Annotated in this window: 48 protein-coding genes (1 of these 48 running past the window's edge); 9 read left to right on the top strand and 39 right to left on the bottom strand. The window is 38.3% G+C overall.

Annotated features, from left to right (window positions below; translation table 11 throughout):
- Window positions 1-264, top strand: the end of a protein-coding gene (locus tag IW22_RS17070) for a dicarboxylate/amino acid:cation symporter (RefSeq protein WP_034728789.1). The gene continues 936 nt to the left of window position 1, outside the view; the window shows 264 of its 1,200 coding nt (coding positions 937-1,200); the start codon falls outside the window, past its left edge; its stop codon occupies window positions 262-264.
- Window positions 265-429: 165 nt separating this feature from the next.
- Here IW22_RS17070 and IW22_RS17065 read toward each other — a convergent pair whose 3' ends face one another.
- The 3 genes from IW22_RS17065 to IW22_RS17055 form a co-directional block, all read right to left on the bottom strand.
- A complete protein-coding gene (locus IW22_RS17065) occupies window positions 430-813 on the bottom strand; it encodes a DUF779 domain-containing protein (protein ID WP_034728787.1) in 384 nt (127 codons plus the stop codon).
- 339 nt (window positions 814-1,152) lie between these two features.
- Window positions 1,153-2,187: an alcohol dehydrogenase AdhP gene (gene adhP / locus IW22_RS17060; protein WP_034728785.1), complete on the bottom strand. Its 1,035-nt coding sequence runs from the start codon at window positions 2,185-2,187 to the stop codon at window positions 1,153-1,155.
- A gap of 606 nt (window positions 2,188-2,793) precedes the next feature.
- On the bottom strand, window positions 2,794-4,323 hold the full coding sequence (locus tag IW22_RS17055) for an aldehyde dehydrogenase family protein (protein WP_034728783.1): 1,530 nt from the start codon (window positions 4,321-4,323) through the stop codon (window positions 2,794-2,796).
- A 178-nt stretch (window positions 4,324-4,501) separates the two neighbouring features.
- Between IW22_RS17055 and IW22_RS17050 the strand changes: the two genes are divergently transcribed.
- Window positions 4,502-5,434 carry an AraC family transcriptional regulator gene (locus IW22_RS17050; RefSeq protein ID WP_034728781.1) on the top strand — a complete coding sequence of 311 codons (933 nt, stop codon included), beginning with the start codon at window positions 4,502-4,504 and terminating at the stop codon, window positions 5,432-5,434.
- 95 nt (window positions 5,435-5,529) lie between these two features.
- On the opposite strand, the gene IW22_RS17045 is transcribed toward IW22_RS17050, so the two are convergent.
- Window positions 5,530-6,966, bottom strand: coding sequence for a RagB/SusD family nutrient uptake outer membrane protein (locus IW22_RS17045; RefSeq protein WP_034728778.1), 1,437 nt, complete (start codon window positions 6,964-6,966; stop codon window positions 5,530-5,532).
- Between the two features lie 18 nt (window positions 6,967-6,984).
- Window positions 6,985-9,849, bottom strand: a complete 2,865-nt coding sequence (locus IW22_RS17040) for a SusC/RagA family TonB-linked outer membrane protein (protein ID WP_034728776.1) — start codon at window positions 9,847-9,849, stop codon at window positions 6,985-6,987.
- 534 nt (window positions 9,850-10,383) lie between these two features.
- On the opposite strand from IW22_RS17040, the gene IW22_RS17035 reads away from it, so the two are divergent.
- Entirely contained in the window at window positions 10,384-11,322 is a 939-nt protein-coding gene (locus tag IW22_RS17035; protein ID WP_081873971.1) for an alpha/beta hydrolase, read from the top strand.
- 89 nt (window positions 11,323-11,411) lie between these two features.
- Here the strand turns inward: IW22_RS17035 and IW22_RS17030 are convergent, their stop codons facing one another.
- The 11 genes from IW22_RS17030 to IW22_RS16980 form a co-directional block, all read right to left on the bottom strand.
- Window positions 11,412-12,740, bottom strand: coding sequence for a hydroxymethylglutaryl-CoA synthase family protein (locus IW22_RS17030; RefSeq protein ID WP_034728774.1), 1,329 nt, complete (start codon window positions 12,738-12,740; stop codon window positions 11,412-11,414).
- Between the two features lie 149 nt (window positions 12,741-12,889).
- On the bottom strand, window positions 12,890-15,397 hold the full coding sequence (locus tag IW22_RS17025; RefSeq protein ID WP_034728772.1) for a M1 family metallopeptidase: 2,508 nt from the start codon (window positions 15,395-15,397) through the stop codon (window positions 12,890-12,892).
- Between the two features lie 11 nt (window positions 15,398-15,408).
- On the bottom strand, window positions 15,409-15,639 hold the full coding sequence (locus tag IW22_RS17020) for a hypothetical protein (protein ID WP_034728770.1): 231 nt from the start codon (window positions 15,637-15,639) through the stop codon (window positions 15,409-15,411).
- A gap of 1 nt (window position 15,640) precedes the next feature.
- The gene (locus tag IW22_RS17015; RefSeq protein ID WP_034728768.1) at window positions 15,641-16,963 is read right to left on the bottom strand and encodes a serine hydrolase domain-containing protein; all 1,323 of its coding nucleotides are present in this window, start codon (window positions 16,961-16,963) and stop codon (window positions 15,641-15,643) included.
- Between the two features lie 240 nt (window positions 16,964-17,203).
- Window positions 17,204-17,998: a thymidylate synthase gene (locus tag IW22_RS17010; protein ID WP_034728766.1), complete on the bottom strand. Its 795-nt coding sequence runs from the start codon at window positions 17,996-17,998 to the stop codon at window positions 17,204-17,206.
- Window positions 17,999-18,154: 156 nt separating this feature from the next.
- A complete protein-coding gene (locus IW22_RS17005) occupies window positions 18,155-20,914 on the bottom strand; it encodes a M4 family metallopeptidase (RefSeq protein ID WP_034728765.1) in 2,760 nt (919 codons plus the stop codon).
- 367 nt (window positions 20,915-21,281) lie between these two features.
- Entirely contained in the window at window positions 21,282-21,722 is a 441-nt protein-coding gene (locus IW22_RS17000) for a GreA/GreB family elongation factor (RefSeq protein WP_034728763.1), read from the bottom strand.
- 156 nt (window positions 21,723-21,878) lie between these two features.
- Window positions 21,879-23,225: an alpha-amylase family glycosyl hydrolase gene (locus IW22_RS16995; RefSeq protein ID WP_034728761.1), complete on the bottom strand. Its 1,347-nt coding sequence runs from the start codon at window positions 23,223-23,225 to the stop codon at window positions 21,879-21,881.
- A 507-nt stretch (window positions 23,226-23,732) separates the two neighbouring features.
- On the bottom strand, window positions 23,733-24,329 hold the full coding sequence (locus IW22_RS16990) for an IS1096 element passenger TnpR family protein (protein ID WP_034728759.1): 597 nt from the start codon (window positions 24,327-24,329) through the stop codon (window positions 23,733-23,735).
- A gap of 134 nt (window positions 24,330-24,463) precedes the next feature.
- Window positions 24,464-25,495, bottom strand: coding sequence for a sensor histidine kinase (locus IW22_RS16985; RefSeq protein ID WP_034728757.1), 1,032 nt, complete (start codon window positions 25,493-25,495; stop codon window positions 24,464-24,466).
- 48 nt (window positions 25,496-25,543) lie between these two features.
- Complete coding sequence (locus IW22_RS16980) at window positions 25,544-26,221, bottom strand: response regulator (RefSeq protein WP_034728755.1); 678 nt, start codon at window positions 26,219-26,221, stop codon at window positions 25,544-25,546.
- A 198-nt stretch (window positions 26,222-26,419) separates the two neighbouring features.
- Here IW22_RS16980 and IW22_RS16975 point away from each other — a divergent pair, with 198 nt between their 5' ends.
- A complete protein-coding gene (locus tag IW22_RS16975; protein WP_034728754.1) occupies window positions 26,420-29,065 on the top strand; it encodes a TonB-dependent receptor plug domain-containing protein in 2,646 nt (881 codons plus the stop codon).
- Window positions 29,066-29,106: 41 nt separating this feature from the next.
- Window positions 29,107-30,330 (top strand): hypothetical protein, encoded by a 1,224-nt coding sequence (locus IW22_RS16970; RefSeq protein WP_034728752.1) that lies wholly within the window; start codon window positions 29,107-29,109, stop codon window positions 30,328-30,330.
- A 210-nt stretch (window positions 30,331-30,540) separates the two neighbouring features.
- Here IW22_RS16970 and IW22_RS16965 read toward each other — a convergent pair whose 3' ends face one another.
- The 7 genes from IW22_RS16965 to IW22_RS16935 all read right to left on the bottom strand — a co-directional run bounded on the left by IW22_RS16965 (window position 30,541) and on the right by IW22_RS16935 (window position 38,963).
- On the bottom strand, window positions 30,541-31,779 hold the full coding sequence (locus IW22_RS16965; RefSeq protein WP_034728750.1) for an amidohydrolase: 1,239 nt from the start codon (window positions 31,777-31,779) through the stop codon (window positions 30,541-30,543).
- Window positions 31,780-31,861: 82 nt separating this feature from the next.
- Window positions 31,862-32,704 carry an AraC family transcriptional regulator gene (locus tag IW22_RS16960; protein WP_034729114.1) on the bottom strand — a complete coding sequence of 281 codons (843 nt, stop codon included), beginning with the start codon at window positions 32,702-32,704 and terminating at the stop codon, window positions 31,862-31,864.
- A gap of 396 nt (window positions 32,705-33,100) precedes the next feature.
- Window positions 33,101-34,435 carry an amidohydrolase gene (locus IW22_RS16955; RefSeq protein ID WP_034728748.1) on the bottom strand — a complete coding sequence of 445 codons (1,335 nt, stop codon included), beginning with the start codon at window positions 34,433-34,435 and terminating at the stop codon, window positions 33,101-33,103.
- A gap of 324 nt (window positions 34,436-34,759) precedes the next feature.
- Window positions 34,760-36,043, bottom strand: a complete 1,284-nt coding sequence (gene hemL / locus IW22_RS16950; protein WP_034728747.1) for a glutamate-1-semialdehyde 2,1-aminomutase — start codon at window positions 36,041-36,043, stop codon at window positions 34,760-34,762.
- Window positions 36,044-36,118: 75 nt separating this feature from the next.
- Window positions 36,119-37,180, bottom strand: a complete 1,062-nt coding sequence (locus tag IW22_RS16945; protein WP_034728745.1) for a glucosaminidase domain-containing protein — start codon at window positions 37,178-37,180, stop codon at window positions 36,119-36,121.
- 16 nt (window positions 37,181-37,196) lie between these two features.
- Entirely contained in the window at window positions 37,197-38,105 is a 909-nt protein-coding gene (locus IW22_RS16940) for a 1-aminocyclopropane-1-carboxylate deaminase/D-cysteine desulfhydrase (protein ID WP_034728744.1), read from the bottom strand.
- Window positions 38,106-38,636: 531 nt separating this feature from the next.
- Window positions 38,637-38,963: a hypothetical protein gene (locus IW22_RS16935; protein ID WP_034728742.1), complete on the bottom strand. Its 327-nt coding sequence runs from the start codon at window positions 38,961-38,963 to the stop codon at window positions 38,637-38,639.
- A 40-nt stretch (window positions 38,964-39,003) separates the two neighbouring features.
- Between IW22_RS16935 and IW22_RS16930 the strand changes: the two genes are divergently transcribed.
- The 3 genes from IW22_RS16930 to IW22_RS16920 all read left to right on the top strand — a co-directional run bounded on the left by IW22_RS16930 (window position 39,004) and on the right by IW22_RS16920 (window position 41,574).
- The gene (locus IW22_RS16930; RefSeq protein ID WP_007842321.1) at window positions 39,004-39,186 is read left to right on the top strand and encodes a DUF5522 domain-containing protein; all 183 of its coding nucleotides are present in this window, start codon (window positions 39,004-39,006) and stop codon (window positions 39,184-39,186) included.
- Between the two features lies 1 nt (window position 39,187).
- Window positions 39,188-39,718, top strand: coding sequence for a DUF4136 domain-containing protein (locus tag IW22_RS16925; RefSeq protein ID WP_034728740.1), 531 nt, complete (start codon window positions 39,188-39,190; stop codon window positions 39,716-39,718).
- A gap of 329 nt (window positions 39,719-40,047) precedes the next feature.
- Entirely contained in the window at window positions 40,048-41,574 is a 1,527-nt protein-coding gene (locus IW22_RS16920) for an endonuclease (RefSeq protein ID WP_034728739.1), read from the top strand.
- A 73-nt stretch (window positions 41,575-41,647) separates the two neighbouring features.
- On the opposite strand, the gene IW22_RS16915 is transcribed toward IW22_RS16920, so the two are convergent.
- The 15 genes from IW22_RS16915 to namA all read right to left on the bottom strand — a co-directional run bounded on the left by IW22_RS16915 (window position 41,648) and on the right by namA (window position 56,197).
- The gene (locus IW22_RS16915; RefSeq protein WP_034728737.1) at window positions 41,648-42,301 is read right to left on the bottom strand and encodes a hypothetical protein; all 654 of its coding nucleotides are present in this window, start codon (window positions 42,299-42,301) and stop codon (window positions 41,648-41,650) included.
- Window positions 42,302-42,371: 70 nt separating this feature from the next.
- On the bottom strand, window positions 42,372-43,025 hold the full coding sequence (locus IW22_RS16910; protein WP_034728736.1) for a hypothetical protein: 654 nt from the start codon (window positions 43,023-43,025) through the stop codon (window positions 42,372-42,374).
- A 12-nt stretch (window positions 43,026-43,037) separates the two neighbouring features.
- Window positions 43,038-43,853 carry a hypothetical protein gene (locus IW22_RS16905; protein WP_228384060.1) on the bottom strand — a complete coding sequence of 272 codons (816 nt, stop codon included), beginning with the start codon at window positions 43,851-43,853 and terminating at the stop codon, window positions 43,038-43,040.
- Between the two features lie 8 nt (window positions 43,854-43,861).
- Window positions 43,862-46,525, bottom strand: coding sequence for an OmpA family protein (locus IW22_RS16900; RefSeq protein ID WP_034728735.1), 2,664 nt, complete (start codon window positions 46,523-46,525; stop codon window positions 43,862-43,864).
- A gap of 11 nt (window positions 46,526-46,536) precedes the next feature.
- Window positions 46,537-47,025 (bottom strand): DUF4280 domain-containing protein, encoded by a 489-nt coding sequence (locus IW22_RS16895; protein WP_034728733.1) that lies wholly within the window; start codon window positions 47,023-47,025, stop codon window positions 46,537-46,539.
- Window position 47,026: 1 nt separating this feature from the next.
- Window positions 47,027-48,064: a hypothetical protein gene (locus tag IW22_RS16890; RefSeq protein WP_034728732.1), complete on the bottom strand. Its 1,038-nt coding sequence runs from the start codon at window positions 48,062-48,064 to the stop codon at window positions 47,027-47,029.
- Between the two features lie 19 nt (window positions 48,065-48,083).
- Entirely contained in the window at window positions 48,084-49,124 is a 1,041-nt protein-coding gene (locus IW22_RS16885) for a hypothetical protein (protein WP_034728731.1), read from the bottom strand.
- Between the two features lie 38 nt (window positions 49,125-49,162).
- A complete protein-coding gene (locus tag IW22_RS24265; protein ID WP_131401752.1) occupies window positions 49,163-49,462 on the bottom strand; it encodes a hypothetical protein in 300 nt (99 codons plus the stop codon).
- A 4-nt stretch (window positions 49,463-49,466) separates the two neighbouring features.
- Window positions 49,467-50,888, bottom strand: coding sequence for a T6SS phospholipase effector Tle1-like catalytic domain-containing protein (locus IW22_RS16875; RefSeq protein ID WP_034728729.1), 1,422 nt, complete (start codon window positions 50,886-50,888; stop codon window positions 49,467-49,469).
- 63 nt (window positions 50,889-50,951) lie between these two features.
- Window positions 50,952-51,926, bottom strand: a complete 975-nt coding sequence (locus IW22_RS16870) for a DUF2931 family protein (protein WP_228384059.1) — start codon at window positions 51,924-51,926, stop codon at window positions 50,952-50,954.
- A gap of 64 nt (window positions 51,927-51,990) precedes the next feature.
- The gene (locus IW22_RS24450) at window positions 51,991-52,161 is read right to left on the bottom strand and encodes a hypothetical protein (RefSeq protein WP_156122705.1); all 171 of its coding nucleotides are present in this window, start codon (window positions 52,159-52,161) and stop codon (window positions 51,991-51,993) included.
- Window position 52,162: 1 nt separating this feature from the next.
- Entirely contained in the window at window positions 52,163-54,094 is a 1,932-nt protein-coding gene (locus IW22_RS16865) for a type VI secretion system Vgr family protein (RefSeq protein ID WP_034728723.1), read from the bottom strand.
- Window positions 54,095-54,252: 158 nt separating this feature from the next.
- Window positions 54,253-54,657 (bottom strand): type VI secretion system tube protein TssD, encoded by a 405-nt coding sequence (gene tssD, locus IW22_RS16860; RefSeq protein ID WP_034728721.1) that lies wholly within the window; start codon window positions 54,655-54,657, stop codon window positions 54,253-54,255.
- Between the two features lie 185 nt (window positions 54,658-54,842).
- Complete coding sequence (locus tag IW22_RS16855; RefSeq protein ID WP_034728720.1) at window positions 54,843-55,136, bottom strand: DUF2752 domain-containing protein; 294 nt, start codon at window positions 55,134-55,136, stop codon at window positions 54,843-54,845.
- Window positions 55,137-55,144: 8 nt separating this feature from the next.
- The gene (gene namA, locus IW22_RS16850) at window positions 55,145-56,197 is read right to left on the bottom strand and encodes an NADPH dehydrogenase NamA (RefSeq protein ID WP_034728718.1); all 1,053 of its coding nucleotides are present in this window, start codon (window positions 56,195-56,197) and stop codon (window positions 55,145-55,147) included.
- 100 nt (window positions 56,198-56,297) lie between these two features.
- On the opposite strand from namA, the gene IW22_RS16845 reads away from it, so the two are divergent.
- Window positions 56,298-56,780, top strand: coding sequence for a cytidine deaminase (locus tag IW22_RS16845; protein ID WP_034728716.1), 483 nt, complete (start codon window positions 56,298-56,300; stop codon window positions 56,778-56,780).
- Window positions 56,781-56,830: 50 nt separating this feature from the next.
- Here the strand turns inward: IW22_RS16845 and IW22_RS16840 are convergent.
- Window positions 56,831-57,671 (bottom strand): IS3 family transposase (locus tag IW22_RS16840; protein ID WP_117616592.1); only part of this gene is annotated, 841 nt, incomplete at its 5' end.

The following is a 57,671-nucleotide window of genomic DNA, read 5'->3' as shown; positions in this document are numbered from 1 at the left end:
CTGATTATTGGAAAAGATTTTTTTGATCCGGCCAATTTATTGCTTGCTTTAGGAATCACAGTGTTTGTAAGCATTGTAGCCGGCGGAATTCCAAACGGTGGATATATTGGGGAAATGCTGATGATTTCGGTATATAAATTACCACAGGAAGCAATTCCTGCTGTGATGATCATTGGAACATTGGTAGATCCTTTAGCAACTGTTTTGAATGCTGTAGGAGATATTGTGGCAGCGATGTTTGTGAATCGATTTGTCAAGGTGTGATGGGAAAAGAATAAAGAACCAAGAATCAAGATAGAAAAATCAGACGTCAGACATTACAAAAAAGGGTAAGAGTCATTTTTTACCCGATTGTTTTTCAATGTTATGTTTGATTTCACTATGGTTTTCACAAGCTATCCTATCAAAGAATATCGGCCTTTGCCCATTTTACTCACTGCGCTTTACAGGTTCCAGATTTTCATATTCTTCTTTGGTGAAGAGTCTGTAATTAACTTTGAATGTTTTTCCCAAAGGGGTTTCGAGAGAAAATCCTCCCGGCCCGAAGCCGTCTGTAACGTCCAATGTGAAATGAGAATATTTCCAGTATTCGAATAAATCGCGGTCTATCCAGAATTCATGGCCGTTGATGGTTCCAATCATGGCATCATTCATCCGGGGAAAAAATCCGCCTTTCTCAAAGCATTGCGGCTGGGTCCCTTCACAGCATCCGCCTGCCTGGTAAAACATCAGTGCACCGTATTTATCTTCCAGCTGATAAATGACATCAAGTGCTTTTTCTGTTGCTGATAATCTGGATATAGTGGTTTCCATTTTTTTTTCTTTTAATTAAACGGGTTTGTTTGTATTAAGGTACGAAGATTTGATTAACGGTTCTTCCGTATATTTTTTTTTTTGCAAGGGCGCTATTTTTTTCTTCAATCTGTTTTTAAGGCGCAAAGATTTTTATCTCCGATAAAAATTGTATACTGCTGTCATGCTGAAAAATGCAGTTGATGAAACTCATCAGATTTGTATTCTTGCAGATTACACAAATGACGCAGATTTTTCCTTGCCATCAAATATTTAGACAGTAAATATTTTCATATACACTGTCATATCAGGAATAAAAAAGTCCGGCAGATCATTTTGCCGGACACATTAATCCATTATTTAATTTGAGCCGGCAATATCGAGAACGATTCTGCCGTCTATCTGTCCTTTCTTCATTTTATCAAAAACATCATTGATATCTTCCAGTTTTGCAGAGGTTACCGTTGCTTTTACAAGGCCTTCGTTGGCGAAATCCAGCGCTTCCTGAAGATCTTTCCTTGTTCCGACAATAGATCCTCTCACGGTTATTCTCTTTAATACGGTTTCGAAGATTGGCAGTTCAAAAGAACCGGGAGGAAGTCCGTTGAGGGCAATGGTTCCTTTTCTTCTCAACACATCTATTCCCTGTTTGAAAGCAATCGGGGAAACGGCTGTAATGAGTGCACCGTGCATTCCTCCGACTTCTTTATGTAAATACTGTCCGGGATCTGTAGTTTTTGCATTCACTACAAGGTCTGCTCCTAATTTTTTTGCAAGTTCTAGTTTATCATCCGCGACATCAATAGCTGCCACATGCATTCCCATCGCTTTGGCATACTGAACCGCCACATGTCCCAATCCTCCTATTCCAGAGATGGCGACCCATTCCCCGGGTTTTGTTTCGGTTTCTTTCAACCCTTTATAAACGGTTACTCCTGCGCATAAAATAGGTGCAATTTCCAAAAAGTTGACATCAGATTTTAGATGCCCTACATACCTGGAATCTGCAATAACGTATTCTGCAAATCCTCCATCTACACTGTAGCCACCATTTTTCTGAGCTTCACACAATGTTTCCCAACCGGTAATACAGTAGTCACAGCATCCGCAGGCACTGTACAGCCACGGAACTCCTACAGCATCACCTTCTTTCACCTGTGCTTCCGGTCCGCAGGCCACTACGATTCCTACGCCTTCATGTCCGGGAATCAGGGGCATTTTGGGTTTTGCCGGCCAGTCGCCATCTACAGCATGTAAATCCGTATGGCATACTCCACAGGCGATTACCTTGACCAATACTTCATATCTTCCGGGTACTTTTACCGGAACTTCTTCTATTTTGAGTGGTTGCCCGTAGCCCTGAACTACAGCGGCTTTCATTGTTTTTGGAATCATATTTTTTGAGTTTAGTTGGTTATTTGGAGTTAATTGTCAATCGTGAATTGTGAATTTTACTAGCGGTCCATCATTCACTATTGACTTGCGAAGCAAAATTGACCATTCACATCATTTTCTTGTGAAAGGTGAATCGTCAATTGTGAATCCTACTACCAGCCGATCATTGACTATTGACTTGCGAAGCAAAATTGACCATTCACATCATTTTCTTGTGAATGGTGAATCGTCAATTGTGAATCCTACTACCAGCCGATCATTGACTATTGACTTGCGAAGCAAAATTGACCATCCATATCATTTTCTTGTGAATGGTGAATCGTCAATTGTGAATCCTACTACCAGCCGATCATTGACTATTGACTTGCGAAGCAAAATTGACCATTCACATTAAAAGTTCCTCCCTTACCAGCAACAGAATTCCTGCTTACCCGAAATACTTCAGATAAGGACATCTATTTTTCCGCGTGAGGGATAGGAAGGGCGGCGAGGAACGAGCCGGTGCGGAATGAAATGGAGCACCGAAACGAAGTGAAGCCCTGGAATAGCCCGACCGTTTTGCCCCGGCTCTGCCGGGGCAAACGGGCACGCCCTAATATTTAAAAATTAAAAGAAACCTAATTTGTTCTTGTTGTAAGAGATCAGCATGTTTTTAGTCTGACGGTAGTGGTCAAGCATCATTTTGTGATTCTCTCTACCGATTCCCGACTGCTTATACCCTCCGAAAGGTGCTCCCGCAGGATACGAGTGGTACTGATTCACCCAAACTCTTCCCGCCTGAATGTGACGCGGAACATTGTACAACTGGTGTGCATCCCTTGTCCAAACCCCTGCACCAAGTCCGTAGATAGTATCATTGGCAATTTTTACAGCTTCTTCTTCGTCTTTGAAAGTGGTAAATGCCAATACAGGTCCGAAGATCTCCTCCTGGAAGATTCTCATTCTGTTATTCCCTTTGAAAATAGTCGGCTGGATATAGAATCCGTCTTCAAGATCTTCTCCTACATTGTTTACTTCTCCGCCTACAAGAACCTCAGCGCCTTCTTCTTTTCCAAGCTGGATGTAGGAAAGGATTTTATCTTTCTGGATCTGAGAAGCCTGAGCACCCATCATCACGGTTTTATCCAATGGATTTCCTACTTTGATGGCTTTTACTCTTTCGATTACTTTTTCAATAAATGCATCTGCAATATCTTCCTGAACCAACAGTCTTGAAGGACACGTACAGATTTCCCCCTGATTAAGAGCAAAAAGCACAGCTCCTTCAATGGCTTTATCGAGGAATGCATCATCTGCATCCATTACTGAACTGAAGAAAACATTTGGAGATTTCCCCCCTAACTCAAGGGTTACCGGGATAATATTTTCTGTGGCATACTGCATCACAAGACGTCCAGTAGCTGTAGAACCCGTGAATGCAGCTTTTGATACTTTAGGATTGGTTACCAAAGCTCTTCCCAGTTCTGCTCCGAAACCGTTAACGATATTAATAACTCCCGCAGGTAATAAATCTCCAATGATTTCCATTAAAACCATAATGGAAACCGGAGTACTTTCTGCCGGTTTTAGCACTACGCAATTTCCTGCTGCCAAAGCCGGAGCTAATTTCCACACGGCCATCAAGATCGGGAAATTCCAAGGGATGATCTGTGCGATTACACCCAGCGGTTCGTGAACAATCAGGGAAACGGTATCTTTATCAAGTTCGTTATGTGAACCTTCTTCTGCGCGTACCACGGAAGCAAAATATCTGAAATGGTCTACCGCAAGCGGTAAATCCGCTGCTAAAGTTTCTCTGACAGCTTTTCCGTTGTCGATGGTTTCAACGATGGCAAGGTGTTCAAGATTTTGCTCGATCCGGTCTGCTATTTTATTCAGGATGATACTTCTTTCTGTAGAAGAGGTGTTTTTCCAGGTTTGGAATGCTTTGTCCGCAGCATTGACAGCCAGTTCCAGGTCTTCTTTGGATGAATGGGCTACCTGAGTGAAGTTTTTCCCGTTAACCGGTGAAACTACATTGAAATACTGTCCGTTAACCGGAGGTGTGAATTTTCCGTCAATGTAATTATCATATTTGTTTTTGAATTCAGGCCACTGAAATGCGGTCTCTGATTTTGGTTCTGTAATTGTGCTCATATTAGTAATTTTAATTTTTTCGTAAAGCCAAGTTACATTTACAGATGAAAAAGCAATAGCACAATCGTATAAAAAAACATCACAATAGTGCAGATGTTCAATTTTATAATTTTATTAACAACAGTGTAGGCCTAAAATTTATATATTTGAGTGATTGGGTTTTACAAAATGTTTAGAAATGAATAACAATAATAAATTTTTATTAAATACTCCTGAATTGAAGAAGGAGAGCCAGTTATTGAACCTTGTTGAAAACCAGACAAAATTCAATCTAAACAACTGTGAATTCAGTATATACGAAACGCATAAAGCAGCTTTCGGTGTCAAACTTCACTTTGAAAACATTGCTTTCACGGCCATGCTGAGAGGCAAAAAACACATGAAGCTGGACAATAAAACGGGTTATTTTGATTATTTTCCGGGAGAAAGTGTTCTGGTAGCACCCGGTGAAACCATGGTCATCGATTTTCCTGAAGCAGATGAAGCCCCAACCCAATGTATTTCTTTAAGTCTTAATCCTGATTTTATAGAGGATTCTCTTAATTATTTAAATTACAGCCTTCCTAAAGTAGACGAAACTTCACAATGGAACATCCAACTGGATGAATTTTTTCTCTTTAATAATGAATCTTTAACTTCCGCTACCAACAATATCATGAGAATTGCTATGGATGATAATTCCCAAAAGGATATCATGGCAGATTTCGCTTTAAAAGAACTTCTGATCAGACTAATGCAGACTCAAGCCAGAAGTATGGTAGAAAAAAATATCGCTAAAAATAAATCCAGAATAGGTTTTGCCGTAGATTACATCAGAAAAAACCTTCATCAAAAGCTGTCCATCGACAGTATGGCCAAACTGGCTTACGTCAGCAAGTCCAATTTTTTTAAAATGTTCAAAGACGAATTGGGCACTTCCCCAAATGATTTTATCCTGCAGGAAAGAATCAACCGGGCAAAGGAATTGCTCGCGGGTCAGAACAGTATTAAGGAAACTGCCTATCAAACGGGTTTTTCGGACACGAATTATTTTACGAGGGTGTTTAAGCAGCTGGTGGGTGTGACACCGAAGAGTTATCAGATGAAGGTTGTGTTTTCTAAGGAGTATTAAGAAGCTTAGTTTTATTTCTGAATTTTAAACTCTTTGTTTGAGTATAACAAAAAGCCCTGAAAAATAGGGCTTTGGTTTTAATATTTATTTGTAATCTAATATCCTGGAAATTGTTGAATACTTAAATTTGTATTTAATTCAGCTTGTGGCAAAGGGAAAGCCTTAAACTGAACTTTAGCTGATGTTAGCTCAACTTGGGTTTGAGGATTTTTAAAAGCAATTCCATTTCTTTTCAAGTCATTATATCTAAAGCCTTCTAAAAACATTTCAAGATTTTTCTGCATCAGAATTTCTTTCAAAAGATCTGTTCCAGTACCTGCATAAATATATCCCACATCTCTATAAGTTTTAACCCAGGTATTAAGTTTCGCAAGAGCGTCTACAGGATTGGTATAATATAAAGCTTCCAGCTGATTAAAAATGGCTTCGGTTTTTCTTAATACCACAATATCTCTATCTGTGGTAGTATATTTCATAACATCTATAGGTTTAGGATTATCATTCAAGGTAAGAACATATCCTGTATTTCTGTACCATGTTCCTTTTCTAACATCAGCAGCTCCTAATTTATTAAAAAACGTTTGGGTTGCAAAATTCTGCTTATAACGTCCTGTAGATGACCAAGTGGCCGTAACACCATCATTGTCACCCGGCAAGTCTAAGGAATTATAATCAATCTGGAAAATTGTTTCAGTATTCGTTTCTCCTGCTGCACCAAAGAAAGCAGCTACACCTGAAGAAGGCAATAAAGTATATGCAGAGTTATCAAGGACCTTCTGAGCATATGTGTTTGCCTGAGGATAGTTTTTAACTGCAAGATAATATCTTGAAAACAATAAGTCTATTGCAGCCGCATTAAGTTTCTTATTACCATTTGTTGTACCCACCAACGCAACAGCTTTTGTTAAATCTGCAAAGATCTGATCATAAACCTGTTTTACACTTGATCTAGGTAAATTTGTACCTGGTTTAAAATCTAATGGAACAGGAACTCCAACTTCTGGATTAGAACCATTAAAATTATCACTGAACAAAGATACCAATGTTGAATAAGCCATTGCCCGTACAGCATAAGCCTGACCAAATAGATTAGCTGGTGTTCCTGCTGTAGTTTCATCATCAGGTATTTTACCATCATAACTAAGAACAAAATTAGCATTTGCAATAATCTTATAAAGGGTTCTCCATACGGTAGCTATATCACCACTATTTCTAGTATAAAATGTAAGATTAGAATCTCTTGTTGCTGAAAATCTATTTGAATTTACTATAGCTACAAATGCATTATCTCCAAGCAGTTCCTGTAAAGTGGGCAGCAAAGCTCCATAAGAATTAATTGATCCATCAGCATTGGTCTGATAGTATCCATACAAACCATTAACAGCCGTATTTAATACCTTCTCATTAGTAATTGCCTGATCAAGGGGCAGTGTAATAGGAGGTAACTCATCAGAAAAATCATTTTTACATGAACTAACAACTACTCCTGCCAATAATATTAATAAAACTTTTATTTTTTTTATTTTTTTCATTTTTTTTAACTTTAAATATTAGAAATCAACCTGTACGCCAAAAATAAACTGTCTCATATTTGGTTGCGTCATATCATAAACTCCTAAATTAGATACCGTGTAATTAAAGGCATTTGAGTTTGCTTCAGGATCAAAACGAAGGTTTTTATCAAATGCATAAGTATACAAGTTAACTCCCCTTACATAAGCATAAATACCTCTAATCCCTTTTACATTAAGCATTGATTCTTTAAATGTGTATCCTAATTCTACATTTCTCAATCTAATATTATCTCCTTTATAAAGATATCTTGTAGAGTTAGCATTAGAGTTTCTGTTTCCGTTATACATTTGTTTCGGTCTTAAAGCACCAGTATTAGTAGGAGTCCAAGAGTCATAAAGAGCTTGATTCGTTGTGTTTACTGTAGGATATGCCCCATCAGATTCATACACAAATCCCCATCTGTCCCATACAGAGTAATCTCCTTGGTAGGTTAACATAAATGAGAATTTAAATCCTTTATAAGTAAAGTCATTCATTAGGCTGGCAATATGGGTAGGTAAAGCTTTTTGACCTGTAAAGGCTAGATTAGCTTTATTTACATCATTAGTTATAGCAGTTCTTGTATCATCCGTGTACCATAGAGGATCCCCATTAGATGGATCTACTCCTGCCCATAATCTTGTGTAATATTCACTAGGATTGTGACCTGGGAAGAATGCCTTTAATCCATCAATGGTAGTAGGTGTAGGATCTCCTTTTATAAATGTAATTTTAGAATCATTGTAAGAATAGTTTGCCTTCACATCCCAAGTGAATGATTCATTGCTCATTCTATATCCTAACAATGCTTCAAAACCATTAGATTTTACTTCTGCTTGGTTTTTAATAATAGAACTAAATCCTGTAGAGGGAGAAATAGGCACATCATAAACCTGATCAGAATTGATATTAGAATAAACATCAAAAGTTCCATAAAGGCTACCTTTTTGACCTAATGAAAAGTCTAATCCGATATTTCTTTTATTGGATTTTTCCCAAACTAAACCATCTGGAGCACCCGGGGTCTGGATAAGCCCTGCGTTCGTTTGAAGATAATTACCCGCTAAAGAGTATTGTGGATATTTTTCATAAGGACCTGCTGCCTGATTACCATTCTCTCCGTAGCTTGCTCTTACTTTCAATGAGTTGACATAAGAAGGTAAGAAGTTCATTCTTCCTAAATCAAAACTTGCTCCAACACCAAAGAAATTACCTGCTTTTGTATATCCTGAATAATCATCTCTTCTAGCAGAACCTGTAATGGTTGCAAATTTATTAAATGTATAGGATGCTCTTGCAATATATCCTACAAGTGTCCATGCATCTGTTCTTCCAGTTGCTGCTGTAACATTAGCCGCAGCATCAGCATATCGAATTCTTGTCCCAGCAGGGAAGCCTCTCTTAGTAAGCGTATTATACTCTAATGTTCTTCTTGTAGATTCCATACCAACAGAAACTGAAACATCATGCTTTCCAGCAAATGTTTTATTAAAGTTCAAGAAGTTATACCAGTTCCAAGTAAAGAAATTTCTTATACTCTTGAAATAAGATCCGTTACCATTTGTATTTGCAGGCGCATAACCATCTCCAAAATCAGGATTCCAATATGTGAATTCGTTTCCAGAAGTATTATCAATACCAAAGTTTGAATTAAATGTTAAATAAGGTAAAATCTTATAGTCAACATTTAATGATGTAAGTACTTTATCAAAAGTCCCTTTAGTTATATTTGTTCCCGTTAAAGCTAAAGGGTTAAATTGTGGATTCAAGTAAACTAAACCTAGGTTATATGTACCATCACTTAGATAAGGGGTTTGTGTAGGTGAAAGCAAAGTTCCTGAAAAAATAGGATTTGAAAATGATGATGCATCAGATGGCCCCGCCTGCACACTTCTTGATAAATTCATTCCTAAACTAATATTTAATTTATCTGTTGCTCTCCAGTTAGCTTTGATTGCTCCAGTATACCTGTCAAAGACTGCATCATCTGATAATCCTTCTTGTTTTAAATATCCTAATGAAGCATACAAGGAAAGATCTTTAAAACCACCTGAGTAACTTAAATTATATCTGTTCATAATAGGAGAGTTTCTCCTGGTTAATTTTCTCCAATTTGTATCAGTATTACCATCCCACTTCAATACATTCACCCTTGCATCATCAATCGCTTCCTGTACGTCTACATATCCGCCTGGAGATGTTGCTGGATATCTATTGTAAAGAGCTTGTCCGAGATAGTTTACATGTTCCTGAGCATTTAACATTTTCATTTTATCAAAAGCAACATCTGATGTTCCTATTTCACTAACAAACTGCAAATTAGATTTACCTTTTTTTCCTGTTTTCGTTGTAATAACAATTACACCATTAGCTCCTCTGGAACCATAAATTGCTGTTGCAACACCATCTTTCAAAACCTGTACATCTTCGATATCGGCCGGGTTTATCAGTGACAAAGCATTTTGAGTTGTCAAAGCACCAGAAATATCGCCAGACTGAACCGGTACACCATCTACAATATATAGAGGATCATTACCCGAAGTAAGAGAAGATATACCTCTAATCAACGTGATAGTAGATGCACCAGGTTGTCCAGAACTTGCACTAGACATTAATCCCGCTACAGTTCCTTGCAAAATGTTATCAATAGAAATAGCGGACGGTTTATCTAAAACATTTCCTGATACTTTAACAAGAGCCCCTGACGATTGTTCCGGAGTAATTTTTATTCCATAAGACCCGGTCAATACCACCTCATCAATCTCTCCCCGAATGGTGTCATTTTTCGCTTTCTGCGCCGAGACAGCATGTCCTATAAAGAACAAAACTCCCGCACTTAACACACGTAATTTTACATTCATGTTTTTAATTTTAGCATTTAGATAGCAAATATGTTAATAAAGCTTAACAATGTCAAAATTTAAAATATTGGAATACAGTCAGATACAGCGTATTAATTTAATTGAAAGACTATAAAAAACAGATTATAAAAAATCATTCATATAGAAAAAATAAAAAATAATCTAAGAAAAACGCTTTAGTAGAAATTTTAAACCGTGAAAAAAAAATTATCACAATTAAACAAAATCTACAAAAGGATAAATAATATAAATGATAAGTGAATTGATTAACAAATAAAATAAAGATTCAACTTTATCAATTCATAAACAAAATCAAGCTTCACCCTATAATTTCATCAAAAATTAAACAATAAAACATTGAAAAAGAAAAACCATCCCAAATTAAGAACACCTTTTTATGATTATTTAAGAATAAAATAACAATCAGTTCAAAAAAATAAGGACAGTATTGATTTTATATAAAAGACCTTTTTAATACCGTCACAGACTTGGTATAACCGGAAGATTGTTTTAATTTTATTTGTAAATACATCTATGAGAACCTTTATTATCCTTACCATTGTGTTATTAACCGGAAGCAGATATACAGCCCAGCTTCAGGAAAATAAGTTTCAGATTTCAAAAAAACTGGAACAAATCCCTTTGTGGGCCAATCAAATGCCTGATGGATCCGGACCGCAAGGAGCCGAAATCATAACAGCCAAAGGATCCGTTACCAACATTTCAAAACCACGATTGATTATTCACCGACCTTCCAACCCCAACGGAACGGCCATTTTAGTAATCAGTGGTGGCGGATATGCTCATATTGAAATGGATAAAGAAAGTACTCCAACAGCCAACTGGCTTCAATCTGAAGGGATAACGGCCTTCGAGCTTATCTACAGGCTTCCTTCAGAAAACTGGAAAAGCACAAATGTTCCTTTTGAAGATGCTCAGCGGGCCATGCGTATAATCCGAAGTCTTGCCAAAAAGTATAAGTACGATCCCGACAAAGTAGGAATACTTGGGTTTTCTGCAGGTGGTCATTTAGCGGGATTTACTTCAGCTCAACCAGATAAAACGCTCTATAAACTGGTTGATGAAATAGATTCTTTATCAGCGAGACCAGATTTTGCAGGACTCATCTACCCTGTCGTTTCTATGCTTCCTCCCAACGATAAAACCCATTCAAGGAAAAGTATTCTGGGAGAAAATCCATCTGTTGGGGAAGAAGCTGCATTTTCAGTCGAAAAATTAGTCAATTCCAATATGCCCGTTACATTTTTAGCACAAGCTATGGATGATCCTATCTCTTCTGTTGATAATAGTTTGTTATTATATTCCGCTTTAAAGAAGGTGAATGTAAAGGCTGAAATGCATCTTTTTCCAACCGGTGGTCACGGCTGGGGATTAGGTAAAAAAGGAAGTGCTGTGGCTGCCTGGCCGGAACTTTTTAAAACCTGGGTAAAGAATAATGGTTTTTGGAAGTAGAGGTGAAAGGATGTCTGAGGATGAAAGAGGAAAGATCTGGAGAAATACCCTTGCCAAGGTTTAAAGCCATGGCAAGGATAAAAAAGTTATTAATCCTGATAATGATAATACCTCGCTCCTATCAAAACGGGATTTTCCGATTCTATTGACACCAATCCAAAACCATTATACTGACTGTTGACAGAATGATCAAGTTGCTTTCTATGTAGTTTTTCATATGTCTCAAAATCAATCGCTGTTCTATTTTTTAAATTTTCAAACAGATTCCATTTTGAAACGGCTGTTTTCCAGTTTTCAGATATTTTTCCGGCAAAAACTTTAGATTTTGAACCACTTCCATAGCCTAAAAAGCCAACTTCCCGACCAGCTAGCTCTTCACCTTCATCATAAGAAACCTGAATAGCAGACAACAGCGCCATAAAAACAGAAGCCGTATACATATTCCCTATTTCCGAGGATGCTCTCTGTGACTTTTCTATTTTTTCATTGATAAAATTAAGATAGTCTTCAGATTTTGCAACCGCTTTCTGCTCCTCGGGAGTTTGATAAGAAAGTCCGTTTTCAAGGCTGTAGATCTCTGTAAAAACTCTTTTGCCATGGAAGGCATACGGAAGGTGGAAAATAAGATATCTCCAGTCTGCAGAAGGTTTATCTCTTCCTGTAATTTCTTTATAATGCTGATAAGCTTCTCTGATTCTGTCCTGATAACACTGGTTTGAATACTGTCCGTCAAAAACAGGCTCATCAGTAAAAATTTCGATCTTATCCGGAAAAGTATCCGGTGCTGCATTTAAATCTTCCTTACTGTATGATCTTCTCGGTTTGAAAAAATCAAAGACACTTTCTGTAGCGACTCCCCAATTGTTTTCAATTTCCAGAAGATCGGGTTTTGATGAAACCAGTAATGCTACTGCTCCTCCACCCTGTGTATATTCTCCGGAAGAAGCCAGTTCATATTTAGCATAATCGCTGGCAATGACTACGGCCTTTTTCTCCGGATTCACCCTTACAAAATCAAGGGAATTATGAAGTGCATCCACTGCTCCGATACAGGCGAACGTCATGTCCACGACATCACAGTTTCTGAAACATCTTTCACCAAACTCCTTTTCCAGGACTTTTTCTACCATCTGCATCGCATAAGAAGCTGTAGGTTTTGCGGCATCCATTGCACTTTCAGTTCCCAGATAAATTCTAGCTATATCTTTCGGATTAAGATCATGGTCTTTAATCAATTTTAATAAAGCCTCTGCCGCAAAGGTAGCTGCATCTTCATGAACATCCGGGAAACCCATTTTATGCAATCCCAGTCCTTTTTCCAGTTTTGCAGGGTCAATTCCCCTTTTCTCCGCCAGGTCTTTGATCTCTAAATACAAAGACGGCACATAATAGCCCGCAGCCTCAATTCCAAAAGTCATTCTATTCTAAATTTTTATACGAATTTATAAAATGATGTTTGAATATACCTCCCATTTATTACCCAAATTTCCTTTTTTAAAATAAAAATCATAAAAAAACTGCTGTTTTTCACAGCAGTTTTATATTCTAAATAATTTTAAGCATCTTTTTACTTAAAATCTTCAATAGCTTTATTGATCGCATCGATCTGTTTGTTAATGCTCGCTGCATTCTGAGGATTCTGTCTCAGAAGTTCCATTTTTTTGCTTAAACCATCTTTCAGCATCTGGGAAATCATCATTTTAACCTGAGGATTATCTCCCATCTCACCTTTTGCATGGCTGATGATTTTTGTAATGTTTTCGGTTGCTTTCAGATTATCCGAGCTCATGATCCAGTTGTATCCTTCTTCTGCAGATTTCCCCAGTTCCGGGTTCTGGAATTTAATGAAAGGATAAAATGCCACAAGAGGCGTGATATTTGACATCTGAGAAGTCACTTTATTCTTGACAATTACCGGAAGAAGTTGTCCCAGTAATTCTTCCGAAGCCCCTTCAAGATCAATCTTATCAGATAGTGCATTAGCTTTTGACGGATCTATCGTTAAAACAGCACTTAATGACGTAGCTTTTACAGCATTGGACACCGCATTCACCCCTTTTTCAAAAATCGGAAGGTATTTTTTATCTTTAGTTTTAGCCAAAGCAGTGATCGCAGCAGCCTGAACCAGTGTTTTCGGGTCATTGGAAGCCAGTTTTTCCACATCAGCGCCAAGGGCTTTCATCTGCTCAGCATTTGAAAGGTCCATCAACTGAAGCGCCTTGATTCTTGTTCTGAAATAAGGATCTTTCAACGCTGCAGCCAATAATTTTGTAGCAGCCGGATTTTTTCCAACCTGATCTTTTATAGCGGCTAAAGCTTTGTATCTGCTCTTAAATTCCTTTGAGCTGGTGAACTGCATCAGGTTTTGCTCCGGAGTCTTGGTCTCAGTAATTTCTGAAACTAAGATTCCGTCTGCGTTAATATTGATCAGATCCGGAGTTTTAGACACATCAAAATTGAATGTGTTTTTCGCTTCAGCGTTTACCCATACATTATATCTTTTCGGCTTTCCGTTGTCATACACATCAATGGCAAGAGGGAATTCGAACGGCTGATCCTGTGTTTGGTTAATTGTTACAGCTACCTGCCTTTTCACCGGCTCAAAAGTAAACGAATAATTCAGCTTTGGATTTCCACTTCCGAAATACCATTGATTGAAGAACCAGTTCAGATCTTTTCCTGAAACTTTTTCGAAAGAAAGTCTCAATTGGTGAGCTTCTCCGTTTTGGTATTCATTGGTTTTAAGATAATCATTCATTCCGGCAAAGAACGCATCATCACCCAGATAATTTCTCAGCATGTGAAGGATACCGCCACCTTTCTGATACGTCACCAGGTCAAAAACATCTTCACGGGAATCATAGTTGAATCTCACGAGGTCTTTCTTGAAATCAGCAGGATTGTGGATGTACATATTTACATCGGTCATCTGGTGATAATCTGCCTGGTCTTTTCCGTATTTATATTCGTTCCACAGGTATTCGGAATAGTTGGCAAAAGATTCGTTCACGGTAAGATTGCTCCAGCTTTCTGCCGTCACAAGATCTCCAAACCAGTGGTGGAATAACTCATGGGCGATCGTATCTTCCCATTTGTTTTCATCGATCAGCTGTCCCGGTTTCTGAAGAATATCGCTTCCGTGAAGAGTGGCTGTTGTATTTTCCATGGCACCACTCACATAGTCTCTTCCTGAGATCTGTGCATATTTCGCCCACGGATAATCATAACCCATCTTTTTGGAGAAAAACTCCATCATTTCCGGAGTATTTCCGTAGATCTGTTTTGCATAAGGTTCATATTCTTTTTCGATATAATAATCTACCGGAATATTTTTCCATTTGTCTTTTACGATAGCATATTCACCTACGCCCATAAAGAACAGGTAGGTAGAATGTCTTTTATCCATGACCCAATGGTCGGTTCTTAAGCTTCCTTCTTTCTGTGAATCTTTCAGAATTCCATTGGAAAGGGTGACATATTTATCAGGAACCGTCATGTAGATCTCCTGAGTGGTCTTCTGATTGGGTTTATCGATAGTTGGGAACCATGCGGAAGAAGATTCTGTCTCACCCTGCGTCCAGATCTGAGTCGGCATATCTGGATCCTGTCCCTGTGCATTGATGAAATAAAGACCTTTGGCATCATTGATGGCCATACTTCCTTTCTGTTTTACCTCATTCGGACGTGCCGTATACTTGATATATACCGTATATTCCTGGTTTTTCTGATAGGTTTTATCCAGAGTAATCTTCAGGATCTCGTCCTTATATTCATATTTCAGAGGTGATTTTTTTCCGTTGCTGTCAAGAGCTACTTCATGAATCAGCATTCCTTTTGCATCAAGCGTCAGTTCGTTGGTAGGATAGAAATACGGAGTGGCCGTTAACCATTCTTCTCCTCCCATCTGCTCTTTCTGATAATCGAAATTGACTTTAAGCTTGGTATGTTTAAGTTCCGTTACTTTGGTATGTGTGGCTCTGTACGCCTTTTCTCTTCCTGAAGTTTCGGTCTGTGCTGATACGTTGGCGGAAAAGAAAATTCCGAGTATAGCAATGGACAAAATCGCCTTTTTCATCTGTTACTTTATTATTTTTTAGAATTATTTTTTGTTATTATATCAAAAATATCATTAACTAAGGTTTCGTAGTCGCCTGTTTTCAGCTGTTCTTTGGTTTTAGCAAAAGCTTTTTTCAGTTCACTTTCCGGATTTTCATCATCAATGATCTCTACCGAGGCTACTCCTTTCAACTGCAGCACTGCATTTTGAAGTGCCGCAAGATCTGCATTGTCTTCTGTATTGATTTTTAAATATTTCATTTTATTGTTTCTTAAAGGTAAAATTATTGGCTCCCTGAGAGAAGTCCATGGTTCCTTTTTCCGCATTGAACTTCATTTTGATGCCTGCCATTTCAAACTTAAATTCAGTTTCAGAGACCGCTTCCAGTGGAAATGCGCCCTGGCCTGTAGCCTGTCCTTTCAGTTTGCCTTCTTCCTGGAAGATTTTTATATCCAGTGGAAAATCTTCGGTCTTGTAAAGTCCTTCATATTTTTTCAAAGTTTCGGCGGCTACAGAAACTCCTCTAAAATTAGGCATTTTAAAATCTTTACCAATCGATGTTTCCAGCATTTTAATGGAAATATCATTATTATCGTAATCTGACTGATTGGTAATGGCGCTCACTCCTACTTTCAGTTCAGGAAAATAATACAATACCGAGCGGAACTGATCAATTCCTCCGTTATGTCCATACCCCGAATATGTTTGAAAAGGCACCTTTGCTATTCCGTAGCCATAACCGTCGATAAAGTTTTTCATCCCGGAAAGGCTGGCTTTACTGATGAGTTTTCCATTTTCCAGAGCAATGATAAACTTCAAAAGTTCAGTAGGTGTGGAAATAATATCTCCTGCACCCAGCGGAACGCTCATATCTGTTTCCTGCCACGGCTGATAACTTCCATTGGAATAGGTATAGGAAAGCGCCTGGTTTTTGGAAGGATCAATCTTTCCGCCCACTTCTGTCAGGGTTAACTTCAAAGGGTTGGTAATTTTAGTCTTTAGCAGCTGCGTGTAAGTCTTTTTATATACTTTTTCCAGTATAAAGGTCAGTATAATATAGTTTGAATTGCTGTACTCATATTTCGTTCCCGGAACAAAGTCGCTTTTATATTTTTTGATGATAGACATCAGAGATTCTTCTGTCTGGGGTTTTGTATTGTAGGTCCAATATTCCTCTTCATCAGTCAGATTATGAATTCCGCTTCTATGCTGTAGAAGGTTTTCGAGGGTTATTTTATCTGCATTTTCTATTTCCGGATACCAGGTGGAAAGTTTGGTGTCAAGGGAGAGCTTTTTCTCTTCAACAGCTTTCATTACAAGGACTGCGGTGAATGTTTTGGAAATAGAACCTATGCGGTATTGGGTATTGATATTGGTTTTCTGCTGTTTTGCAGCATCGGAGAATCCGGTTGTCTTCAGAAATGTCGGCTGACCGTTCTCTGCAATCGCAAAACTTCCCATTACTTTATGGTGAACAGAAAGTGAGTCGAGATAATCCATGAGTTTCTGTTTGTTTGCACTTTGAGAAAATGCCATACACGAAATACTTGCTGTTGCTACAAAAAACAGTTTTTTCAGAATCATATTATTAATTTTTCAATCAGTAGTAAAATTAAGGATTCTGTTACAACAGGATTCGGAATATCAATCGTAATCTTCAGAGAAAATCCCATTATTTTCCAGCCGGGACATCATCTCATGATTCTCTTTCCACAGGCTGTCTTTTTTGAGATAATTCAAGACCGTTTTTTTATTTCCGGGATTATTAAAGGAAAGAAGCGTGGCTACATAATCTCTTTTATGATCAAAGTTCCGGAACTTTTACTATACCGCTACAGGCGCTTTAATTCCCGGATGCGGATCATAATTTTCAAGGGTAAAATCTTCAAATGTAAATCCGAAAATATCTTTGATCTCTGGATTCAGTTTCATTACAGGAAGTGGTCTCGGATCTCTGGAAAGCTGCTTATTCACCTGCTCAAAATGATTGTTGTAAATATGTACATCCCCGAAGCTGTGAACATAATCTCCAACTTCCAGGTCACATACCTGCGCCACCATCATCAGCAATAATGCATAGCTTGCAATATTGAAAGGAACCCCTAAAAAGACATCAGCACTTCTCTGATACAGCTGAAGCGACAGTTTTCCATCTGCTACATAAAACTGAAATAAAGCGTGACAGGGTGCCAGCGCCATATTGGGAATTTCGGCAGCGTTCCATGCGGAAACAATCAGCCTTCTGGAATCCGGATTTTTTTTAATCTGATCAATCACCTCAGTGATCTGATCCACGATTTTTCCATCCGCTCCCTGCCAGCTTCTCCACTGTGCGCCGTAAACAGGACCTAAGTCGCCGTTTTCATCTGCCCATTCGTCCCAAATACTTACCCCGTTGTCATTCAGATATTTGACATTAGTATCTCCTTTCAAAAACCAAAGCAGTTCATAGATAATGGATTTCAGGTGTACTTTTTTAGTGGTCACCATAGGAAAACCTTTTGACAGATCATACCTCAGCTGATATCCGAAAACACTTCTGGTTCCGGTTCCTGTTCTGTCGGTTTTATCTGTTCCATTGTCTAAAATATGCTGTAAAAGGTCTAGGTAGTTCTGCATTTTTGAAAGCGGGTTTTGATGGTTCAAATTTAGAAAAAACTAACCGATTTTGAGTTATCATAGATCATAAAAAAACAGCTGTGAAAATTATTTCCACAACTGTTTACTATTATTTTTTACTTGTTGAACCCCGATGGATCCGTTAAAAATCAATGATTAATTTTTAATAATCTTCTGGGTCACTTTCTCTTTTCCGTTATCCAGTGAAAGAACATAAACTCCCTGAAGCAATGCTTCCACGTTGATAGACTGGGATTTGGTCTCGCCAGACTGAACTACGCTTCCACGGGCATCCACAAGCTGATATCTGAATTCGGAACCGGATTGAGATTTAATCTTAATCACATCTTTTACCGGATTCGGATAAATGCTGATAGCCGTATTATCACGTGAAGATTCAGCAATCAATGAAGAGATAGAACCAGCAGAAGTTATTTTTAACGTATAATCTTCCACCTGTCCGTAGTTAAAAGTACCACATGATGAAGAAGGCACTGCATTGTATCTCATGATCACTCTCATTCTTGTATTTCCAGTAAGAGCTGTCGCTGGAATGGTTATACTTCCGGACACAGGAGATGTTGTGCTTGCTGTTTTAGACCAAGCTAATTCTCCGCTGTCTGTAAAGTCTCCATCGCCGTTATAATCAATATAAACTGCATATCCTTCACTGTATTTTGTAGAGGTCCATGATGGTGTAATGGAAACCGTATAAGAAGTTCCTTTCGTCACATTTCCAATAACGGAAGTAAAATTCTCATATCCTGCCGTACCGGTTGATGTTTGATTGATATCCGCAAATTTCACATTGCTGATACGTTCATCTGCCGTGGAATTACCAGAAGATGAGCAATAGGTAACGGTGCCTCCACCAGCTTGTGTGGTAACGCTTACTGCATTACTTGCTGCTGAAATATTCCCTGCTGCGTCTTTTGCTTTAACGGTGAAGCTATAAGTAGTCGCCGGTGTCAATCCTGTTACAGAATACGTTCCAGAAGCTGTAGATCCCAAAAGACTCGTTCCTCTGTACACATCATAACCTGTAACTGCAACATTATCAGTAGATCCACTCCATGAAAGTGTGGTGGAAGTTTGTGTGGTCCCTGAAGCTACCAATTGAGGGACAGTAGGTGCCTGAGTATCTGTTGTCGTTCCTCCGGAATAAGCTGTCCCTAATCCTACCGCATAAAATGCATTCTGAGTAGCCTTATGCTCTGCTGAATCTGCACCGTAAAGATCTTTTGCGGATTGAATTCCATAATTCATAGCATTGGTATAATTGGAATTCCCTGTCAGATAAGACGTTTCTAATCTGTAGACAATCTTCGCTGCTTTTTCAAATCCTACTCCCGTAACATTGAAGCTGTTTCCGATATCATTGGTTCCGGAACCTCCCATTACCAGAAGATAGAACCAATAATTCAGCACACCGCTATTGTAGTGAACCCCGCAGTTATCGTTGGTGTCAGGATTCGGAATACAGGAATTAGTGGCATCTTTCCAATAGGTTCCTTTGTAGGTATCCGGTTGTTTGGAAATCCCTGAATTGGGATTGCTCATAGATCGTAAATAATTAGGAGCAATTTTAGTAATATCCTCACCGATTAAAAAGTTCTGTTTCTCTGGTGCATAAGCATTTTCAACCACAGCTCCCCAGATATCGGAAAGCCCTTCATTCAACGCTCCTGATTCTCTTTGATATGCCAGATTTGCTGTTTCCTGACATACGGCATGTCCTAATTCGTGGGCAGTTACATCAAATGCTCCAAGAGGTTTAAATGTGCTGGCCCCATCACCATACACCATGGCGCTGCCAATCCAGGCTGCATTTTCCCACGAGTTTCTTACATGGACATAACTATCAAGAACAGCCCCCTGATTGTCATAACTGTTTCTATTGAATGTATCTTTGAAATAATCATATGTTTTTTCTACGCCCCAATGAACATCCAGTGCTACATCATTCCCTGTGGAAGAATGTTCTGCCGTTGTCCAGTTGTTATCCGTATCTGTAATATTATTTTTTGTGAGAGAGGTATAGTTTGCATTATTATTGTTGTAGGTATTGACTCCACCTCCTCTTGTGTTGTCTTTTAATGCATACTTTCCACTTACAAGGGTGGTTTCAATTGATTTTGTTCCACTGTATTTTGTCTGGGCGCTTCCGGCAACAAAAATTGATGCAAAATCCTGTTTTGATTGGTTTTCAGGACCTGCAGGAGAAATACCAGTTATTCCTTTTCCATGAGAATGTTCTCCTGCATGCTTCATAATCTGGTCGTTAAGCAATACGGCTCCTGATTTGGCATCCACATACACGTGAGATCTCAGGAAAGGTTCGGCGGAAAAGATGTCAAACTTGTAAGACAGTAAGAGTCTGTATTTACCATTTGCAGCTTCAACCGGTAGTAATACAAGTTCTCCTTTAGGCTGATAATTAATCTCTCTACCGTATTCCGTGTTTGTCATTAAAACTTTAGCACCTATATATTTCATGGCAGTTTTAAGTGCAGCAGATTCCGGGACATCGGGCTGGGTATTCAGATCGTTGGTATCATATACTTCGCCATTCATGCTTACCAGGTTGCCTTTTATATAGTGCAGCATATAATTGGCATATTCAACTTTAATCCCATCGTGATAAAGCTGGTATTTTTCATCGGAAAAATCACTGAAAAGTTTTGCAGAGCTTACCTTTACCATTTTAGATCCTGCAGGAAGATTTAAAACTTCGGAAAACAATTTTCCACTGTCAGATAACGCTACATCTTTCGCAGCAGATCCGGGATTAAAAATAATTAGTGATGATCTGCCATCTTCACTGTTTATTCTTTGCCCAACATATCTTTGAGCCTGTAGAGAAACTCCGCTTACCAGAAGTGGAATTAAAATCGCAAGAATTGATTTGTTTTTCATAAGTAAATTGTTATATTATTATTGGTGTGTTACCAAATTTAATAATAAAATTCACATAAAAACAATATAAACTTAAATTTATAGCAAAATAATCACAATTAGGGTTAAATTATTAAACATATGATAAATAATCAAAATCAAATATTTAACATAATAAATTAACCTAATTAAGGCAATGCTATAAATAAAATATCACAACTATTTAAATTAATTAAATATTTTAAACATTAAAATTACTATAAAATGTGATTTTTTTCATCTGTTTATAACGATCACATAGACAAATTTCTAAAATAGAAGATAATTCATAAAAACTATCCGGCATTGATGACTCATAAAGGATTTAAACCTGAAAGAATAGACCGGCTTACCAAATCTCCATAATGGTTTGAGAGATATTATTAACAGCAAATGTATCTCCTGTTTTTTTTCCAGACATCGCTTTTGCCAATGGAGATTCTGCAGAAACAGTCATGATCTTCTGGTTTTCGGAAATAATTTCTCCCACGGATACGGTGACATAAAAAAGACCTTTATCTGTTTTCACCAAAGATCCGTTCTGTACTTTATCGCAAGGTTCGGTTGAGATTTTTTGGATAACCGCGAGCTGGTTCAAAGATTCATTAAGCTGTCGCTGAAGATTATTGATTTCCTGCTGGAGCATTTCGCGGCCGGTTTCGTATTTATCTCCCATTGAACTTTTGGTATCATTGTTTGAAGCACGGGTTTCTGCGATGAGGTCTTCAAAGTTTTGAATTTTGCCGACGAGTTTTGTTCTTATAATGTTTAATAATTCCTGTTTGTTCATGTCGTGAAAGTTTTCTGGTGGAAAGGTCTTAATTCATTTTCCAAGAGGATGATGGCTCGCAAAAATATACATTTTGACTAAAGCCTTCTGCAAATATGCATAAAATAAGCGGGTTAAAGCCCGCCTCTATTGAATATACTATTCCGGATAAGCTCCTTATTTTTCAAAAACTGCGTAATCTGAAACTTTAAAAACGAAATCTTTTCCAGTGTCAAAATCTCTTTTTGTTCTGTCGAAAATATTACGGAACGTTCCTGAAAGGTTTTGATCTTCGATGGTAAAGTGTACGGGTTCTTTAGACATATTCAGGACAACCAGCACTTCATCATTCCCGTTTTTTCTTACATAAGCAAGGATTTTATCGTTGGCGGTTGTGTTCAGCAGATAGGTTGACACATTTGTATCCCCGCCTCTTAAGGCAGGATTTGAAGATTTCAGCTCCAGCAGAGTTCTGTAAAATTCAGCCATCTGGTAGGTATTAGTCCATTTGATGACATCTTTTTCAAAGAATTCGAGTCTTTTCATGTTCGGAAGTTCCTGCCCTGAATATAACAAGGGAACACCGTTCCAGGTTGCTGAGAAGATCGCCATCGGTTTCGTGATCATTCCGTATTTTTCATATTCTGTTCCGTTCCAGGAGTTTTCGTCGTGATTGGATGTAAACCAGGCTCTCATGGAAGCATCCCCGATATTGGAATATTGCTGCAACAGGTCTTTAAGTTCCTGAAGCGGCTCATTTTTCTTATAATAATCAGCAGATTTATGCATCCATTTCCATGAATAGCTGGCATCAAATACTTTTCCGTACTCAGGACTTTCAAGTTCATCAAATTCACCTAACCAGAAAAGTGGTTTTATTTTTTCCACTTCTGGACGGGCCTGCTGCCAGAAATCTACTTCTACCCATGAAGCCAGGTCGCATCTGAAGCCATCAATTCCTGTTTCTTTTACCCAAAATTTCATCGCATCAATCATGGCGAGCCTCATCTCCTGATTTTTATAGTCCAGTTCAATGATATCATCCATTCCTGAAGCAATGTGGAATTTTCCGTCGGCATCTTTCAGGTAGAATTCAGGATGAGTTTTTGTCCAGATATGGTCCCAGCCGGTATGGTTAGCCACCCAGTCTATGATCACTTTGAATCCAAGTCTGTGGGCTTCATTTACCATATGTTTGAAGTCATTCATGGTCCCGAATTCCGGATTAATGGAAGTATAATCAGAGGCAGCGTAAGGGCTTCCGAGACTTCCTTTTTTGTTCTGCTGGGCAATGGGAGTTATCGGCATGAACCAAAGTGTTCTGACCCCCATTTTTTTCAGGCGCGGCATTTCTTTTTCAAATGCCCTGAACGTTCCTTCGGGAGTATATTGTCTTACATTTACTTCATATATGTTGGTGGTGTGCTTCCATTCTTTCGGAGAATCCATAGTGTGTGTTGTATTTTGAGTGGTACAGGAAACAATTCCCAGACCAATTACTGCTAGTAGAATTAATTTCTTCATTCATCTATTTTTAACAAAAGTAAGGAAAAATGAAGTGTGTGAAGGTGAATTGTGAATGGTTAATTGTCAATTTTGCTTCGCAAGACAATGCGGAGTGGTGAATTTTGCTTCGCAAGTGAATCGTCAATGGTCAATAATTTTAAAATTTCACTATCAATGTCAACCCTCAGGGTATAAAACGTGAATGGTCAATCGTCAATTTTGCTTCGCAAGTGAAGCGTGAATGGTCAATTAATCAATATGCTGTCTTAAAATTTACTATTGATTTACGAAGCAAAATTCATTTTTAACATCAAACTTTTTGTGAATGATGAATCGTCAATAGTGAATTTTAATAACGGTCATCATTGACGATTGACTTGCGAAGCAAAATTCACCATTGACATAAAATTTCAAAGAAAATACCATATGTGAAAAGTAAATCGTGAATGATAAGTATGCCGCCTTCACCATTGACATAAAAAAGCCCCGGACAAAAAATCCAGGGCCTTATATTGTATTCAGATGTTATCTTTCATCATCGTTGTCTTCTTCATCTTCGAAAACATCATCGTTGTAGTTTTCTTCTTCCTCGTCATCGAAGTTGTCGTCATCTTCGTCTTCAAAACTGGTGCTTCCACCAAAGTCATCTTCAAAGCTGAAATCATCATCCATCAAAGGCATGGCTGATCTTTTTTTGGATCCTCCGGAACCGCTTTTGCTTGGTGCTTTTAACGGAACGTTTCCGAATCTGTATACCGTGATCGGGTAAATTACCCCTTTTGTCTCGTCGATTACTTCTACAAGCTCGCAGAAGAATTCCCAAAGATCAAGAAGCCCGTACTGAAACTGAGCTTTGCCGCCCACACTTTCAAAAGCTTCATCAATGTACACATCTGACATAATTTCGCCATCACCATCGTCACTCATATCTTCCAGGGGAACACTTTTAACAATTGTTCCGTCATCTTCCAACATATTAAAAGTAGAAAGTTCGTCTCCCTGCAGACTGAACGCACTTTTAATTCCCAAATGTAAGTTCCATAGTGATTGTTTTCCTTTTACTTCAATATCACGGAAAATATCCTCTTTCGCATCTAATATTACGCGGATCTTGTAAACCATATCAGTTTCTTAAATTACTTTTTTGCCTTAATTATTATGATAAATCTCTGTTGCAAATATATAATAAATGACAGGTGACAAAAAAATATTTCAGGATTTTTTAAAATATTTTTTTTTCTTACATTTTACCAGAATTATTTACTTTTTTCAAGCATAAAACTGAATTTAGTTCCTTCAAGATAAACACTTTCTACGGTTATATTTTCATTGTGGGCCTCCAGGATGTGCTTTACAATAGCGAGTCCTAGTCCTGAACCCCCTTCCCTTCTGCTTCTGCTGGTTTCCACGCGGTAGAATCTTTCGAAAATCCTTGGAAGAATTTCGGCTTTAATTCCCATTCCGTTGTCGATCACTTCAATGAGCACTTTATTTTTAAGAACGCTGGTTTTGACTACGACTTTAGCTTCCTGCCTGTTGGCATAATGAATGGCATTGGAAATTAGATTAATGAAAACCTGAGAAATCTTCTGTTTGTCGGCATCTACAAAGATTTGCGGATGAAGGGTCTGAATCTGCAGCGTCGTATTGTGTTTTTCTGCTTCAAACTCGAGAAGTTCAAAAATTTCTTTAATTAAAAGATTGACATCAAATTTTGAATTGGTAATGCTGATCTCACCAGCTTCAAGACGGTTGATCATATCCAGATCGGTAACAATAGCGATCAGTCTTTCCACTGATTTATCGATCCTTTCCAGATATTTATCACGAATGGTAAGATTGTCCACCCCGCCGTCTCTAAGGGTTTCTACATACCCCTGAATGGAAAACAAAGGAGTTTTAAGCTCATGGGAAACGTTTCCGATGTATTCTTTACGGTAGCTTTCCATTTCTTTCATCATATCGATCTCCGTTACCTGCTGCTGGTTCAGATCCGAAAATCTTTCGCCTAGTTCTTTAATGGTAATGTTTTCGTTATTGTCATGAACAATTTCCTGCGGAAGCATCTGTGAAAGTCCACGAACCTGCTTTTTCCCGTAGTAGTTGAAGAGAAGCTCCAGAACGACATAATTGATGATAAAAATGAGAACCAGACAGATAAAAAGGCCTATTTTAAAGAAAGGCGTCCGGTAATAGATATCCTTCAGCGAATCAAAGATGATCACTAAAAGAAACATCACCAGTGTCAGAAGACACGAGGCGACGAGTGTAAGTCTGTAAAATTTCAATTTTACAAGTTGTTTTTATAGGTTATGTAAAGGTAGGAATTAAAGTTATTAAACGATAAGTTTATAACCGATTCCCTTTAATGTCTGGATGGTATTAATTCCCAGTTTTTCTCTTAATCTTCTGATGTGGACGTCAATGGTTCTTTCTCCTACGATCACGTCATTTCCCCATACTTTTTCAAGAATTTCTTCTCTCTTAAATACTTTCTCAGTGTTTGAAGCCAGAAGATACAACAAGTCGAATTCTTTTTTAGGAAGAAGGAACTGCTGTCCGCTTTTGGAAACTCTGAAATTGTCTTTGTCGATAATCAGATCACCTATTTCGATCAGTTTCGCATTATCAGACACCTGAGAAGTCAACTGCAGTAAAGCATTTACTTTAGAGATCAGAATTTTCGGTTTGATTAGTTTTACAATATAATCATTGGCTCCGGCCTGGAATCCTGCAAGCTGTGAGAACTCTTCGCTTCTAGCGGAAAGGAAAACGATGAGTGTTTTCTGAAGTTCTTTTACTTTGCGGAGTTCCTGACATGTTTCGATACCGTCTTTTTCTGGCATCATAACATCTAATAGGATAAGGTCCGGGATGATCTCTTTGGCTTTGTCTATACCTTCGTTACCGTTTGTGGCTGTATAGATGTCGTAGCCTTCTTTTTCTAAGTTGTAAGACAGAATCTCTAAAATATCCAGTTCGTCGTCTATTAAGAGTATTTTCTTTTGGTTCATTTTAAATTTTTACAGAGTCAAAGTTAATAAATTTTAAAGCACAGATGAACAAATCTATTATCGTTCACATAAAGTTAACAATAATCCCCTTTTATTAATGTTTAGTTAAAAAAAAATTAAAACACCCTAAACCATTTACCCCATTAATCTTTTATTCCTTTGCACCGAAAGAATCTAGTAAATAAAGTAAGTAAAATAATGAAAATTAATAAACTTAGCATTGCAGTCGTATTTTTATCCGGATCAATGTTTTACGCTCAGGAAACGAAGCAGGACACGATTATAAAGGAGAAAAAAATTGATGGCGTAGTAATCCAGGGAAGCAGTAACAAGAAAACTGAAACTGCGGTATTAGGAGAACAAAAAAAAGCGGTTATTCAAAAACAGGCTGTAAGTGCTGAAGAGATATCCAGAAAAGGAATCTCTAACGTAGAACAGGGACTTACGAAAGTAACGGGAATCACTACGGTAGAAGGAAGAGGACTTTTCGTAAGAGGTCTTGAAGAACGATACAATTATTTATTGATCAACGGTCTTGGATCTCCTTCCAACAACCCATTCCAAAAGATTATTGCGCTAAAGCAGTTTCCAACGGATGTGGTAGGAAAATTAAACATTTATAAAACCTTCAACTCCAACCTTTACGGAGATTTTGCAGGAGCTACTTTTGATATCGAGACGCTTACGATTGATAAGCCTTTTACAAAGGTAGAATTCAGTGTGGGAGTGAATACTTTGAGCACATTCAGAAACAATTTCAAAATAGCTGAAGGTGCAGACGGAATGGAGGGATATCTGGGATTAAATTCTAAAGACCGAAAGCTTCCTGATGAGATCAGAAACTCAAGACCTGATAATTATAAATTTACTCCGGACCAGTCACTAAATTCATTCAAAGACTCCTGGAATGTGAACAATGTAAAATCGATGCCTAATACAAGTATTGGATTTACTACTGCTCAGAAAGTAAAAATGGGAGAAACCGGGAATTTAGGAATTCTATTCTCTTTAAACCAGTCGAGTAAATTTGAATATAAAGACGGTGCTAATAATCAGTTTAGAGCTCAGGGCGAAAATTTCATTGACAATATGAACTTCCTTAACCGTAAGCAATATAATTACGAGACTGAGTCTTCCATATTATTAGGTTTAGGGTATAAAAACAAAGGAACCAATGTTAATTTAAATGCTATTTATCTACAAAATGCAAATAATATTATTGAAGATAATTATGGCTATAAAGATGGACAGGTTTTCAATAAAGAAACCGGATTTTTTAGAACTAACCAATTAGATATTTCAAGATTTTTGGATCTGCAATTAACAGCTTCACAAAAAATTAACGCGAGAAATCAGGTTAAAGCTGGAGCGAGTTATGTACTCAACAACTACAGCCAGCCAGATAGAAAAATCATAGATGGTAACCGAGCTGATCCGAGCACAGGCGGTATTCTTTCAGATGGATATGTTCAAATGCGTTACGGAGGAAACAACCTTATCCGTCAATATTTAGATGTTGATTCAAGGTTTTACGGTTCAGCTTTCGCAGAATATCAGCTATCTCTTGGTGAAAAAGGAGACAGAAAGGATTATCCTATTCAGATTGCTGTGGGTTATAATGGTTTCTCAGATTTTAGAAAAACTTCTTATAGATTTATTTTTGGTCGTCCGGCAGCAGGTTTCTCAAATCCTGTCTTTGTAACCAATGTGGATACTCCTCAGGATACTTTTAATGCCTCATTAAAGAACGGAAACTTATATTATCAGGAGGGCTCTGATATTTCACAGTTCTATTCAAGCTTTTATCAAATAATCAATGGTGGATATGCTAATATTAACTTTAAACCAAATGATTCCTGGGATATTTTGCTAGGTGCGAGATACGAAAACGATATGACCCTCATTCGTTACTCTGATCAAGGTGCTGAGAAAAAGAATAATCTTGAAAAAAACAAAGATTTCTTTTTGCCTTCATTATCCATTAAAAAGGCACTTGATACTAAACAGAATTTAAGATTTTCATTCAGTAAGACTGTTACACGTCCAATTCTGATTGAGACAATGCCTATCAAATATGTGAGTCCGGATAACGTAAATATTGTCGGAAATCAAAATATTCAGAACAGTGAAAACTATAACTTTGATTTGAAATGGGAATACTTCCCTACTAACAAGGAAATGTTTGCTGTAAACCTATTCGCAAAAAGAATTAACAATGCAATCGAGCGTTCATTGGTAGCTTCAGGAGATGCAACAGGTTCTACAATCACCTTCTTTAATGCTAAAAAAGCAGATTTATTCGGAATAGAATTGGAAGGGATTTTAAGTTTAAGCAGAATTTCCGAATCTCTTCACAACTTTACCTTAGGTGCTAACGCAACCATCATGCATTCTGATGTTGAAAGAAGTGCAGATCAGCTAAAAATGGAGGAACCAAAATGGTTCCAGACTACAGGGGAAAAACTGCGCAAAAGAGGTTTACAGGGAGCTGCTCCTTATACAATCAACGCTGATTTAAAGTACGAACTTAAAAACCGTAACAACTTAGCCCATACTTTCTCTCTTGTGTATAACGTATCAGGAAGCAAAATATATGCAACTGGAGGTGCAGGTACAGATAACTACTACGAAAAACCGTTCAGCCAGATCGATTTTGTATATCAGGGGCAACTATCCAAAAACTGGAATGTAAAACTGGGAGTACAGAATATCTTAGACAGCAAATATAAAATCTTATTGGGTGACAAAAATTATCTCCCGCTTAATATAGAGGAAGGAAATAATACATTGGTCAACTACTACAGAGGTATCACATTCAACTTTACTGTTGGCTACACATTCTAAAATAAATTAATAAAAAATAAAAATAAAAATAAAGTATAAAAATGAAAAGAAGAGTTTTATCATTATTATCGTTAACAGCCGTGTTAACATTAGCCTTAAATTCATGTACTATCGAGGTAAATGATGGCTTAGGAGACGGTACTACAGTTACTACTCCTGGAACTACTGAAAGTGTATTAAGCGGAAGCGGAACATTGTCAGGAACTATTTCAAAAGATATCCTTATCAAAAAAGGAAGTTATACATTAGACGGAATCGTAAAAATTACAAATAACGCTACCATCACTATTGAAGCAGGAGCTACTTTCAATGTAGTCACTTCTAAAACAAGTGGTTTAGTGATTCTTCAGGACGGAAAGATCAATGCTGTAGGTACAGCTGCTGAGCCGATTGTCTTCACTACTTCTACTAAAACTCCTGGGGACTGGGGTGGAATTACCATCTACGGAAGCGCTCCTATCAAAGCGGTGAACGGAAATACACAGGCTCTTTCTGAAGACGGAAATAACGTTTACTACGGAGGAACTGATGCCAATTCAAACTCTGGAACTATGAAGTTTGTAAGAGTAGAATACGCTGGTAAAAAAATCGGTGACGGTACTTCTGAAACCAACTCTATGACATTCTACGCTGTAGGGGCCGGAACTACTTTAGAAAACCTTGTAACCTACAAAGGAACTGACGACGGATATGAATTCTTCGGTGGAACTGTAAGTGCTAAAAACATCGTTTCTTACGGTAACTTCGATGACTCTTTCGACTGGCAGGATGCATGGAGCGGACAGAACAATACGAACTGGTATGCTTTCCAGACAGGAACAGGGAACTTCGGAATGGAAATCGAAGCTTCTGGTAATGCTGATAACGTAGCACCAAAAGTATCCAACATCACTTTAATCAGAGATACAAATACTAACCCTGAATCTGCCAACTCTCCAGAAATTTCTGCGATCCAGTTCAAAAAGCACGGAACAGGAATTTTCACAAATGTTTATATCAGCGGTTATAAAAATATCGGAACTCAGAAAGCTTATAGCGTTCTGATCCAGGATGCAGCTACAGAAACAAGCCAGGTAAATACCGGAAAAGTGGTTGTAGCTCCTCTTACCTACTTAAACTCTGACAATGCAGGAGTTTGGGGATATGCATTCTCTCCAAACGGTGCTAAAACTTTCACCAATGCTACTACTGTTACCAAAGTTTCTCTAACTCCTGGAGCCTGGGCTACAGTAGACGGAGTAAACCTTTTAGCAGGATTACAATAAGTAACTAGTTTCTTCATATCAAATTGTAAAAGCCATCAGGAATTTTTTCTGATGGCTTTTTATTAGTTAGCTACTCCAATCAAAAGCTATTGATCTCATCTGATGTTTTCACATGATTCTTAATCTCTCACCTGCATACCGAAAAAGCCATCAGAAAATCCAATGGCTTTATTCACAAAAAACAAGTATATTAAAAAATATATATTTCAATTAAGGTCTCCAGAACAGGTTCCCCTCATTCATGAAGGCTTCTGTTTTGGATATTCTGGAAACCGCTTCTGCGGAACAGGAAGCATCAGCCAGTACAATGGAGGCTTCGTCACCCGGCTTTGGCCACTGCTGCTTTCCTTTGTCATCCAGCGGAAGAATGCTTTGAGTGGCAAACTGAAGTGTTCTGGACAGTTCAAATTCAGTTTCATATCCGTAAAGCTCAGCAATCAGATTCGCTTTCTGAAGCATATTTCCTGAACCGAAAGTACTCCAGTAATCCTGAACATTGTCATTTCCGATCAGAACATTCACTCCATACTTTTTTAAGACAGGAATCGGCATTACCGTTCCTCTGAAGGGAACAGAAGAGGCAATTCCCACTTTTCCTTCTGCCATTCTTTCTGCTATTTTTTCCGTTTCTTTTGTCGAAAGATGTCCCAAAGCAAATGCATGACTCACAAATGTTTTTCCCTGCAACTGCGGGTTTTCAATCGCTTTATCGATCAGATAATTGATGGTTTTCATCCCGGATTCTCCTGCTTCATGCAAATGGATATCAATTCCTTTTTGATGGTCTAAAGCCAGCTGTACCGTAAAGTCAAGCACCTTTTCTATGTTCCCATCAATACTCAAAGGATCAAGACCTCCGATAAAACCTACACTTTTCAGTTGTGCCGCTTCTTTCATCAAAGGAGCCGTATCAGTATAATACAAACCATGCTGCGGAAAAGCTACTAGTTCAGCTTTAAAAGAATCTTTTTTGTGTTCTAAAGCTTGTTCCAGATGTTCCAGAGATTTTAAACCTGAGGTAGGATCAATATTAAAGTGCGTTCTCGCAAAATGAGTTCCGTAATGCTGCAACAGACTGATCAGCTGTTCTGCCCTTTCCACGGAAGTTTTTAAAAGTTCAGGGATGATTTCCTGCTCATAGGCGATCATATCCTTAACCGTTCTCCGTTTGGGCGAAAGTGCCTGCCACGGAAGTCCGTACCATGTTTTATCCAGATGGATGTGCATATCCTTAAAAGCAGGAAGCATCAGAAAACCTTTGGCATCCAATGCATCAGAAGCAGGATCATTCGGCTTTACAGCTTTGATTTTCCCTTCTTCTATATCCATACTGAAAAGGTCAGTTTTTGTTCTGATCACTTCTCCTTCATCATATTCAAATCCCGTTTCGAGACGGACATTTTTGAGCGAATATGTTCCTTTTGCAACCAATTGATACGGAAACTGCATAACTTATCTTTTAACAGAACAAAGTTACGCCGGCTTTACTTCAGAGCCGGTGTATCAATTATGCTTTGTTTTGTATGGATTATTATTTGAACTGCGACGGAGTCATTCCCGTCTGTGCTTTGAAAAATTTTGAAAAGCTCGCATGGTCATAGAAACCAAGATCATAGACAATATCCTTGACTGACATTTCGGATACTTTTAAAAGACGTTTCGCCTCCAGCAAAATCCTGTCCTGGATCAAAGATGAAGCCGAAGCATTGAGATTTTTTTTGCAGACGATGTTTAAATAATTGGCAGAAATATTAAGCTTCTCCGCATAGAAAGACACCGATCTTTCCGTTCTGAAATGTTCATCAATGAACTGTAAAAATTTAGAAATAATAGGATTGGAATGGTACATTTCAAAATCTTTGAAAGCTCCTTCCACCGATTTACTGACCAGCAAACCGATCAGCTCACTCCGTTTCTGGATGACTTCCCAAAATACATGCTCTTCACTCACCTCTTTCTGAATGGCCTGAAATTCATACAAAAAAGTCCCAAAAGTTTCTTTGGAAAGATTAATCACCGGATGACTCTGATAATACGAAGCTGAAAACCTCAGCGAAGGCAGAAAACTCTCAAACCAGTCTCTACTGATCATCAGCTGATAACCTACCGTTTCCTTTTCAATCACCCACTGATGTACCTGATCCGGAAAAACAAGGTGAATCTGGCTGTTTCCCACCTCATATTCCGTGAAATCAATGGTGTGGCTGCCTTTTCCGTGTTCAAAAAGATTGATGATGAAAAAATCATGTTTGTGGGGCTCATCAATGGAACGTTCCCCATACAATTCATTAAACAGCAGATGACAGCCCTGAAGCTGGTTTTCGCTGAACTCCTGAATTCCTAAAACGGGAAAATGATCTGTATGATGACCCACTTGATCTGATTTTCTCTTAAAATTAGTAAAATTTAGGCGAGAAATCTGAACGGATGGAGATATTTTCATTTTTAAACTGGATTGATCGTGTCTTAATCACAAAAAGAGTAAAAGTTTTAAACCTTTTAGTTCAATGAATTTGACAATAAAACCAAATCAAAGAACACATAAATTTTCCAAAAATCTAAGACTCTTATATTAACGAAGCAGTAGAAATATTCTCAATCATCTGTGGTCTTCTGTGAAATCTGTGGTCAATAAATAACTACAAAAGGGCAAAAGCTTCTAAACACTTAAGCTATTTTAAGTTGAAAATATTGAGAAAAGAAGATCACTTAAGGTTTTTGAAAATCTTTGATTTTCAAAAGGAAGAGTACAACTTTGATCTTATTCTTTTTAATAAACCACATTTCCCTGATGAACTAAAGATTCCACATTTGAAATTCTTGATACCGCTTCTGCCGAACAGCTTGCATTCATCAGTACAAAATCTGCCTGATCTCCGGCTTTTGGCCACTGCTGGTTTCCTTTATCATCCAATGGAAGAATATTTGCCGTTGCCAGTTTCAGACTTCTTGATAATAAAAACTCTGTAGAATATCCATACAGCTGTGCCATCTGATTCGCTTTCTGAAGCACACTTCCTGTCCCGAAAATATTCCAGTGGTCTACAATACTGTCATTCCCGGTCAGAACCGTTACATTATGTTTATACAAGGTAGGAATCGGCATGATGAGGTTTCCGAAAGGGATGGTAGAGACAATTCCGATCTGAGATTCCGCCAGTTTTTCAGCCATTTCTTCCTGTTTTGTTTTGTCTAATTTGGCTAAAATAAAACAGTGACTCAGGTATGTTTTTCCTTTTAATGAAGGATTTTCATTGACTTTTTTGATGAGATATTCTACGGTATTCAACCCTGACTCACCAGTTTCATGAAGGTGGATATCAATTCCTTTTTGGTGATCTAAAGCCAGTTGCACCGTAAAATCAATCGTTTTTTCAATCGCTCCGTCAATAGTAAACGGATCTACTCCACCGATAAAATCAATATCCATTTGAGCAGCCTCTTTCAGATAGGGGACTGAATCTGTATAAAACACGCCGTGTTGGGGAAAAGCCACCAGCTCAGCTCCGAAACCTTTCTTTTTATTTTCCAAAGCCTTCTGAAGGTTCTTTAATGAATCCAGTTTAGAGGTGGGTTCAATATTGACATGACTTCTTGCAAAAGAAGTTCCCTTTGACTGCAGCAATTCAATCATTTTCTCTGCTTTGAACGTTGAGTTTTTCAGCATTTCAGGAAGCATTTTCTGCTCAAGTGCGATCATTCCTTTTACACCACCCGTTCTTTTTCTGACCGCCTGCCATTTGTCACCGTAAAACGTTTTATCCAAATGAATATGCATGTCTTTAAATGCAGGAAGCATAAGCATTCCTTTTGCATCAGTGGCTTTTGCATTCGGTTGATTCGGAGCAATACTTTTGATTTTTCCGTTTTCGATTTCAATATAAAACAGATTGGTTTTGGTGGAAATGACTTCTCCTTCTTCATACTCAAACCCGGTTTCAAGACGAACATTCTTAAGGCTTAATTTTCCTTTTGCCGAACCATTTTGTTCCCCAGGAAAAGGAGATGCTGCCATGATACTGGGCATTAGGCTAAGTCCGGCTGCGGCCAGCGCTGAATTTCTTATAAAATCTTTACGGGATATGGTATTGTCAGAGGTCTTCATTTCCAATCTATTTCATACAAAAATAGAAAGAACGGAAAGGATGAAGGTGTACGGTTTATTACAATCTTTGTATGATTTATTGGATGGCTTAATTTGTTTTATTCTGAAAATATAAACCATTAAGATTTAATAAGCTTTTAAGAATATTAAGTTTGAGCTTCGCTTTAAAACACACGCTTAAAAAAAATCAAATGGTTTTTTTCTTAACTTTCCTTACCTCCTTCATTCATCTTAATGTTTCAAATATTAATCATCGCAAATTTTATAATAAAAATAAAACCGGATTCTAAAACCCGGTCCTATTATAATGTATTCGTTTAATTTTTAAGAATAATCAAAATTTCTTACTGCTTCAAGCGTCATATCAATTTCTTTATCCTTGATCGCATCACTGATGAAATACGTTTCATAGCCACTTGGCGGAAGATATATTCCATTCTGAAGCATCTGGTGAAAGAAATTATTAAACAAAGAATGATTGGAAGCTGCTGCCTCATCAAAATTGGAAACGCTGTTGATGTGGAAAAACACAGACATCATCGATCCTTGTCTGTTGATTTTATGGGCAATTCCTTTTTCATTCAGAATTTTTCCGATTCCAAAATCCAGTGTTTCTGCTGTTTTGTTGATTCTGTTAAAGAATTCCGGATCATTTTTGATCAGCTGTAATGTTTTCAATCCTGCTCTCATAGCCAATGGATTCCCGCTTAAGGTTCCAGCCTGATAAACACCTCCTTTAGGCGCTAGGTGATCCATGATTTCGTTTCTTCCTGCAAATGCACCTACCGGAAGTCCTCCACCGATCACTTTTCCGTAAGTAACAAGGTCAGCTTTCACATTATACAATTCCTGTGCGCCTCCGAAAGCCAGTCTGAAACCGGTCATTACCTCATCAAAAATCAATAAGGCTCCGTTTTCATCACAGATCTTTCTTAAGTTCTGAAGGAAATTATTTTCAGGAAGTACACAACCCATATTTCCGGCAACCGGTTCAATGATTACGGCTGCAATTTGTCCCTGGTTGTGACGGAACAGGTCTTCTACCTGCTCAAAATCGTTGTAACGGGTCAAAAGAGTATCTTTAGCTGTACCTTCCGTTACACCCGGAGAATTCGGGTTTCCGAAAGTAGCTGCACCACTTCCTGCCTTGATCAGGAATGAATCTGAGTGACCATGATAACAGCCTTCAAATTTAACGATCTTATCTCTTTTTGTAAAACCTCTCGCCAGTCTTACGGCACTCATACATGCTTCCGTACCTGAAGAAACCATTCTGATCTGGTCTATATTCGGGACATTTTCTACGATGAATTTTGCAATTTCTGTTTCAAGTTCTGTAGGGGCTCCGAATGAAAAGCCTTTTGCGGCCTGTATTTTCAGTTCTTCCAGTACTTCAGGATGAGTGTGACCTAAAATAGCCGGTCCCCATGAATTGATATAGTCGATGTAAGTGTTATCATCTGCATCGGTAAGGTAAGCTCCTTTTGCCGATTTCATGAATACAGGAACTCCTCCTACTGATTTGAATGCTCTAACCGGAGAATTAACTCCTCCCGGAATGTATTGGCAGGCTTCATCAAATAAAGCCGAACTTCTTTGGTATTTCATATTTTAGTTGAACGTTGAAAGCTTATAGTTTTACAATTAATGAGCAACTGTCCACCAGAAACTTACAACAAAAAATTAATTTCTTGGTTTTTTATCAATCAAATAAATCAGCTGGCCTGCAGACGGTTTCTGTCCTTCGTCCATTCTGTTTTTTGCATACAATTTATGTAATTTGATTCCGAATTTCTGAGCGATATCGTGCATATCTTCACCGGATTCGGCTTTGTAGATGGCCGTATTTCCGGCAGAATTTTTAGATTCAAGGAATACAATATCATTTTTCTTTAATACATCGCTTTCCAGTTCATTCCATTTAACAAGTCTGCTCTCGCTTACTCTGAATTTATCTGCAATGAATTTTACGTTGGTATCTTCAGGAATAACAATATATCGTAAACCATCATTGGGATGGGTTTTGATAAGAATTGAATTAAGAATTTCTGCTTTTGTTTTGATCCTTTCCACTCTTTTTTGCTGCTGAGCATAAGAGGTTTGCTTGTAAGGAACTTCTACGGTAACCTGATCTTTAGCTTTTTTGGTAACCATTTTTGAAGGTTCCAGCTGAGCCATAAATGTCTGGTCATCTTTCAGGTCCGGATACATTTTAAGAACAGCATACAGAACTTCTCTTGAGCTGGTATCGTCGAACTCATACAGTCTGTATTTTTCAATTTTAGTGATCAGGATGGAAGCGTAACGGGGATTCGTTGCGTACCCTGCTTTTTTAAGACCATGTGCCCACGCTTTGTAATCTTTCATATTCAGATTGAAAAGATTCGCGTAATATTTTCTTGTGGATAAAAATACCGAATGATCTTCGTAGGACTGTCTCGGATCGTCATAAACACGGAAACATTCATTGGGAGCGTCATCCGTATGTTTCATGGTTTTTCCTGTCCAGTCTTCTTTACATTTTATTCCGAAGTGATTTTTGCCTTCCTGAGCCAGTCTGCTTTGCCCTCCTCCGGTCTCTAAGAGTCCCTGGGCCAATGTAATAGAAGCCGGAATTTTGTATTTTTCCATTTCCTCTACCGCATATTTAGCGAATTTCTGAATGTACTGGTCTTCAGTAGCCCAAGATTGAGCTGAGAATTTTGATAAAACTAAAAGGCTTACGAGTAAGAAAAGTCTTTTCATGTTTTTCAATTTTTACTTATATAATTAAATTTCTATTCTGTTTTTCCAAAAGCAGATTGGCTCCTTCAATACCCTGCAATCCGCCGGTATGAAAACACAAAACCCTGCTGTTCTCAGGAAAATATCCTTCATCTATCAGTTCGAAAACTTTCTGCATCATCTTTCCTGTATACACCGGCTCCAAAGGGATACCGTATTTCTCTTTAAAATCATTGATAAAACGGATGTTTTCATCTTTTATTTTACCATAACCTCCAAAACATGAATCTATTAGATTAAAATTACGTCCTGAAGTTAATTCTAAAATTTTATTCTCAAGTGAAGCATCGTCAACGACTTTAAATCCTATAACTTTCTGATTTTCTTCACAAAATTTTGCTATTCCGGCAACCGTTCCTCCGGTTCCGACTGCGGTGCAAAGATAATCAAAATCTTTTGTTTGGTCATTCAGCATCATTTTCACGCCTGCTACAGCCTCTTCATTGGTGCCTCCTTCAGGGATGATCAGGGCATTTGGAAATTCGTTCTGTAAAAATTCCATCAGTTTTTCTTTGTGGCGGTATTCCTCACGGGTGACAAATTTCAGATTCATCCCGTTTCTTTTCGCAAAAAGCAGTGTAGGATTATCACGCCATTTATGTTCCAGCTCTTCACCTCTTATGATTCCGAGTGTCTGAATACCCGACAAGCTTCCTGCAGCAGAAACCGCAGCAATATGATTGGAGTAAGCTCCGCCGAATGTAATGAGATAAGGGTTTTCCGGGTTTTTCTCCAGATAGCTATTGATATTGTAAAAGAGTTTCCAGTATTTGTTTCCGGAGATTTGGGGATGAATAAGGTCTTCTCTTTTGATGAAGAGTTTTATATTGTTCTGAATAGGTATTTCCTGAATGGGAATGGTTTCTGCCGGGGCTTTTAATAGCATTTTTGTTGTTTAACTATTATCTGCAAAATTAGTAAAAGATTTGTGTTTCTGTGGATTTATATAGATGATGAGAATCATTTTGCTTTTTGACGATAGAAAATGCAGAAAATGTTAAGGTTATTTTTTTTATCACGGATGACACCGATTTTCACAGATGATGGTGTTAAATGCATTTGTGAAAATTTGTGGGCGTATTTGTGGAATTTGTGTTTAAATTTTTAGGTTTTGGCTAAAGCCGGATAAAGGCGGTTTATTTGTTGAAGGTGGGCTAAAGCGCATCCCTATTGAATTTTAAGATCGTTTTTTATTTTTATGATGGGAAATACAGAAAATTATGAACAATTATTTTTTTAACCACGGATGACACAGATTTTCACAGATGATGATGTTAAATGCGTTTGTGATTATTTGTAGGAGTATTATTTGTGAAATTTGTGTTTAAGTTTTTAGGTTTTGGCTAAAGCCTACTCCTATTGAATTTTAAGGTAAACATTTTACATTTTACATTTTACATTTTACATTTTACATTTATTACAAATACTTCCTGAAATTCCAGAACTTCCTTTTCTTCAGATAATCCAGATCATGTTCGTTTGCGTAGGCTTCCCGTTCAAATGAGATCCTTTTATAGGCAAGGAAACCATTTTTGAGTTTGAAAAACCAGTAGTAATATTCGATGACGTAAACAATATAAAAGAAAATAATAAGCATTTCCAGCTGCTGTCTCAAATGGATTTTTTCGTGATTGATAAGTACATTATTTTCCTTATCTTCGGGTTTCCTAATGAAGATAAAGGGAAAGAGAGCAATGCCGTTAATTTTTAATTTTTTTAATGGCTTTTGGCATATAATTATCATACTAACAAATATAAAGTTTTTTGACTTAGAGATTTAACTTATGGCCCATTATGACATCAAAGAAGGTGAAGACTTCTACTATAATGAACAGGGGTACAAGGTTTTTACGGAAAAATTCCATCTGAAAAGGGGGTATTGCTGTAAAAGCGGCTGCAGACACTGTCCTTACGGGTACGATAAAAAGACGGATACATTCATTAAAAACGATAAAAAAAATAAATAAAATGAAAAAATATATTTTTATTTTGTTAGCTACGGCTGCATTAGGCCTTACATCGTGCAGTCCTTTCCAGGTGCGTTCAGATTATGCGGAATCTGCCAATTTTACGACTTATAAAACCTATAAGATCAGAATTGACGATCTGAAACTGAATGATATTGATAAAGACAGAGTTTTAAACGAGTTATCGAGACAACTCCAAACTAAAGGGCTTCAGTCCGGCGAGAATCCTGATCTGATCGTTAATGTAAAAGCGAATCATAAAAAAGTAACCGACATTACCAACAGCGGTTCTCCTTACGGAATGTGGGGATGGGGCGGTCCTTTCGGATGGGGTGTTGGTATGAGCAGAACATGGACGAGCAACTATAATGAAGGTGCAATCATCGTTGATCTGATTGATTCTAAATCCAACAAACTGGTTTGGCAGGGAATCGGAAGCGGAATTTCTGTGGATTCTCCAAAATCTAAACAGAGACAAATTCCTGAGATTATGGCTGAGATCATGAAAAATTATCCTCCTCAGAGAAAATAAAATTTATTTAAATCAATTTATATATAATCCGGTGCAGTTTTTCTGTGCCGGATTTTTTTGTATTGAATGTAAAATGTTAGTTCAAACGCAAAAGGCGCAAAAGATTTTTTATCTTCATATTGTTTTAAGGCGCAAAGATTTTATCTCCGATAAAATTGTACTCCGCCATCATTGTGGAAACTGAAAAACAGGTTACCATATCATGCTATAAATTCAGTTAAATATTTTATCTGTAATCCTGATAAACTGCATGCGGTACATTTTAAAATTAACAATTATGTAATTTCTTATTCGGGAAAATATAGTATTCTTACAGAAATTTTATTGATATGAAAAAATTGATCTTATGTACTGTAATAGCGGGGTTTGCCAATGCCCAGGCTCCTGCAGGGTATTACAATTCAGCCAATGGATTAAGCGGTGCCGCGCTTAAAACGGCATTAAGTTCTATCATTACAAGCGGACATCAGGACAAAGGCTACGGTGGACTTTGGACAGGCTATAAAACGACTGACATTGACAAAAATTACGAAAATGACGGCTCTATCATGGATATTTATTCAGAAAAACCTTCAGGAGCCGATCCTTACAAATATACTCCGGGAACGAATCAGTGTGGAACGTACTCAGTAGAAGGAAACTGCTACAACAGAGAACATATTGTTCCTCAAAGTTTATTCAATGAATCAGCACCGATGGTTTCGGATATTCACTTTATCAGAGCTACGGACGGAAAGGTGAATGGAATGAGAAGCAATTATCCTTTCGGAAAGGTAGGTTCGGCCACATTTACTTCTAAAAACGGGTCCAAACTGGGAAGTTCTTCTTCTTCAGGATATGCAGGAACGGTATTTGAGCCGATCGATGAATTTAAAGGGGATGTAGCCCGAATGATCTTTTATTTTGTAACCCGTTATCAGAGCAAACTTTCTACTTTTTCTTCGGGTAATATGTTAGGAAGTTCAACATTTCCGGGACTACAGACCTGGGAGCTGAATGTGCTTCTGGCGTGGCATAATCAGGATCCTGTTTCGGCAGCTGAAATTGGAAGAAATAATGCTTCATATACTTATCAGGGGAACAGAAACCCATTCATCGACAATCCTAATTATGTGAATCAAATCTGGGGTTCTTCTAATCCTGGACCTACAGATCCGGGAACACCTAATCCAGGAACAGGCTGTGTGAACGAAACGTTTGAAACAATTCCGGCTGCCAATGCTTCTTATACGACAAGAACATGGACAGGAAGCGGAATTTCTTGGACTGCAACTGATGCCAGAACAGACCAGACTATCAACAGCAAAGCTATTACGGTAAGATCAGGATCTTTAACTTCAGGAAGTTCTGCGAACGGTATCGGATCACTGACAGTAACTACGCAACTCAAGTTTTCTGGAAGCAACGGAACTTTTGATGTAAAAGTAAATGGAACTACAGTAGGAACGGTACCTTACAGCACTACTGCAACTACGACGACCATCAATAATATCAATACTTCAGGAAATGTGACGGTAAGCCTTGTGAACAGTTCGTCCAGCAACAGAGTAGCGATTGATGACCTAAAATGGACTTGCTATTCAGGAAGCGCCAGACAGGCTCAAAAAGCTGCTGTGGGAGAAACTGCTGTTCAGGAGCTTCAGGTCTACCCTAACCCGATTTCAGGGCAGGAAATCTTCGTGAAGGGAGATACTAAGGATATCAAAAAAGCAGAGATCTATAATCTTCAGGGGAAAACACTTGAGACGATTAACAGTCCTTTTAAAAATGGAAATTCTATTAAGATCAAAAATCTTGAGCAGGGAATTTATATTTTAAAACTTGACCAGACTACTTTGAAGTTTATTGTGAAATAATCTGCTGACTAAAAATAATATAGCCGGTTCAATATTCTTGAACCGGCTTTTTTTTACTTAAAAATAATGTTTCTTATTTCATGTACTGATACCACGGAGATCCCTGTGGTGTAGGATATTTTAATCCGAAGACCGCATCGTTCCTGTAAGCATCTTTGGTCACGGTTACATATTTATTTCTGATTCTTCCATCGTCTTCAATAGAAATACTCAGGATGGAATAGTTTTTCCCATCGTCCCAGAAGAAAGATGTAGGATAGGTAAAAGAGTTTTTCTCACCCTGGTTCCATGATACTTTATCCGGTGCCACTTTTTTAAGCTTTTCAAAAATCTGCTTTACCATTTTAGCATCTACAGTTGCCTTGTCTGTTACGGTAGCAGTAGGTTTCCCATGTTTTCCTGCAATTTTTTCAACAAATTCCAGAGAGTTTTTTTCGGCTGCATTGGTATCGAGTGCCCCTACTTTTCCTTTGTATACGGTAATTCTTGTCCCCATTGTATTGTCCAAAGAAATTCCTCCATAGGTCAATCCTTTATTTTCATCTGCATAATATTGAACTACGTCCGGCTTGCTGCCTTTGTCTTTCAGAAATACATCTTTATTTTCAAAATCATACTTCGTTGCTTCTTCGCCCAAAGAGACGGATGAAAGATCAAATGATTTATTTCCGCAGCAGATATTAATCAATACCACGAAAATCAATATCAGGAATTTTCCTTTTTTCATAATAGTTTATATTTTGATTTATTAATGTCATTCCCTTTTTCTTACTTTGTGAAAACAGGTTAAAGTATTTTTATTGTTTTAAATAAATGAATATGACACAGAGTAGGTTGATCAAAATGAGTACCAGCCCTGCTCTCAAAGACCATCTCAGTCTTTTTTTCATGCTATCCGATGTACCGTAAGTACCAAGCAGTGCCGCAAAAAATGCAGCAACCCCAGTAAAGACACCTCCAGCGGCCAGCATTACCCAATCCAGTTCTATAGAATTGGTATTCTCCTGATTTTCAGTATCTGTAACTTTCACTTTTTCTCCCAAAACCGGCGGATCATTGCTGGTAATATCCAGTGTTTTTACAATTTTCTTACCATTGGCATCGGTGTATTCCACTCTTGGAAAAAAGATGACTCTGTCGCTGTATGAGGAATTTGAAAAGTTTTTACCTTTTGTGATTTCTTTTTTATATCCTATCACAGTAGCGGTATATTGGGGTTCATCAAAAGTTCTGTAGGCTTTCTCCCAAAAAAATGAGTAGGATAAAATGAACGCTAATCCATTAATGGAAACCATTATTAACGAAACAAAAAACAAGAGAAAGGCCTTCTCAAGAAAACCTCCTGTTTTTCCGGAATTCTGTTTTTTATCCGAAATTTTTGAAAAAATCCTGTATCCTAAAAATATAGAAAACAGAACAACCACAGCTACAAAACCTCCAAAAAAAGTCATTATCCCTATATTTTAAATAATACTGAATCCTTTTTCCTTCGTTCTCATGTGAAGCTTGATTTCCATTTCAATATTGCCCTGCTTTTCAAGATCGGGACTTATGAACTGAAGCGGCTGAGATCCGTCTTTTCTCATGAGTCTTACCAACTTACCATAGCCCATGATTTCCAGATGCAAATCAGCCTCATTAAGTTCCTCAACAGCTAAATTCTGGCCAAACAACTGACCGGCACTGTCTAAAAACCTTTTTTTCCGGTCTTCGGTATAGTATAAAGCCTGTTCCTGAAGCTGCATCTTGTCATGAGACATTTCCAGGTACTTTCCGGCATTGTGCTCAACCAATACAGCGCGTATCTGTTTATAATATTTGAAAACATCGCTGAAGAGGTCTTCTTTTTTCACATCTATAAAATCTACCGAATGCTGCCAACCGTCCAATACGAAAGGAAGTTCCACTTCTATTTCGCTGGCCACATTAAACGTGGGATGCTGAACATTCTCTGTGAGTCCGTCCCATGGAGATTCCATTTTAGGACGAAATTCAGCACGGGATGCCTTCCAGTTATCAAAATCTGCACAAAAGAAATCTACCGATAAGGTATCATCTTCATCCAAAACATTTTTTCCCAAACGCGGATACATTTTTCCAACTACCTGATATTTCCCACTCTGAAGCAGTGCCTGGTTGATCATGGTATCTCCTCCGAATCCGCCTTCTTTGGTCTCATCTCCGTACCAGTCTATGACAGGAACATCATTCACATAAATGGTTCCCGAACAATACATTCTGGGATAAACGGAATATAATGGTTTTTTAAAATTATGCATACCTGAATTTAAGTTAAATATTTTTTATCCATATAGTAAGTCTCTTCTTTCATCACCTTTTCTTCTACTTTGAAATTACTTTTCCACCAACCTACTTCGCCTTCTATTTCTACAGAAAGAACGACTCCTGAAAATTTCAGAACAGGTTGGATAAATAATCCTGTCGTATCAGAATCTATCACAATATCGCCTCCAAAATAGGAATCTGCCTTGGCCGCCGCTTTAAACGTAACAATGGGTTTTGCTTTGGTTCCTTTTACCGTTCCTACTTCAATACTGATACTGAGTTCTATGGTAGCCCCCATTTTTCCTCCAATCGTGGTTTTACCCTGCATATTGATCCCGTTAATACTGTCAATTTTCAGGGCATCCACCATAATTTCCAGCTCACCATAAAATGTAGCGGTAAAGGTCACTGAAGCGCCCAGTTTTTCAAGTCCGCCTCTGAATTTATTGATAAGTTTCGCAGCAGCAGGGTTACCGGTTGCTCCATAAGAAGCTACCGCAATAGCTGCGCCTATGATATCAATAACGACCTCAGCGCCTATCAGCGGTTTGAAACCAAAACCTACTTCACCGATGACACTTAAAGAAGCTCTTTCATTGACTCTTTCCAGATACCACTTCCCTACAACGGTAAATTTAGGATATCTGAGATTGAAACCAACAGGAATAGCGGTTTCTTTGGCAGCACTCTGAGCATAGTTGATGGCATTCTGAACAATATTTACAGCCGTGGCGATCATTCTGGCGACCAACTCTATTTTATCTGCAAACTCGTTGGTAAAGCTTCTCTTTTCCCGGCCGGCATCCCATTCTGCGGATAATCCTACGCCTACATTGATCGGAACTTTTCCGTCTTTATTCAATAGCATTCTTTTGTACCCCGCCTGTCTGGATTTTTCCTGATGCTTGGCGTAGATATTCCCTGCCGGCATATTGGAGGCTTTATAATTGGAAACATTCACCTGAAATTCTAGTGCGAGTTCCCATTTAATATCCGGATAGGCTTTAATTAAAACCGTTGTTCGTTTATCATTACTGAAATATCTGCAACTGTGAATGTTCATATGGAACTGATTCGGATTGGTTGCTATAGGCCAGATATACTGTATGGGAGCAGCATTGAACCTTGACATATTCGAGTAGACTTTATAATTAAAAGACGATGGGGCAAAAGTCTGTTTGGTATCTCCTTTATCTACCGCCTGACCTACGTCGGTCATCAGGATCTGCTTTTTATGCTTGTTTTTACTTCCGTGGTAGCATTCATTGGTATCAAATCCGGAGATATCGATTGTGAGATCTTTTTTCGTTGATTCCGTTGGAGCTACGACTTCATAATTAATGGTCTGGGCATCATGAGCATTGAATACAAAAGAAATATCTACCCTCCGGTTACTCTCATAATCTCTTTCATTTTTGAACCGGATATTATCCTTGCCCATTTTATCGTCTGTAGGATCTACTTCTCCTTTCCCGACAGAAATAATCCGGCTTGGATCAAGGCCGCCATCTGCAAAAAATTTCTTTACAACATCGGCTCTTCTCTGGGACAGTCCTTTATTGTAATTCTGTTTTCCGATCACACAGGCATAACCACTCAGATTCATGGTTGAATCCTTGTGTTCTAAAAGAAACTTGAGCACGTTATTGAGAATGGCTACCCCGTCTTTATCAATGACCGTAGAATCAAATTTATAATAGATTGTTCTCTCTATACGCTCCTGAAGGGCAGCTGACTGTATTTTTTTAATTCCTTTACCGTTATCAAAAACAGTTACCGTTGTATTACTGGCTTTCCCGTCTTTTACTTCACTTTCGGTGATCTTGATCATTTCAAAGCGGCAAGGTTCCTGACGGACGGAATTTACATCCGGTTTGTATACTTTCGTAGGGGTTTGATTCTTGCTGACATTGGCATTGGTGGTGACCACTTTATTTTTTACATTCAGATAAATGGCGTGAAGATCATCACCTAAATTATCTTTAATGTACTGTTTGGAAGCGGTATCTTTTACTTTGATATAAAATTCTTCTACATTCTGGATGTTATCTACATGAGCCATCCATGAGTAGGTATTTTCTATTTTTAAATTAACCTCTCCGTCTATGACCTGAACATTATTGTAGACATGAACCAGCTTATCTTTTTTTGCAGTCTGCTGATTCCAAAGCTCTATCGTTAAGGTATTTCCGTTAAGGCCTTCCGTCATCAGATTAAGATAAACTACGTGTCCGTAAGAAATAAAATTGATCTTATTCTGGTTTTTGATGCTGGTTTTACTTCCTCTTTGAGTCGTCCATTTGCTGGTAACAACTTTAGGATCACACCAGCCCTTTACATAAAGCCCGGCAGTGTTTTTAGGATCTCTTTTTCCAGACAGACTTGCTTCAATATAATAGTGATAACTTCCGCAAAACTGTTTGGAGATCAGAAATTTGTAGCCTCCTTTTGAAGGTGCCTGATTGATGATGATTTTCCTATTATTGGTCTGCCTCATCCAGATAATTTCTTTCTTTTTATCTTCGGCAGTAGTTCCGGGCAGCCATTCTTCAACGCCAAAATAAACCCACTGATCAGGTTTTAGCGTTACTCTCTGGCCTTTCACCGACATATCGGGATAGTAAAGTCCTTTTGTAACCTGTATTTTTTTTACTCCTTTAGCCATTTGTCTGTCGTTTAGATTACACCATCTTCCCCACCATAGGCAGGCTGTTCATTATACATTTCTTCTGAATCCACCAGTGGATTGATCTGCTGCTGTACATCCTTATCCGCATTTTTAAAATTCTGCGGGCTGCCTTCCGTTCTCTGTCCGTGGTCTATGATTTCAATACACGGCGTTCCGGCAATGGCACAGATGGCTTTGCTGGTTTCCACGATGATATAGCCGCCGTTATTAAGCTGTACTTTTTCATAAAAATCTTTCCACTCCGTGACCATGATTTTGCATGGCGGTGGCGGAACTCCCATTTTGATGCAGTTACCGAATGTATTTTTCTCGAATGTTGCCGCTCCTATTTCTTTCGTGGTGACGATCAGTTTTTTAGAGGCGCTTTTATCGTTCGCGTATTCTTTCTGGTGTGAGAGCACTTTGAGTTTGTCCGGAAGCTGTCCGAACTGGCATTTGCACATAGCACCCTGTACTACAATATGTTTTTCTGCCATGTTAAAATTCTTTATTTGAAATTACTACTCGGGTTAAATATTCATTTCCAAACTCAAGACGGACAAAGGAGGAATTCATCTTGAAAGTCACTACGGTCAGGGCTTTTTCTGAATTTTCTTCCGTTTCTCCTACGGTCTGATAAAGCTGAGCGTTATATCTTGCAAATTTTTGTTTAGATTCTGATGGTGAGCTGTCATTAAACACCAGGCCATACGGTAATCCAGACACCATATCCTGTCCGTAATACTGGATAGCATAATATTCCAGACCGGTACTCATATTCGCATAAATCATATTGAAATCGTCGAAATCCCAGTTGGAATATTTTCCGCCTTTGCAGTCTTTACATTCTGGTTGAGTGGGCTGTACCTGTAACAATTTTGTAAAGGTATCGGACGTTGCCGGTAACGCAATAAACTGTTTTTTCCCGAACAGACTCTGTAGTTTTTTTGATTTTTTTTCCTGCTTTGGATTTTCTGCGATCATATCCGTTGTGGTGACAGCCGTAGTATAGGTAGTGGCCGCTACGCTATCGGTTTCTGATGAATCATCATTTGAAAGTTCCGGGCGTTTGTAGTTTAGAAGAAATTCTTTGATCTCTTTCTCTACTTTCCCGGTGGATTTAGTCAGTTTGGTATCTACTTCTTTTTTCGACCAGCTGTCCGGAATTACTTTTTCAAGAAAAACAGTGACTTTTGTGCTTTTCGCAGAAACCTTTTTCATATTGACATTCCATACGGCCTGTTGGATAAACTGTTTAGATTTAGCGCCATTCTTCAGGGCCAAAGTCAGGTAAGGATTTTTTTGGTCACCTTCATATTTCAGATTATAAAGATCAACGGTTGTTGAAAAATTGGTATCTGATGCCGCGGCAGCTTTCGCTTCGTCCTGGGTGAAATCGTTTTTAAAATCAAAAATAGAATTCTGTAAGGTCTCGATATCTTTCGGGACATTAAATTCCACTTTTTGCCCGAAATACAGGCTAAAGCTCAATATAAAAACAAGAATGGATAATTTATGATTTGGTTTAATTTTCATTTTGTTAGTTTTTTTTCAATTATTCAGTCAGCATCGCAATGACTACTGATATTTTCTTTTTCTTCTCAAGTTGCAGGTCACATTCCAAATACATTGATTTCACCAATAAATTCTGCCCATTCAGATAATAGACAATCCTGAAATTCCCTTCATGATTCATCACCGGGTTATCTTCAATGATCATTGAAAAAGGAGCTTTGTTGATGAAATCATAGGTACTTCTTTCATCATTTAATTTTCCTTCACCTTCTACATTAACCAGACCGGATTCTCCTTTCAGCGGATCAATTTCCAGCTTTATTTCGTATTTCGGTTCTACCGGATTATCTACCACAGGGAAACTTTCCGTGACCTCTGTTTCATAATCCTGTCCGAAACTCTGATAAACCCCAAAAAACAATGTTCTGATGAAATAATCATTCTTAAGATAAAGACTGATCACCTCCGGTTCATCTATTATTTTTTCTATCTTTTCGCAGTAGCTGTCTACCGTTTCCCCTTCAAATTCTTTATAAACTTCTTCTTTTACAGCGGCCCATCTTTCTTTAAACACCGAAACATTTTCCACCGAATTGAATTTCCCCTGCTCATCTACACTGATCTGTAGAGGATACAAAACCTTGGATGTTTTATAGGCCAGCAGATCGGCTATTTCATTCACTTCCTCTTCGTTCAGAAAAAGGTTGGAGGTTCTGTCTATTTCAAAAAAATGCAGCCTGCTCTCGGTTTTCAGCCACCGTACTGAGGTTTCATATTTCAGTTCATTCTTGCGGTCGTTGCTTTCCATATTGATAGAAACGCCATATCTGTAAAATGAATTTTCAGGTTGAAAAGTAAGGTTGTTTCCTCTTCCGAACGGCACCAAACGCGTTTTATCCGTCACCGCTGTTCTTGGAAGAAAAAGTTCTTTCTGGCCTGTAAGCTCAATCAGGATCATATCCTTGACGTCGCAGTGGTTATTGTGAAATAACTTTAAAGCACCAGCATCTAAATGGTACAGCGAAGCTATACTTTTCAGGCTCTCCCCTGTCTGGACGGTATGTATGTTAAATTTCTGCATAAAAATAATCCGGCATCCCTGTTCTCTGTCAGTTTTTCTTACTTAATGCTCAATATATAAATGATCAGCAGTGTGATACCCGATGCCATCAATATTAAATTTGTACTCCTGTTCTTATTATTCTTGGTAAAAAAGCCTGCTATAATCTCTATTAAAAGCAATAAACACCATAAGACAATCCAGCAGAGATTTAAAACCAGATCCATCGGAATAGACATTCCGCTGTTTCCTCCTATGGATTGCACCGGATGGAACCACGAGTCCCAGTGGTCATACACATAGATCAGGACAAATCCCAATAATAAAATTCCTACTCTTACTGCCAGATGTTTATTCATGTAACTACGCTTTATGAATTACCCTTTGTCTGTCTGAGGTAGGATCCATTCCGATGCCTTCTCTTCTTGCAGACCAGTGCAGGTATTTATTTCTAAGAGTCCTCAGGTCTTCCTGCTCTTTCATTTCTCTCTGATAGTCGGCGTATTTCTGTTCCGGTATGGATGCTCCACCGTAAGCGGTCTCAACATCTTTATATCTTTTAAAAACGTATTGTTTTCCATCTGCCATGGCATAAGGTCTCAAGCGGTCTTTCACCCTTACGAGCAATTCATCCGATGAAATGGAATAGGTTTCGTCTGTAAGTTTTTTTATCTTAAGCGGAACTGTTTTTTCAACGCCGTACTCTGCCATAAAATGTAAAGGAATATAGCTGTAGGTCTTTTTCAAAAATTCACGTTCTCCTCTTAACGACAGATAAAATCCGGGGGTAATTATCAGCTCTTTACCATTAAACCATCCATCATTGATCAGCTGTTGTCTTAATGTTTTTAATTTTGTACTTGTTGTCCATGAAGTTTCCACTTCTTCCCAGATTTCAGGTCCATCTTCATAAGCTCCGCCTACATCACAGTGTACACCTGGAAATATTTTTTCTGTTCCTATGCTTACATTGGTAAGGTCAAAGTTTTCTCTGTGCTCATTTTCAGCGACAAAATGGATAATCGTTTGCGCTCTTCCAATATCATCCAGCCCCAGTTCTGCCACATCATTATGGAAATTAGGTTTTGGAGAAAAGTTTTTGGAATAGGACGAAACCGTATCATAAATCCCCAGAAATCTCACCTTCAGTATGCCTACTTCAATTCCGGCTTCCTGTAATTTCAGCCCCAAATGTCCCCATTTTGGAAGATCCTCGCCTTCTACTCCGGTTCCATCGCTGTCCGAATGGGACGTAACAGTCATACCTTCATATGAAACGGTGGTAGTTTTAGCTTTATATTTTGATTTTCCTATTTCATGAACGAAATTTCGCGCTGCGGCAGCACCACGGCTGAAACCGAAAACATCAAAAGTAAGGACGGCAATCTTATCCGCTTTTTTCGAACTCTTAATGTTCTTTACTTTTTTCACGATCTCTTCGCAGCCTTTTCGAACTTTTCCACGGATCCCGGTATCTCCAGTTCCGAAAGCATACCCTAGCATAGAATCTTCCTCCTTATCTTCCGTTCCGATTCCTTCTATATAAATGCCAAAATTTTTATCGTAATTATCCCATAAACGCGCTACATTACTCCAGTCGTTATTAAAACTGTTGTTGTCACTGGGTTTACCTCCGTTTTTCTTGTAGTCGGCCGTTTTATCCCTTCTTTCGATGGTATTGGTCTTGTTGTTCAAAGTTCCGTCAAAAAACACCCCAAGAGTAATATCTAACACTTCCTCTTTGGATATTTCCGGTGTATAATCTCCAAATTTATTATTGTGCATGGTTTTATTTTAATTTTAATGACAGATTTTAACAGGTACAGAAATTCTTTTCACTGTTGCTTCTTACTCTATTTTACGGGAAAATCTGACCTTCGAATTTTTGATCGGCAGTTCTTCCTTTTCGTTCTTTAATGATAAACTCGCGCCTGTATTATCTGCATTCACTTTAATGACAAGATCTATATTCTTTTCTTTTCCCAGTTGATGGAACAGTTCAAAGATTTCTTTCTCGTCAAAAGCATCCACCCATACAGCGTATCTGTTTTTATTCTTATCTCTCCAGTAAAAACCGCAGAATTTCGGAACTGCACGATTTTTATAAGTATCACCAGTCAGGGTTTCTCCGAAAAGATTTTCCTGCTCGCCGTTATAATTATTAAATCCGAAATCGATCCATTCACTTCCTTCCGGCAGGATTACTGTGGGTTTCCAGTTAAATTTCTCTCTGTACACCTCATAGATATCCGGAGCGGGATAACCTTCTTTTTCTATTTTAGCTCTGGTTTCAGGCTTGAATGTTTCATAGGAAGGGTCTTTAAGCATTCTTTCTGCAAAACCTTCTTTCAGCATATATTTGGCGTTATCGTATGCTTTTTCCTGAGTAATGATGGTATCATGAGCCTGAAAAACACCGACTTCTTTCTGGTTTCCCGGACCGTTGATCCAAAGAACGACTTTTCCTTTTGGAGCAAGTCCAACAATAAAATTGGTGTAGGTCGTTTGTTTACCATTATCCTGATCGATAAATCCTTTTTCAAAAAGTCCTTTGATCTTCTCTTTATCCAGGTCCCATTTTCCGGTATAAAATGTATTTTCCACCAAAGAATACCAGGTAAATTCCAGTTTATTGGGAATATCCATCTGGCGGGTTTCTACGCTCATGGTTCCGCCTTCATTTCCCCAGCCTGTATTTTGGGTTCCCCAGATGGCATCGAAGCTGTAGGTGAAATCATCTGCAATGATGCCTCCTTTGTAAACTTCCATAGGATATTCCATGGGTGCCGAAACGGTGCCTAGCCAGCTGTATTTTTGTTCCATTTTTTTATTTTGACAATTGATGAGTGAGAAACTACCTGCAATAAAAAGAATCAGAATTCTTAATTTACTTGTTCCCATGAGACATTATTTTCTTATTGCTTGCCAAAACAAGGTTGTTCTTCTGTGCTTCCACATTGATCTTCTGCGCAATTTTTTCAACCTTTTTGCCTACATTCAGATGGTACGTATCATTCACCTTGATCTGTATATTTTTAGCTGTTTTGATGATCGCCATATTAGAAAAGTTTTGATTTTTCAGCACTGTTGAATTCTACAATCTTGCCGCTCTGCATCGTCATATTTTCAAGCTCGCTGAACATGGATATTTCTCCGGCTATTTCATTAGACGTCTCGGATTGTCTTTTGAATTCTTTTTCTACCATTTCTGTTCTGGTGTCCGAAGATTCGCGGATGTCACCTGTAGCAGTCTGTACGATATCTTTTCCTGCGGTTGAAATAATGCTGTTATTAGCCGAACTGTTGATGCCTTCTCCCGCACTGATCGAAATTTCTTTTCCGGCGGTGATATTGATATTATCTCCTGCATTCAGTGTAAAGTTTTTAGGAGCTTTCATGCTGATATTTCCTGCGCCATCCATAAAATAGATGTTTCCGCTGGGATCCATAATCTTTACGCTTCCTTCTTCGTCATTCATCAGAATCCTGATTCCGCTTCGGGTCTGGATAGACTTCAGGTGATTATTGATACCGCCTCCTAAAGCGATTCCTCCATGAAACATACCTCCCATAACGAAAGGTCTGTCGGGATGGCTGTGAACAAAATTCACCATCACCTGATCTCCCACTTCCGGAATGGCTACATAACCTCTGTTCTGCGATATCTGATCTGTTCCTCCCGCATCAGGGCTCATCATTCTGATAAAATGGGTGGTATCGCTGGTCTGCCAGTCGAACTGCACCTGTATTCTTCCCTGTCCTTCCGGATCTGTATTGGAGATAACGATGGCAGTTTGTGGTTCTGCTTTAGGAATTCTGTATTCCGGTCTCGGAAGAAATCCTGTATCTGCTGCTATTCCTGCAAAGCTTCCTTTGTAATGACCGATTGTATCAATTTCATGTTCAGCTTCCGTGATCATAATTCTTGTAAAATAGGATGTCTCATTGGAATCCTGTTTACGCATCTGAACATCGGCTACACATCCCGGATGAAGGAATGGAACCGTAGTATTCCCTGAAATAGAGAAAACATTGACCGCCTCACTTCCTGAAGCACTTTTCTGTGAATATTCCACATCAAGATGAGTGGAGGCTTTGATAGGCGCTATCTGAAGCGCAGGGGTTTTGTAGATGCTGTTGTTGTGATCGTAAGCTGTTTTTGCAATATCACTTACATGCTGGATGGGTGTAGAACCTGAAGTAAGTTTTTCATGTTTGTTGCTATTGTACCCGTAGTACTGGGGTTTGGTGTGTACAGCTTTCAGTTCCACCTTAATATCATTGGCACTGCTTCCGTAGGTCAGGGTAATCGGTTTATTCTGAGGCGGAAGTTTCCCGAAATGCAGGACTTCACCATCATAAAAAAACTGTTCGCCATATGCTTCGGCCATTCTTGCCAGATAATTGTAGTGGGTTTCGTCGTATTGGCTGCTGTAGATGATCTGGGAAAAATTATTGGCATCGATTCTGATATCGAAACGGCCTCTGTCGATTCCCTGTTTGATCACTTCTTCGGCAATGATTCCCATATTGACAGGTTGGTTTCCTCCAAAACTCTGAATATGGGCGGCTCCGTCCAGCAGAATAGTAGGACTGCATCCGGTAAGCACAATGTTTCCAAGACTCATTTTTTCCTGACTGAATGCCACTCCGGTGATGATTCCCACAAAGGTTCGTTCCGGGCTGTTCTCTATATCTTTATAGGAAATAACTGCCGTAAGACGTTTCCCTAGAAATTTATTGGCATCTTCCAGTGAATGGGTCTGGCGGTCTCCCAAAGTATCATGAGCCAGAGTCAGCGTAAATTCGTGATGACGCTGGGTACTCTGCTTCAGTTTAAAATGCTTATAAAATTTGATAATTTTCCCTTCTATGACTAAGGAAAGCTTTACCAGACGGTTGATGCCGGTATGATGATTCTCGGATACCCCATCTGCATTCTGTGCCGGGCGAAAAGCTGCACCCTTTGGTTGTTCTGGTGTAGTAGACATATTTTATAAAGTGATTTGTGTTAAAATGTGTATATTATTCATCAAATAGGGAATTTTTGAAAACAAACAAAGATTCCTTGTCAGAAAATAACGTTCACAACAGGTAAAAAAAGACCGTCTTGAGGGACAGTCTCTTTATATTTTTTACTACTCGGGACCTAGCTTAACGGCCAGAATCCTTCGTAAAGTGAATTTCCGTAAGAAATAGTTTCTGCACTTATAACAAAGCTTACCAGCATACTATTACTGTCAACGGCATCAAAATCCATTTCATGTTGAATTACGTATCCGTTTTCCCATTTCAGGGTAATCAATGTTCCTTCTTCATGAGATTTATTGAATGTAATTTCACCATTTGTAGGCTTGTATTTCCCATTCAGTAAGCTTTCCAGAATATCAGATTTTTCAGTTGCTTCTACGGTTACTTTGATCAAAGCATTTGACGGGTCAGACGCTACACGTCCTGAAACATCAGTAGATCTAGATACGCTGTAATTAAGCTTTAACAACTTTTGTCCTTCACCTCCATTGAATTTTAAGATTCCTCTTGAATTTCCTGCCATATTCTTATATTTTAATCATTTACGATTATACTTTTCATAAAGTTAGTCTAACAAAGATAGAGTTCATGCTCTAATTTAAAAAGTTTTTAGGGAAGAGATTTACATTTTGTAGTAATTCTACGACTTTTTTTCAGACCTCTTCATTGCTTATCAAAAAATATTGTCCCATTTTGATCTTTCATTTATCAGTGGGCATGCAGATAAAAATGTTTATAATAATACGATACGATCATAATAACCAGATTGACACCCACCATGATCATCAGAATATTTCCGTACTTCCTTTTTTTATCTACAAAACTCAGGCCTAATGTAAACAAAAACAAGAGCAATGTATAAACGGCCGGATACAGATGAAAAGCTTCTGAAAACTTGCCTTCAAATACAAGCACAATAGCTCTCTGGGCACCGCATCCCAGACATTCTATTCCCAGAAATTTCTTACTGGGACAGGTCAGCATAAAGTCTTCAATCTCCATCCGGAATGCTATGATGAAATTTTTGCTCTGGTATACTGATGTGGGAAGAAGCAGTCTTCTTTCATCTCAAATGATCCCTGCACAGCAATATAAGGGTTTCTCAGAATCTCCCTCGCCACAAAGATCAGATCTGCCTCTCCTTTCTGAAGGATCTCTTCTGCCTGCTCCACTTTGGTGATCAAACCTACAGCCCCGGTTTTCACTCCGGCTTCGTTTTTAACCTGAGATGAAAAAGGAACCTGATAGCCATCAAATACAGGTATTTTAGCTCCATGAATATTTCCTCCGCTTGAAACATCTATAAGATCTACGGAATGTTCTTTTAAAATCTTAGCCAGCTCTACACTATCGTTAATATCCCACCCATTTTCAGCATATTCGGTGCCGGAAATCCTTACAAAAAGAGCAACATTCTCGTTGAGTTCTTCATTCACAGCATCTACAATTTCCAAAAGAAAACGGATCCTGTTTTCAAAACTCCCTCCATATTCATCTGTCCTGATGTTGGAAAGCGGTGATAAAAACTGATGAACCAGATACCCGTGAGCCCCGTGAATTTCTATGAGATCAAAACTTGCTTTTACGGCTCTTTTGGCCGCTTCTTTAAAATTTGTGATCTGCTCTTTGATTTCTTCAACGGTAAGAACGTGTGGAATTCTTTCGGAAGGGTGATATGGAATAGCACTCGGTGCAATGGTCTCCCAACCTTCCTCAAGCGGGATCTGCAGATTGTTCCAGGTGGAACCTTTTCTTCCGGCATGGGCAAGCTGGATTCCTATCTTACTTTTTGACCGCGTGTGAACAAAATCAACGATTTTTCCGAGTTCTGCTGCCTGCTGATCATTCCAGATTCCCATACAGTGATTGGTAATTCTTCCGCGCGGCTCTACTCCTGTGGCTTCAACCATAATTAATCCTGTTCCGCCCTGAGATCTGCTTCCATAGTGCACAAAATGGAAATCATTGGCCAGGCCATTTTCGCATGAGTACATACACATGGGAGACATCACCCATCTGTTTTTTAGCTCTATATTTCTGAATTGTATTGGTGTATATAGCATTTTATTTTTTTGAATTTCAATTTAATGATGGATAAAAAAAACATTGTCCAGCTGATGAAAAAGAAGTAAATTTAGCCCCCCTTTTTAGTCTGACTAATATATGAAAAAAGACATACAGATCAGTTACGAGCACTTTAAAAATAGCAGTGAACTGAACGATATAGAAAAAACTCTTTTTAAAAGAGCAATCCAGGCCCGTGAAAATGCCTATGCCCCTTATTCCAACTTCCTGGTAGGATGTGCCGTTCTACTTGAAAACGGTGAAATTTACTCCGGAAACAACCAGGAGAATGCAGCCTATCCATCAGGATTATGCGCAGAACGAACGACTCTTTTCTGGGTAGCCGCCAACTTTCCGGATATGAAAGTGAAGAAGATCTTTGTAGTAGGCGGTCCAAAGGAATTTCATGAGAAAAATCCTCCGATTCCACCTTGCGGAGCCTGCCGACAAAGCTTAATAGAATACGAAACCAAGCAGAATGAAGACATCGATCTTTATTTTTCAAGCATGAATGATGAAGTGGTGAAGGTACATTCCATCAAGGATCTGCTGCCGTTTTATTTTGATTCTACGTTTTTGTAGGGGAATCGAGAATCAAGAATCAAGAGTCAAGAACCAAGACATGTAAATCCCTAAATAGAGTTGACCGTATTATTCTTTAATATCTCGTTGTTAAATATATTCAAAATAGGTTTATTAAATTTCATATTTTGTCTGCAATTCTCTTCAAATTTTTGAGGAGAGATTCTTCCAATTGCATTATGAGGTCGTTTGGTATTATAATGGTTGACCGCCTTTTTAATAAACATTTTAAGCTGTTCAAAGTCCTTTGGATTCCAATATTGGATATAGTCATTCTTTATGGTCCTATTGATACGTTCTGCATAAGCGTTGTCCTGAGCAGATGTACTCATACTTATTGTACAGTTGTGGGCTTTTAATAAATCAATATAATCCCTTGAAGTGTACTGACTTCCTCTATCCGAATGATGAACCTTTGGGGGATGGTGATTTTTCAATGCCATTTTTAAAGCTTTTAAATTGGCTGAAGCACGCATATGATCTGATACACTAAAACCTACAATTTTCTTGGTGTAAACATCTATAATAAACACGGCATAGTAGAACTTTCCTTCAATTGGAATATAAGTGAGATCTGATTGCCAGAGCACAGAAGGAGATGATATTTGCATTCCTTTTATAACGTTAGGGAAATAAATCTTTGAGGCAATTGTAGTTCTTTTATAATTTTTTTTGATGCCTAAACGATAGCCCAACTGCATGAAAATCTCTATAAAACTATCTCTACCAATGAAGTCAGGTTTTAATGTATAGTACATTTTTTCAACTCCACAACCCGGATGTTCCCGCCTTAGTTCATCAGCATCCAGAATCAAAGCTGCAAGTTTTGTATCAAATTTTTCCTGCCTTTTTGCCTGCTGATGTACAGCCTGTTTACTGATGCCAATAGAG

The sequence above is a fragment of the Chryseobacterium sp. JM1 genome (assembly GCF_000737715.1).
In the GTDB taxonomy this organism is placed as follows: Bacteria; Bacteroidota; Bacteroidia; order Flavobacteriales; family Weeksellaceae; genus Chryseobacterium.
This window is presented reverse-complemented; position numbering and strand designations above follow the sequence as displayed.

What these genes read in the sequence shown, in the direction of transcription:
- IW22_RS16875 (WP_034728729.1), bottom strand. Translation starts at nt 50,888, where the DNA reads ATGCACAATAATAAATTTGGAGATTATACACCGGAAATATCCAAAGAG.
- IW22_RS17040 (WP_034728776.1), bottom strand. Translation starts at nt 9,849, where the DNA reads ATGAATGTAAAATTACGTGTGTTAAGTGCGGGAGTTTTGTTCTTTATA.
- IW22_RS16945 (WP_034728745.1), bottom strand. Translation starts at nt 37,180, where the DNA reads ATGAAAAGACTTTTCTTACTCGTAAGCCTTTTAGTTTTATCAAAATTC.
- IW22_RS16965 (WP_034728750.1), bottom strand. Translation starts at nt 31,779, where the DNA reads ATGCAGTTTCCGTATCAATTGGTTGCAAAAGGAACATATTCGCTCAAA.
- namA (WP_034728718.1), bottom strand. Translation starts at nt 56,197, where the DNA reads ATGCTATATACACCAATACAATTCAGAAATATAGAGCTAAAAAACAGA.
- IW22_RS17030 (WP_034728774.1), bottom strand. Translation starts at nt 12,740, where the DNA reads ATGACTTTTGGAATTGAGGCTGCGGGCTATTATGTGCCGTCTTTGTAT.
- IW22_RS16970 (WP_034728752.1), top strand. Translation starts at nt 29,107, where the DNA reads ATGAAAAGAAGAGTTTTATCATTATTATCGTTAACAGCCGTGTTAACA.
- IW22_RS16930 (WP_007842321.1), top strand. Translation starts at nt 39,004, where the DNA reads ATGGCCCATTATGACATCAAAGAAGGTGAAGACTTCTACTATAATGAA.
- IW22_RS16855 (WP_034728720.1), bottom strand. Translation starts at nt 55,136, where the DNA reads ATGGAGATTGAAGACTTTATGCTGACCTGTCCCAGTAAGAAATTTCTG.
- IW22_RS16915 (WP_034728737.1), bottom strand. Translation starts at nt 42,301, where the DNA reads ATGAAAAAAGGAAAATTCCTGATATTGATTTTCGTGGTATTGATTAAT.
- IW22_RS16995 (WP_034728761.1), bottom strand. Translation starts at nt 23,225, where the DNA reads ATGAAGAAATTAATTCTACTAGCAGTAATTGGTCTGGGAATTGTTTCC.
- IW22_RS17065 (WP_034728787.1), bottom strand. Translation starts at nt 813, where the DNA reads ATGGAAACCACTATATCCAGATTATCAGCAACAGAAAAAGCACTTGAT.
- IW22_RS17055 (WP_034728783.1), bottom strand. Translation starts at nt 4,323, where the DNA reads ATGAGCACAATTACAGAACCAAAATCAGAGACCGCATTTCAGTGGCCT.
- IW22_RS24450 (WP_156122705.1), bottom strand. Translation starts at nt 52,161, where the DNA reads ATGGCGATCATCAAAACAGCTAAAAATATACAGATCAAGGTGAATGAT.
- tssD (WP_034728721.1), bottom strand. Translation starts at nt 54,657, where the DNA reads ATGGCAGGAAATTCAAGAGGAATCTTAAAATTCAATGGAGGTGAAGGA.
- adhP (WP_034728785.1), bottom strand. Translation starts at nt 2,187, where the DNA reads ATGATTCCAAAAACAATGAAAGCCGCTGTAGTTCAGGGCTACGGGCAA.
- IW22_RS16905 (WP_228384060.1), bottom strand. Translation starts at nt 43,853, where the DNA reads ATGCATAATTTTAAAAAACCATTATATTCCGTTTATCCCAGAATGTAT.
- IW22_RS17045 (WP_034728778.1), bottom strand. Translation starts at nt 6,966, where the DNA reads ATGAAAAAAATAAAAAAAATAAAAGTTTTATTAATATTATTGGCAGGA.
- IW22_RS16900 (WP_034728735.1), bottom strand. Translation starts at nt 46,525, where the DNA reads ATGGCTAAAGGAGTAAAAAAAATACAGGTTACAAAAGGACTTTACTAT.
- IW22_RS16975 (WP_034728754.1), top strand. Translation starts at nt 26,420, where the DNA reads ATGAAAATTAATAAACTTAGCATTGCAGTCGTATTTTTATCCGGATCA.
- IW22_RS16940 (WP_034728744.1), bottom strand. Translation starts at nt 38,105, where the DNA reads ATGCTATTAAAAGCCCCGGCAGAAACCATTCCCATTCAGGAAATACCT.
- IW22_RS17020 (WP_034728770.1), bottom strand. Translation starts at nt 15,639, where the DNA reads ATGAAATATTTAAAAATCAATACAGAAGACAATGCAGATCTTGCGGCA.
- IW22_RS16910 (WP_034728736.1), bottom strand. Translation starts at nt 43,025, where the DNA reads ATGACTTTTTTTGGAGGTTTTGTAGCTGTGGTTGTTCTGTTTTCTATA.
- IW22_RS16955 (WP_034728748.1), bottom strand. Translation starts at nt 34,435, where the DNA reads ATGAAGACCTCTGACAATACCATATCCCGTAAAGATTTTATAAGAAAT.
- IW22_RS17050 (WP_034728781.1), top strand. Translation starts at nt 4,502, where the DNA reads ATGAATAACAATAATAAATTTTTATTAAATACTCCTGAATTGAAGAAG.
- hemL (WP_034728747.1), bottom strand. Translation starts at nt 36,043, where the DNA reads ATGAAATACCAAAGAAGTTCGGCTTTATTTGATGAAGCCTGCCAATAC.
- IW22_RS16865 (WP_034728723.1), bottom strand. Translation starts at nt 54,094, where the DNA reads ATGTCTACTACACCAGAACAACCAAAGGGTGCAGCTTTTCGCCCGGCA.
- IW22_RS16890 (WP_034728732.1), bottom strand. Translation starts at nt 48,064, where the DNA reads ATGAAAATTAAACCAAATCATAAATTATCCATTCTTGTTTTTATATTG.
- IW22_RS17010 (WP_034728766.1), bottom strand. Translation starts at nt 17,998, where the DNA reads ATGCAGAACTACCTAGACCTTTTACAGCATATTTTAGACAATGGAACA.
- IW22_RS24265 (WP_131401752.1), bottom strand. Translation starts at nt 49,462, where the DNA reads ATGAATAAACATCTGGCAGTAAGAGTAGGAATTTTATTATTGGGATTT.
- IW22_RS17035 (WP_081873971.1), top strand. Translation starts at nt 10,384, where the DNA reads ATGAGAACCTTTATTATCCTTACCATTGTGTTATTAACCGGAAGCAGA.
- IW22_RS17000 (WP_034728763.1), bottom strand. Translation starts at nt 21,722, where the DNA reads ATGAACAAACAGGAATTATTAAACATTATAAGAACAAAACTCGTCGGC.
- IW22_RS16935 (WP_034728742.1), bottom strand. Translation starts at nt 38,963, where the DNA reads ATGATAATTATATGCCAAAAGCCATTAAAAAAATTAAAAATTAACGGC.
- IW22_RS16980 (WP_034728755.1), bottom strand. Translation starts at nt 26,221, where the DNA reads ATGAACCAAAAGAAAATACTCTTAATAGACGACGAACTGGATATTTTA.
- IW22_RS16885 (WP_034728731.1), bottom strand. Translation starts at nt 49,124, where the DNA reads ATGCAGAAATTTAACATACATACCGTCCAGACAGGGGAGAGCCTGAAA.
- IW22_RS16925 (WP_034728740.1), top strand. Translation starts at nt 39,188, where the DNA reads ATGAAAAAATATATTTTTATTTTGTTAGCTACGGCTGCATTAGGCCTT.
- IW22_RS16870 (WP_228384059.1), bottom strand. Translation starts at nt 51,926, where the DNA reads ATGGAACAAAAATACAGCTGGCTAGGCACCGTTTCGGCACCCATGGAA.
- IW22_RS16895 (WP_034728733.1), bottom strand. Translation starts at nt 47,025, where the DNA reads ATGGCAGAAAAACATATTGTAGTACAGGGTGCTATGTGCAAATGCCAG.
- IW22_RS16990 (WP_034728759.1), bottom strand. Translation starts at nt 24,329, where the DNA reads ATGGTTTACAAGATCCGCGTAATATTAGATGCGAAAGAGGATATTTTC.
- IW22_RS17025 (WP_034728772.1), bottom strand. Translation starts at nt 15,397, where the DNA reads ATGAAAAAGGCGATTTTGTCCATTGCTATACTCGGAATTTTCTTTTCC.
- IW22_RS16845 (WP_034728716.1), top strand. Translation starts at nt 56,298, where the DNA reads ATGAAAAAAGACATACAGATCAGTTACGAGCACTTTAAAAATAGCAGT.
- IW22_RS17015 (WP_034728768.1), bottom strand. Translation starts at nt 16,963, where the DNA reads ATGATTCTGAAAAAACTGTTTTTTGTAGCAACAGCAAGTATTTCGTGT.
- IW22_RS17005 (WP_034728765.1), bottom strand. Translation starts at nt 20,914, where the DNA reads ATGAAAAACAAATCAATTCTTGCGATTTTAATTCCACTTCTGGTAAGC.
- IW22_RS16920 (WP_034728739.1), top strand. Translation starts at nt 40,048, where the DNA reads ATGAAAAAATTGATCTTATGTACTGTAATAGCGGGGTTTGCCAATGCC.